The sequence below is a fragment of the Paenibacillus glycanilyticus genome (genome assembly GCF_051200795.1).
Lineage (GTDB): Bacteria > Bacillota > Bacilli > Paenibacillales > Paenibacillaceae > Pristimantibacillus > Pristimantibacillus glycanilyticus.
In genome coordinates, this window is record NZ_CP195155.1 from 3523011 (window position 1) to 3580294 (window position 57284).

Genomic DNA, 57284 nt, shown 5'->3' on the forward strand with positions numbered 1-57284 from the left:
CCGCAGGGGGATTACTTGTTGGACTATTAGTTTATTATTTTGCGAGAGAAGCCAAAGGACATGGAGTCCCAGAAGTCATGTTTGCAGTTGCCGAGAAAAAGGGGATCATCAGGCCGCGCATTGTCATAGCAAAAGCGCTTGCGTCAGCAATGACAATAGGTTCGGGTGGTTCAGCAGGGCGGGAGGGACCCATTGTACAAATTGGATCAGCTGGAGGATCGGTTCTCGGACAGATTCTTTGCCTGAAAGAAAGGAATATGAAAATACTTGTTGCCTGCGGTGCTGCGGCAGGTGTAGCGGGTACATTCAATGCACCTTTAGGCGGCCTTTTATTCGCTTCGGAAATCATACTAGGCAGCTTCTCGCTTACGCAAATGAGTTTTATTGCGATTTCGTCCGTGCTGTCTACAGCAATTGGACGATTATATATGGGGAATGTGCCATCATTTCCTATCCCTCATTATGAAGTCAACACTATATCTACGCTCGGTCTTTTTATTTTGCTCGGTGTGTTTGGCGGTTTTGTATCCCTAATTTATTTGAAAAGCTTGTTATTTTTTGAAGTGCAATGGGAGCGACTTGAAAGGATTCCGGAATGGGTGAAGCCGGCTCTCGGGGGACTTGCGGTTGGCTTAGTGGGTTACATATACCCGCAAGTGCTGGGAGTTGGTTATCCGACAGTGGAAAGTGCCTTAGGCAGCCATCTCGGTCTTGGCATTCTAATCGTCCTAATGCTAGCAAAACTGCTCGCGACGACAACTACGATCGCTTCAGGAGGTTCAGGAGGTGTTTTCGCTCCAGGATTATATATCGGTGCAATGTTGGGTGCTGCCTTCGGGATCGTTTGCCAATTGATCTTTCCTGAATTACATGTAAATGTAGGAGCTTTCGCAGTTGCAGGCATGGCATCCATTTTCGCGGGAACCGCTCATGCGCCTATTACTGCGATGGTTATGCTTTTCGAGATGACCGGAAATTATGAAATCATTTTGCCTTTGATACTCTGTACGGTAGTTTCATCTGTCTTCACCTCCAAAATCAATCGTGAAAGCATCTATACAATGAAACTTATGAAGCGAGGCTTCGATCTAATTAAAAGACGTTCGCCTGATAAGCTAAATGCTATTCGAGTAGCAGAAGCAATCCATCCAGAGCTTATCACATTAAGATTTGATACTTCAATTTCCCAGGCAAAAAGGTTGTTTCAAGATTCTCATGATCATTTGGCTTATGTTCGGAATGAAAACGACGGAATCGTTGGTGCTGTTTCAAGAGATTCTTTGCTGGTTCTGCGGGACTCAAATCTTGATGATAAAACCATTAAGGAGATTTTATACAACTCTCCGCTGGCTATTAGCAGCAATAAATCCATCGGCGAGGCAAGTAGTCTGTTGCGCGAGGCTTTCGTGAATTACTTATTGGTCATCGACAATGAATCCAATCCAATTGGAATAATTGACGCGATGGATATTGTGAAGGCTTGTCAGCATGTGGGAGAATAATCTTGTTTTCTTCGTCGACATCTAAAAAAAATGGGAGGAAAATTCGACATTTTTCCTCCCTGTTTTATAAACTCAGCTTGTCCATTTTCCTACTGTAGCCGAGTTGGAATATCTTCATTATCGGGTTGAAGAATTTCAGAGAATAGATCGTGGCGTACGGAGCTTGACGGGGAAGATACATCAGCGAGCGGGAAATAAGCTTTTAACAACGTTTCTAAATCACCTAGCGTGACGGGCTTTGCATGGGGAAAAAGCTCATAGCCAAGCTCTCCGTTAACTTCGATGGTTGCCGTTTTTACGTCGCGAATCGCAGAGATCCCGAGCATACGTAATCTCTTCTCCAAATCATCCACGGTAATGCGAAGCTTCTTCAGATTTTTTGTTATTAGCTCCCCATTCTCTATAACCGGCACGGCGACCCCCTTCAATAAACGCTCGACTGCATTAGACTTCATGGTGAGCCATTGAACCGCTACGAGAACGGCAATGAATACGGCGGCTGCGGTCATCGTTTCTCGTACTCCTTTACCGCTAACCTCAGAGCCGATAATCGAACCAACCGACAGCAAAACCCCGAACTGGGGCATGGTCATTTCCGAGATGGACTTTCGTCCGGCAAGACGAAGAAGGATGACGCTAACCACTGCAAATAAAAGGGCCAGGCCTATAATATTCAGCATTCGATTCCTCCAGGATAGTTGTTATTTTATTTAAGCGTACAGGTAAGTATCCCCAATTAGACAACGAAGTATCAGGAGATTAAAACGCCTCAAAATTCGTGGCCATTCGACTTATCGACAATGTTCAACTTCAAAGACAAGACGAAAAAATAAATATATAAGTTTGCTTGATGCATTTGCATCTGATAATGCTCATCTTTATTTATAAGTTTTTTTTATATAACATACTCTCCCACGAGTGTAAATCATGGTATCCGTAACCATCGGGGAGGATATGGGAGGAATAAGGAGAACCCCTCCGGTGACCTCCCCTCTGCCAAGATTAGCCAAGAATACACCGAATTATCAGTCTATTCTGGCAATGACCTCTTGGAAAAATAATGGTAGCCTTTTAAGTGTTGCAAAAAACATACGAAAGGTTGTGAGAATGGGTGAAGCAATGGTGGTCGGTAATGATCCTGGTACCAATGCTGTTACTCGCTGCTTGCGGACAACAAAGCGGGGATAACAAGGACGAGGTCTCGTCAGCGGAAGAAACGGCATCTGCGAATGACACGTTGTCGAAGCTGAAGGAAAAGGGCTATGTAACCGTCGGGTTCGCCAATGAAAATCCGTATGCCTACAAAACGGCGGACGGCGAGCTGACAGGCGAAGCTGTGGAAATTGCCCGCACGGTATTAAAGAGATTGGGCATAGAAGAGGTTCGCGGAGAGCTCACTGAATTCTCTTCCCTGATTGCGGGGCTGCAGGCAAAGCGATTTGATCTCATTACGGCGGGTATGTTTATCAATCCTGATCGATGCGAAGCGGTTTTGTTCGCGAATCCGGAGTACAGCATTGGCGAAGGATTGGCAGTAAAATCAGAAAATCCGCTGAAGCTGACGAGTTATAAAGCGATAGCGGATAATTCGAAGGCCAAGGTAGCGGTCATGGCCGGAGCGATAGAAATCGGATACTTGCAAGCATCGGGAGTGACCGATAAGCAGATGGTTATTGTTCCTGACCAGGACGCGGCGATCAGCGCTCTTCAATCGGGAAGAGCGGATGCGATGACGATGACAGGGCCAGCGCTGCAGTCCAGATTAGATTCGGCGAAAGATAGCAAGCTGGAGCGCGTCATGGAATTCGAGCAGCCGGTTGTAGACGGCAAGAGCGTTCGAGGTTACGGGGCAACGGCTTTCCGGATGGAGGATACATCGTTTCAGAAGGCTTTTAATGCGGAGCTGGAAAAAATGAAACAGTCCGGCGAGCTGCTCACGATTTTGCAAAAGTTCGGCTTCACGGAGCAGGAGCTGCCAGGGGACGCGACGGCGGAAGAGCTGTGCGGCGGATAATATGAATCTGCCTTGGTCAGAATGGATGCCGATTCTCGCACGAGGGGCTGGAGTAACCATTCAGGTAGCGGTATTGTCGGCAATCGTTGCCTTAGTAATGTCGCTCTTGGCTGGTCTTGGAGCGGGATCGCGGGTTTCAGTCATACGGGTACTGAGTCAAGTGTATATCCAAGTTTTTCGAGCGGTTTCCTTGCTTGTGCTATTGTTTTGGGTGTATTTTGCGCTTCCCTTTGCCGGCGTGGAACTTAGCAAGCTTGTTTCCGCCGTTCTAGCAATTGGCCTTAACATTGGTGCCTACGGCGCTGAGATTGTTCGAAGCTCCGTTGCCGCGATTCCGAAAGGTCAAATTGAAGCCACGATTGCTTTGAATTTGTCTTACCGGCAGCGACTATGGCGAATCGTTCTTCCTCAGGCGGTCGCCCGCATGCTTCCTCCCATGGGTAACTTAATGATTGAACTCCTGAAATCAACTTCCCTGATTTACTTTATCACGCTGGCTGATCTCACCTACGAGGCTATGGTCCTGCGCAATAACTACTACATATGGACGCCTGCGATTTTTGGTCTCTTGCTGATTATTTATTTCTTATTCTCCTCCTGCATCGCTATGGTGTTCCGTATGCTGGAACGCAAGTTTACGGTCTGGAGGTGATGAACCAATGTGGAAATGGAGCTACGTGGCGGATATTGCTCCCCAGCTGCTGAAGGCTTTTCTTACGACGATAGGAGCGGCCTTATCCGGCTTTGCGCTGGCTGCCATCATTGGCTTGATTATGGCGATTCTAGTACGCTCCGGTTTTGCGCCGGTGCGGTGGGCGACGAGGGGAGTCGTTGAATTCATTAGGAGCACGCCACTTTTGGTGCAATTGTTCTTCTTGTTTTACAGCCTGCCGATGTTGACCTCATGGTCGATGTCCGCGTATGCAACGGGAGTTATCGGCTTAGGTCTTCATTACGGAACGTATTTATCCGAGGTGTACCGATCGGGGATTGAGGCCGTTCCGAAGGGGCAGTGGGAAGCGTCAAAAGCTCTTAACTTGTCCCGGTCGAGAACCTGGATTGGCGTTATATTGCCGCAAGCGATTCCACCCATCATTCCGATGATGGGGAACTATTTGATTGTTATTGTGAAAGAAACACCGACGTTATCGGCCATTACGCTGGTAGAAGTGTTATTAACCGCAAAGAATACGGCTTCGGTCACCTATCGGGTGTTTGAGCCTTACACAATTGCCGGGCTGTTGTTCCTTCTGTCGAGTCTTGTGCTTTCTCTCGGCGTTACGCTGCTGGACCGGCGATTGCGAAGAAGTACGGCGGGTTAAAGGAGGTGATTGGGAGAGCTATGAACAGCCAAATGGTAGCCGACAACAACGGCAAACCGAATGCCGGTGCGCCGCCCAAAGAGCCGCTTGTCCTCTATGAGAATGTGACGAAAAGCTACGGCGAGCTGGAGGTCATTAAAGGAATCGATCTGGCCCTCCAAGCCGGGGAAAAGCTCGCCATGATTGGACCAAGCGGGTCCGGCAAAACAACGCTTGGCCGCATGCTGATGACCTTGGAGAAGCCTACGTCGGGTCGAATCCTCGTAGCCGGCGAATCACTCTGGACGATGCAAACTTCCTCCGGGAAGACGGTTGCGGCCAGTGAGCAGCACCTGAGGCGCATGCGAAATCATATCGGAATGGTTTTTCAGCATTTTAATTTATTTCCGCATTTAAGGGTTATCGACAACGTCATGCTTGCTCCTTGCTCGGTGCTTAAGTTATCCAAGGAGGAAGCGAGAGAGCGAGCGGTTAACATGCTGGAGAAGGTTGGCCTAGCGGGCAAGTTGGATGAATTCCCGTCCCGTTTGTCCGGCGGGCAGAAGCAGCGGGTGGCCATTGCCAGGGCGCTGGTCATGCAACCGAAGGTGATGGTGTTCGACGAAGTGACATCAGCGCTTGATCCTGAGCTTGTTGGGGAAGTGCTGGAGGTCATTAAGGAAATCGCGGAAGAAAGCGATATGGCCATGCTGCTTATTACGCACGAAATGGATTTTGCCCGTGACGTCGCCGACCGGATTATATTCGGCGCAGACGGCCGCATTGTGGAGGAAGGAACGCCGGATAGGATTTTCGGTCAGCCTCGAAGCGAAAGGTTAAAATCGTTTCTGAAACGATTGGAATAAAGCGTTTGATTATAAAAAGTTATTAGAAAGGAGGGTACTATGAACGCATCAACGGAGATGTCCTTGATTTACCGCAAGCCATCGAAGCAGGATGGGGCCGCGATGTGGCGCCTGGTCCGGGATTCGGGCGGATTGGACCTGAATTCGGCCTATGCCTACGTAATGATGGCGGATCTGTTCCCGGATACGTGTGCTGTTGCTTATGCGGGAGAAAAGCTGGCGGGATTCATTATGGGTTACCGCAAGCCATCCGAGCAAGATACGCTGTTCGTCTGGCAGATTGGCGTAGACTTATCGTGCCGAGGCGAGGGCGTTGGAAGAAAACTGCTCGACGAGCTGCTCGCACGGGAGGAGAACGCATCCGTACGTTTCGTCGAAGCAACGGTAGGACCAAACAATATCGCTTCCAAAGCACTATTTCTCGGTCTTGCGGCACGCCGCCAGGCGGGATGCACGATAGACGAGTATTACCCGAAAAGCGTCTTTCCTACAGGAGAGCAGCATGACGCAGAATTATTGTTCCGGATTGACCTTAAATAAGCTTGAAACAAGATCTAAAAGGAGGGGTTCAGATGAAACAAACGGAAAAGCAAGTACCGGTTCTTCATGTTTTCAATCAGTTGGAATCAGAGGTGCGGAGCTATTGCCGCAGCTTCGAAGCGGTCTTCGCCAAGGCTAATAACGCAACGCTGTGGGATAAGGAAGGGAAGGAATACATTGATTTCTTCGCAGGTGCCGGCGCGCTTAACTATGGACATAACAACCCAAGGCTTCGGGCGAAGCTCGTCGAGTACCTAATGAAGGACGGAGTTACGCACAGCCTGGACATGGCAACGGAAGCGAAAGAGACGTTCCTGACCCGATTCCGCAGCCTTATTCTGGAACCGCGAGGTCTGGACTATAAAGTGATGTTTCCGGGTCCAACAGGGACAAATGCCGTGGAAAGCGCCCTGAAAATAGCCCGTAAAGTGACTGGTCGCACGAACGTGATCTGCTTCACAAATGCCTTCCACGGCATGTCGCTTGGTTCGCTTGCGGCGACGGGCAACTCGTTCAAGCGCAAGGGAGCGGGCGTACCGCTGAACGGTACTACATTCCTGCCGTACGACAACTACTTCGGCAGTCTTATTGATACGACAATCATGCTTCGCAAAATGCTGCAGGACCCGGGCAGCGGCATCGACCTGCCCGCGGCAATCATCCTAGAGACGTTACAGGGAGAGGGCGGTTTGAATGAGGCCAGCTCGAAATGGCTTCGCCAGGTGGAAACAATATGCCGCGAGCATGGCATTCTGCTTATTGTGGACGACGTGCAAATGGGCTGCGGCCGAACGGGATCGTTTTTCAGTTTCGAGGAGGCCGGCATTAAGCCGGACATCGTATGTCTCTCCAAGTCGATCGGAGGGTATGGGCTGCCAATGGCCTTGACTCTTATTAAGCCTGAGTACGATGTATGGAATCCTGGGGAGCATAACGGTACTTTCCGCGGCAACAATCTCGGCTTTGTCGCGGCAACCGAAGCACTGGAATATTGGAGGACCACCGAGTTCGCACGGGACATTTCCTCCAAATCCGAAGCCATAGCCAAGTTTCTGCACCGAATGGCAGCGGCTTATCCAAAAGCTATTGCCGAAGTTCGCGGAAAAGGCATGATTCAGGGGCTTGTCTTCGCCGAGCCATCGAAAGCCTCCGCGCTTAGCGCTGCAGCCTTTGAACGAGGAGTTATTCTGGAAACGTCAGGCCCAAAAGACGAGGTAGCAAAGCTGATGCCGCCGCTTACCATAGAGGCCGATGTGCTGGCGAAAGGACTGGATCAAATCGAAGCAGCAATAAAGAGTCTGCTTGGGGCTGAAGACAAGACGGTTCGTATGAAAGCAAGCGTATAACTTAAAATCTAAAACGAAGAGGTGGGCTATTGTGATCGTTAAGCATTTGAATGATGTCATCGACAGCAAGGACGATATCGATACAAAAACTTGGAACGCGCGCAGGCTGCTGCTGGAACGCGACGGTATGGGTTTTTCGCTGCACGACACCATCATTAAAGCAGGAACGGAAACCTTGATTTGGTACCGGCATCATGTGGAAGCGGTCTACTGCATTGAAGGAGAAGGTGAAATCGAAGTCATCGGAGGCCGGACCTATTCCATCCAGCCGGGAACGCTCTATGCGCTGGACGGACATGAGAAGCATTTGCTGCGAGCTGACAGCCAGCTGCGCATGGTGTGCGTATTCAACCCGCCTCTTACCGGGAGCGAAGTTCATGACGAGGAAGGCGTATATCCGCTTGTACAGCCATAATTAAACCGAAAAGGAGAGGATTTATCCATGCAAACAAAACCAGTAATGACGAGTAAAACGGCTGATCGTTATCCATCCAGGGTGAAACAGGAGGCAGCCTTGTTAAAACGTCTTGATCCTGTCGTGTACAGTGCTTGGGCCGCCGGCAGCCCGCTCACCAAGGAGCAATCAGATTCTTATGAACGGGATGGCTATTTGTTTCTGGAAAACTTCTTCTCTCCGGATGAAGTAAGGGATTGGAAGGCTGAACTGAAGAGGCTGCAGCAGCGTTACAGCGAGCAAGAGGCCGAGCATGTCATTCGTGAGCCGGGAGGCAAGGAGGTTCGTTCGATCTTCGCCGTGCACGACAACAATCCAGTGTTTCGGGAGTTGTCTCTACATCCCCGTCTGACAGCTATTATGGAATATTTGCTAGGCTCAAAAACTTACATTCACCAATCCCGGATTAATTTCAAGCCGGGCTTTACCGGCAAGGAATTTTACTGGCATTCGGATTTTGAAACCTGGCACGTGGAAGACGGCATGCCGTCCATGCGCGCGCTTAGTTGCTCCATCGCGCTGGAGGATAATACGCCTCATAACGGGCCGCTTATGGTTATGCCGGGTTCTCATCGGAAATTCGTATCCTGCGTTGGCCAAACGCCGGAGAATCATTTCAAGGATTCGCTTCGGAAGCAGGAATACGGCGTTCCCGATCAAGACAGCTTGACCTTCCTAGCGCAAGAAGGAGGAATCGTAATGCCGGTTGGCAAGGCAGGCTCGGTTCTCTTATTCGACTGTAATGTAATGCACGGCTCGTCGAGTAATATTTCGCCGTATCCAAGAAGCAATGTCTTTATGGTTTACAACAGCGTAGATAACCGGCTTGTCCAGCCCTATTCGGGGCAGAAGCCCCGTCCTGCCTACATCGCTTCCCGTTCAGAGCAATGAGTCTTGTTCTAATCACTCTTTCGATTTTGGGCATTAATATTGCCTATGTATCTATCTTTACGCTGCGCCTTATTCTTGTGCTGAAAGGCAAGAGAGGCGCAGCCTCTCTATTCGCGATGGTAGAGGTGTTCATTTATCTGGCGGGATTAAACCTTGTCCTAAACAATCTATCGAGTCCGATTCATATGGCGGCCTATTGCATGGGCTTTGGCATTGGCGTCTATCTGGGTAGCCGAATCGAAGAACAGCTCGCTCTTGGCTATTCGGTCGTTCAGGTGATTTCGAATTCGGTGAACACAAGCCTGCCGGACAAGCTTCGTCAATACGGATACGGCGTCACGTCATGGACCGGGGAAGGGCGGGATGGTCAGCGGCTTGTCATGCAGGTGCTGGTGAAGCGCAGCAACGAGAAGCGGCTGCTTGAACGAATCGAAGCGGATGCTCCAAAGGCATTCGTCATCTCGCATGAGCCCCGTCATTTCCGCGGAGGCTTCTGGGCGAAGTTGCTAGAGAAATAATGATCCGGAACATGCAGAGCGGATATTTCTAAAACAATGGAGTCGCATAATGATGCGGCTTTTTTGTTTTTTAATTAGGAAAGTACGACACGGGATTTGCTTTACAACTGGGGGTAAAGTATGGTTTAAACAATGCATTTGATGGGAGGGAATTGTCATCGATTCGATAGCGGTGCTCGATTATTATAAAATAAACAGAGAAGTTTCGAATGGCACGCAGATAACCGTTAAAGAAGCTAGGAAGCTGTACCTTTATAAAGAAAAGATTATGACAAAGTACAGGGAATTCCGCTTGGAGGATGTTTCGGATATGTCTTATAAAGAACTGGGGGAAGAGGAGGGGTTTCTTTATTTGCATACGAATCAAGGAGTTTTTCCTTTTATGATTTCTGTAAACCCTCAATCCTTTATGGATTCGTATTTTCAGCTTGTTAAACCGACACTCTGAAAACTGTCGTGCCTGATTCGATCATTTTGACTTTAAATATCTAAACGCTTACAATAAGTTTACGCTTAGTTTTCAGCTTGCTTGGCTGAAAAGCGGGGGAACCAATCCATTGGGGCGAATCATTTCACAATCAGAAATGTAGGATACCATCTTATCCGAGCCCGCCAGCTAACCTCGTCAGCAGTAGATGGGTCCATTACCTTATGCTTAATTTGATAAGAGACCCTTCATTTGTGGGGCTCTTTTTTTGTGCCCAGCAAATCTAACAAAGGGGAGATGAAAATGAAACATGCAGATTATCGTTCCGAAACGCAGGATTCTGATTCAGAAAATCCTCCGTATTTCGGAACCAAGGAAGACCATTTTCGGATCCTTAAAGTCGTGACCAGAAAATATGAATTTTATAAAAAAGCCGAAGAACATTTTTCATTTGCTTTTCTTGCAATGATGGTCATTAGTGTTATCACAAGGTATAGTAAGATCGTAACACTGCCAAAGATGATTTTTATGTGGGCACTTGTAATCTTATCCCTATTAGGGTTATGGACGATTGTAAACAAACGAATTTGGAAACAGAGAAAAATTTCATTGGAGAAGTATACTTCATTAAAATAACCAGGCTAGGAATAAAGTCCTTTATCTATTGCAGGAAATGTTTGACTAATCAAACATTAATGATACAATAAGTCTACGCTTAGTTTTCAGCCTTGGCTGAAAAGCGGGGGAACCAGTCAATTGGGGCGAATCATTTCGATAAATCAGAAATGTAGGGTACCATCTTACCCGAGTCCGTCAGCTAACCTCGTCAGCAGTGGATGGGTCAATTCCGACGCATGAAATCAACTTGAGATTGTCCGAGACCCTTTATTTCATTTAAGGGTCTCTTTTTATTTTATGACCCAGCTGATGAAGTTCTCTTGGCATTTTGACAATTTGGCTCCCTTTAATCTCCCTGTAGCAGGGCATCAAAGGAGCAAGGTCTAATGCAAAAAGTGAAGTACATTACGGATATTGCCAAAGTAAGTGCGTTGCCGGAGCAGGAAAGACAAGTGTTAAAGCCCATTACGGATAAGTTTGTATTTCGTGTGAATGATTATTATTTAAGCCTTATTGATTGGGAAGATCCTGACGATCCGATTCGCAAACTTGTTATTCCAAATGAAGGCGAACTGCTGGAATATGGCCGGTGGGATGCATCAGACGAGGATACGAATTATGTCGTTCCCGGATGTCAGCACAAGTATGCGACGACAGCGCTGCTTATCGTATCGGAAGTGTGCGGTTCCTATTGCAGGTATTGTTTTCGCAAACGTTTGTTTCGAAATGATGTGAAAGAAGCGATGGCAGACGTATCGCCTGGTATTGCCTATATAGCCTCGCATCCGGAGATAAACAATGTTCTTCTTACCGGGGGAGACAGTCTAATTCTGGCTACTTCCAAGCTCCGCTTCATTATCGAGCAGCTGCGTCAAATCGATCACGTCAAAATTATCAGGCTTGGTTCTAAAATGCCAGTATTTAATCCGATGAGAATCTATGAAGATGAAGAGCTGCTCGCTCTAATTCGCGAATTTTCCACGGAAGAGAAACGGATTTATGTGATGGCACATATTAATCATCCCAGGGAAATTACCGCGGAGGCTAAGCGAGGCTTCAAGGCGCTCCATGAAGCTGGAGCAATTGTAGTGAACCAGACACCTGTGTTAAAAGGAATTAATGATCAGCCGGCTGTACTGTCTGAACTCCTTGACCGTCTGTCATGGGCTGGTGTAACGCCTTATTATTTCTTTGTTAATCGGCCGGTTGCTGGCAATCGTGAGTTTGTGCTTCCGCTAGCAAAGGTATATCAAATGGTGGAGGAAGCAAAGGCTCTTACTTCCGGGTTAGGAAAACGTGTACGTTTATCGATGAGTCATACTTCGGGCAAAATCGAGATACTGGCAATCGATAATGGCAAAGCCTATTTGAAATACCATCAGTCTCGTGATAACGAATACGGTAAATTTATGATGCTGGATTGTCCGGAAGATGCTACCTGGTTTGATGATTTGCCAGGAAGCGAGCTGTATTGGAATAAACCGGTCAAGAAAAATGAAGCCATTATTTCCACCAATGAGTTGTAGCAGCTCTTTACAAGCGACAGTTGTTCATGTTAGATTATGGATAAATAAAGGAACGTCCGGAGGAGCCTGCCAACAGCGGGCTCCTTTTGTCTATTTATCCTGCATAAAGAGGTGAATGACGAAAGAGTGCTTTAGGAACACTGAAATGGATGTTGTTGTTAGAAACGGAGGATATCCCAATGGAATTATTTAATGAAACCCTTATTCAGCTGCTCATTCTGCTTGCCGTATCCATGTTTGTTATAGCCATTGCGAAGAAAATAAACCAGCCGTATTCCATCGCGCTTGTTATCGTAGGGCTCATTCTTGGCGTAACTCATATTCCGGTATTGGAGGAAGCGGAGTCCTTTATTACGCAGTCGCATGTGTTTCAATCGGTTATTATTTCGCTCTTTTTACCCATTCTTCTTGGTGACGCAACGCTTAAACTACCGGTTGACCAGCTCAAGAAGCATAGTAAGCCAGTGCTGGCATTAGCTTTCGGAGGAACTTTACTTTCATTCCTACTCATTGCGGCCGGATCTTATTTTTGGCTTGGGCTGCCGGTTGTCGTGGCATTTACTTTCGCCTCTTTGATGAGCGCAACCGATCCGATCAGCGTGATTTCCATATTTAAATCGCTAGGCGTGCCGAAGTCGCTCGTTACGATTATCGAAGGCGAGTCATTATTTAATGACGGTATTGCAGTGGTTCTATTTCAGATTTCATCCATTTATCTTCTCTCTTACATCGATATGGGCTTTGCCGGGGTTGGAAGCGGAGTATGGCTGTTTCTGAAATTTGCGCTTGGCGGAATTGCAATAGGAGCGGTAATGGGCTGGATCTTTTCGCAGTTGATTCGCTTTTACGATGATTATCCGCTCGAAATCGGCTTTTCCATGCTCTTATTTTTTGGCAGCTTCTTTATCGCGGAGCATTTCCATGTTTCCGGCGTTATCGCAGTTGTCGTAAGCGGACTGATCTTTGGCAGCTACGGAGCACGGATTGGGATGTCCGCAACAACCAGAATGAATATCGATTCGTTCTGGGACGTGATTACGCTGGTAGCGAACTCGCTGATTTTCCTTATGATCGGTCTTGAGATCAAGAACGTCGACTTCTCGGATAAATGGTTAATCATTGCAGGAGCCATCTTGATTGTGCTGGCCGGAAGAACCATTGCTCTTTATGCGAGTGTTGCGATGCTTCGGGAGTTTCCAAGAGCTTGGAAGTCCATTCTGAATTGGGGTGGGTTGAAAGGGAGCTTGTCGATTGCGTTGGCGTTAAGCTTACCTGACTCCTTCTCAGGGAAGGATGATGTGCTTGTGCTAGCATTCAGTGTGGTACTGTTCTCGTTGCTTGTTCAAGGCTTGACCATTAAACCGCTTGTATTAAAGCTGGGAATTGGAGAAACAAAAAAGCCAACGGCAGGAAATTAACTTGGTGAAAAATGCTTTACAAGTATAACATTCATTAGGTAAACTTGATTAATAATGAATTTAATAAGTAATTCCCGGTGGAGCCTGTCAATTGTGGGCTCCTTTTGTCTTTTTTTGGAGATACTTATTTAATAGCACATACGGGAGGGCAACATGGAACAACAAGCTATTTGGGCTATTGTCATTTTTTCGGTGGCATACGCACTCATTATTACGGAGAAAATCCATCGGACGATCATCGCCATGCTAGGGGGACTAGTGATCGTGGCGGCAGGTATTGTCAATCAAGAAACAGTGCTGCATCATATCGATTTCAATACGCTGGGCCTGCTTATCGGTATGATGATTATCGTATCGATTACGGCAGATACGGGGCTATTTAAGTACATTGCCATCTGGGCTTCAAAAATGGCGAAAGGTAAGCCCGTTCGGATCATGATCGTATTGTCGCTCATCACAGCCGTGGGCTCTGCATTCCTGGATAATGTTACGACCATTCTTTTGATGGTTCCGGTAACCTTCAGTATAACAAGACAGTTGAGAGTAACTCCGATTCCATTTCTCATGACTCAAATCATTGCTTCCAATGTAGGCGGAACAGCCACTTTGATTGGCGATCCTCCGAACATCATGATCGGAAGCGCGGTCAAAGAGCTTACCTTTAGTGCCTTCATCTTAAATTTAACACCTATCATTATTGTCATTATGGTGGTATATGTGCTGTTATTTGTCTTGCTGTTCCGAAAGCAGATTCAAACGACGCCGGAACGGACGCAAAATATTATGGACCTGGAGCTCTCCGGTATCATAACGGATAAAAAACTTTTGATAAAAAGCTTAATTATCTTGGGACTGACGATTTTGGCCTTTTTCCTTCATCAAATGCTTCATCTGGAATCCGCAGCCGTTGCCTTATCCGGAGCTTTTCTTCTGCTTCTGTTAACCGGCGAACATCGGATGGAGGATGCCTTCAGCAAGGTAGAATGGACAACTATCTTTTTCTTTATTGGCCTGTTTGCTCTTGTTTCAGGGCTTGTGGAGACCGGAGTTATTGCGAATTTGGCGGCCAGGGCGATTAATTTGACACATGGCGATCCCGTAGCAACCTCCATGTTGATTCTTTGGCTCAGTGCAATTGCATCGGCCTTTCTGGATAATATCCCGTTTGTCGCGACTATGATCCCCATGATTCAGGAAATGGGAAGCATGGGCGTGCAGAATTTGGAGCCATTGTGGTGGAGTCTTGCCCTCGGGGCTTGTCTTGGCGGGAATGGTACTCTAATCGGTGCAAGCGCAAATCTGATTGCTGCAGGGATGTCCGGCAAAGAAGGCTATCCCATAAAGTTTTTGGCTTACATGAAGATAGCTTTTCCTTTAATGCTTTTATCTATCGTATTATCCAGCGTATATGTCTATTTAAGATATCTTAATTAACGGGGGGCGATTGCTATACTAGCTTATCAATACAACAACAAGGATATTGAGATCGTGGAGTCCAAGAACGGTGAAGATATTGAGTTCCATCTGCAAGTGCTTGATCATGTAGAGGATATCTTGCCGAAACTAAAAGCAGTGCGAGCTTTTTTTGAAAGCGATGACGTGTATACGGATGTCTTGTTCTATACGTACCCGAATCATCGGTACAGCGCAATCGTGCGTCCGGAATTTTATGCCGATTTTGTCCTGCAGCTAATGAAGCATAAGTTGTTGATGCAAGTTGAATGGGTAGGCTAACGAATGTAAGGAGTGTACTATGTCCGGAAAAGAAGCAAGTTTTCCTTTTGCGAAAGATTTTATTAATCTAAAAAGAATATCAGCGCCAAGAATTATTATTTTTGGTTTTGCCTTATTGATTGTCGTTGGTGCGATTCTCCTTGCTCTACCGGTCTCGTCGGCTTCGGGTAACAGTATTGGATGGATTGACGCCTTATTTGTGGCTACCTCGGCCGTGTGCGTAACGGGGTTATCCGTCGTGGATGTTCCGTCAACTTTTACAACCTTTGGAGAGTTGGTCATTCTGGTGCTAATTCAAATTGGCGGCCTGGGTTTCATGGTCTTTGGGGTTTTGTTTGCGATCCTGATCGGTAAGAAAATCGGGTTAAGAGAGCGATTGCTCATCCAACAGTCCATCAACTCCTATTCTCCGCAAGGTGTGGTTAGGCTGGCGCTTAACATATTTCTGATTGCGCTCGTTATCGAGTCCTTGGCTGCGCTTGTATTAGCTATACGATGGTCGGGAGAGTATGGAACAGCTAGAGCCATCTATTATGGAATTTTTCATGCCGTATCTGCTTTTAATAATGCAGGTTTCGCTTTATGGTCGGACAGCCTGATGCGGTACGTAGGCGATCCGACGGTAAATATCGTTATCACACTCTTGTTTATTTTCGGGGGTCTAGGCTTTACCGTTATTCTTGATCTGCTGAAAAAACGAAACTGGAAGGACTTGTCCTTGCATAGCAAAATCGTACTTACTACTAATGCGATCCTTATCGTAAGCGGAACGGTATGGATTTTATGCATGGAGTTGCTCAATCCGGAAACCTTTGGTCTATTATCCTGGCCGGAGCGTTTATGGGCCAGCTACTTTCAAGGCGTTGTTACGAGAACCGCCGGATTTAATTCGATCGATCTGGCTGCCATGCTTCCCGCTTCACAGTTATTTATGATTGTTCTAATGTTTATTGGTGGTTCTTCGGGGTCCACAGCAGGGGGGATAAAGACCAATACGTTTGCCGTTCTCATTATGAGCGTCCTTGCTATTGTCAGGGGCAGAGAGGATGTTGTCATTTATAAGAGACGATTGGCGACCGATTTTATTTTACGAGCATTGGCGGTAATTATCATTTCACTTGGCGTTGTACTTGTTTGCGCAATCCTGCTTACAATTACTGAGCGGCATACCGATCACAATTTTATGGATATTTTGTTTGAGGCCACGTCTGCATTTGGTACGGTAGGCATGACGCTTGGTTTAACAAGCAAGCTTACCTTTGCCGGTAAGCTGGTCATTATCGCGACCATGTTTATAGGTCGGCTTGGTCCGCTTACAATGGCGTATGCCATGACACGATCGTCGAATAAACAGTATTATCGGTATCCAGAGGAAAAGCTGATGATTGGGTAAAACATAGCTCGTTTATGACATTTCAAGGCGTAAGCTTAACAGGCTTACGCTTTTTTTGCATAGCGATGAAGAAGCTGGAAATCTTAATTAAAAGGGGTGACCCCTGCAACAAAGAAATGAGGTCTGAATGATGATATTTATTATCGCGTTGGTTGTTATCTTACTGTTTGTACTTTGGGGAGCATTTGCTCCCGGACAGCTAGCTGAGGCTGCCGATCGAACATTTGCTTTCTCCATTGTGAACTTTGGCTGGTTTTATTTGATGGCTACTTTGGGTTTTCTCGTATATGCGCTCTATCTGGCCTTTAGCCGGTTCGGTTCGATTCGGCTTGGCAGCGATGATGATGAGCCAGAATATTCTACGATTTCGTGGTTTGCCATGCTGTTCAGCGCGGGCATGGGTATCGGGCTTGTGTTCTGGGGAGTAGCAGAGCCCTTGTCGCATTATATGACACCGCCGGAAGGGGCGGAGAGCGGAACAGCCGATGCGGCAAGACTAGCCATGCGTTATGTCTTTTTCCATTGGGGACTACATCCATGGGGTGTTTATACGGTTATCTCTTTGTCATTGGCGTACTTTCAATTCCGTAAAGGGTACAAAGGGCTCATTAGCTCAGCGTTCATCCCTTTAATTGGGGAGAAGCTTGTCACGGGCTGGTTAGGCAAATTAATAGACATTTTGGCCATTATCGCAACAGCATTCGGCGTAGCTACTTCGCTTGGACTAGGGACATTGCAGATTAACGGAGGACTAAATCATTTATTTGGTCTGCCGAGCTCCATAGCTTCACAGATCGGTATTATTGTGATTGTAACCGTTCTATTTTTGCTGTCGGCTACGACCGGTTTGGATAAAGGGATCAAGCTGCTTAGCAACTTGAACTTGCTGATCGCGATAGTTCTACTTCTCTTCGTGTTGCTTATGGGTCCAACCTCCTTCATTTTCGATACGTTTACGTTGTCTCTGGGCGGTTACTTGCAGAATTTGATTGCAATGAGTCTAAGGCTAACGCCTTTTACGCAAGGTACTTGGATTGGTACTTGGACGTTGTTCTATTGGGCATGGTGGATCGCATGGGCACCTTTTGTAGGGACCTTCATTGCACGCGTATCACGTGGAAGAACCATTAAGGAGTTCGTTCTTGGCGTGCTGCTGGTTCCGAGCGCTTTCGGCTTCTTATGGTTTTCCGTATTCGGAGGGACCGGGCTGCATCTGGAAATGTTTGATCATATAGAGTTAGCCAAAGCGGTAAAGGAGGATGTGACCTCTGCGCTTTTCTTGACGCTGGAGCAGTTACCCTTAGGGAATGTGATTGCGGTTATCGCTACGCTGCTCATCATTACGTTTTTTGTCACTTCGGCAGATTCAGCAACTTTCGTACTGGGCATGCTTTCCTCTGACGGAAGCCTTAATCCATCGAATAAGGTTAAAATCACTTGGGGGATTCTACAATCGTCTATTGCTTGCGTCTTGCTCGTTAGTGGGGGGTTAAATGGCCTGCAGACTGCATCTATTGCAGCAGCGCTGCCTTTTGCGGTCATTCTGGTGGGAATGTGTATTTCCCTTCAAATGGCGTTGCGAGAAGATGATAGAAGCAGAGTCCATCGAGAGAAGCAGCTACGTTTGAAACTGAAAAAGATACTGGAAGAAGCCGAATAAACGGAGTTAATATTAATGATGTCAAAAACATACTTAAGTGTTTGTTGAGCTGTCTGAATGTTAGATGGCTTTTTTTAATTTGTTCTCCTTGAATGAATTACCAAAAAATTACGCAAGATAAGAAATCCAAACTTTTCAATTTATTAAGTATTCAGCCTCGTACTTCTGCTTTAGTCGGTGTAGTTTTCTATAGCAATCATATAAACCAGTCAATTAGTGAGGACAGAAACCATGCCAATTGATAAGAGTTCAGAAAAGCCCAGAAAGAAGCCTGGGTCTTTGTCTGGGCGGGTAGGACAAGCTGAGCAAGTGCTTCTTCCAGATTTTGATATCAATATTGAACGACTGCATCGATTCCTAGGCAGAGGCGAGGATATTGTATGCCGTACTCTTCAACACCGATTTTATGGAAATACGCGTTATGCGCTTCTTTATATTGACGGTATAACGGATAGTAGTGCCATTAGTACAATACTACTTGGCCTGCTTGAGGATACCCATTACAAGACTGGTTCTGATAGCGGGAAATCCAATAGCCTTTACCACCATTTGACCCAGCAGTCTATAGTCTTCGGCAAACTTTTTGAGGTCAATACGATCGAGCAAGCCGGCTATGCCATGTTGGAAGGAAGTTCTGTCTTTTCTCTCTTGGCACCTGTAACCTTCTTCAAGTTCTTTCAATCCAGCGACGATTATTACCAGCGCTCTCATATAGCGACCTTCCTGCGAATTATCCGGATGGTTTCCTTCTTTATAACGATGCTGCTACCATCGCTGTACATTGCTATTACGACCTTTCATCAGGAAATGCTTCCGACACCGTTGCTTATCAGCTTGGCCGCTCAGCGGGAGGGAACTCCGTTTCCGGCACTGCTTGAAGCTTTCCTAATGGAGGTCACCTTCGAGATCCTGCGGGAAGCGGGTGTTCGAATGCCACGCATTATCGGACCAGCAATTTCGATTGTTGGTGCACTCGTTCTTGGTCAGGCAGCGGTGCAAGCGGGGATTATTTCAGCTGCTATGGTGATTGTCGTTTCCTTTACGGCGATCGCGAGTTTTGTTATCCCCGCAGTCAATATGGGGGTTGCTGCCCGTCTTATACGCTTCGTTTTAATGATCTTGGCAGGCACATTTGGCTTGTTTGGTGTAATGTCAGGACTTATGATTTTGATGGCTCATTTATGTGGTTTACGTTCATTTGGCAAGCCGTATATGATGCCTGTATCACCGCTTGTTGTTTCAAATTTGAAGGATGTCCTGCTTCGTGTACCTTGGTGGGCGATGCGTAAACGACCGGTTATCATTGCAGATAGCAGCAATGAGATTAGATTAGGTGGCTCTCAGAAACCTAGACCTGATCAGGAAGGGGCTTAGACCAAGAAGGAATTTCTTTAAAATACTTGGTTTATGTCTATGCAAATGTTTTAGCAATTCTGTAGAAAGGGGACTCGATACTGCCATGAGAGATAACATTATGTTGCGTGTAGGGTTCGTCTGTGTATGTGTGGTGATGCTCCTCGTTTTGACAAGTTGCTGGGATCGTCGGGAGGTCAATGATGTTGCGTTCGTATTAGCAGGCGGGGCTGATAAAGAAGGAGAAAGCATTCGTATCAGTGTGCTTATTCCGCTTACTGGTAATATGGGAACCACGGGTGGCGGGGGAGGATCAGGTGGACAGAAACCCTACACAATTAAGACAGAGTCAGGGAAAACAGTTAGCGATGCTGTTTCGAAACTTCAACATCGCCTCCCACGGCATCTGTTCTTTGGCCATCGGCGTGTAATAATCATTGGAGAGGAACTGGCAAGAACGGAGGGAATTGAAGCCGTTATTGATGCTGTTACCCGTACACCAGAAAAGAGATTAACCACATTTATTGCAGTTTCTGAAGGTAGGGCTCTTGATCTCCTTAACGCGGATACACGTATTGAACGATTCTCCGCAGAAACGATAAGGGAGCAATTACAATCAGAAACAAGTTCTCGTATCAATCTAAAGGAAGCTATCTATCAATTAATCAATGTTGGCCAGGATGCTTTTCTCCCGTATGTGCAGAAAGTAAAGACAAACATAGAAGGCCAGGAGTCTGAAGAAATTCGGTCTGATGGTTTTGTCCTTTTTCATAATGGCAAAATGACTGGGAAATTAGAAGGAAACTCAGCTTTAGGTTTCAGGCTTCTGAACCAGTCCATTCGAGATTATGATGAGACAATCCATTCTAATGGGAGTTATTTAACAGTTACGATTAATCATGCGAAAATAAGCATTAAGCCGATTCTTAAGAATGATGAGTTGTCTTATCGTATTCACTCCCAGGTTAAGGTGAGTATTAGTGAAGATCAGAATCAGGAAAGAAATTATGATTATTCAGGGCAACGAAGTCGAATTGAGCAGAGCATCGCACAGCATGTTGTCGATAATATTAATCTTACTATAAATACGATGCAACAAAATAATAGTGATGCCATGGGATTTGGATTGCAAGCGTATCGAACTTATCCAAAAATATGGACTACAAAATATCGAAAAGATTGGAATGAAATTTTCCCTAAAATAAAATTTGAAGTAACGGCAGAGGCTAACTTGTTCCGACTGGGTATGAGTAGTGAGAATATGGGGAGAAAAGATCATTAGAATGGGTAGCCACTCAAAATCAACAGAATTCTTTTTTTGTTTGACGTGAGTTACTAAAACTGCTTCACAGCCGTTGTGCAATTGCATCACTTACTTGATTGATGCTTTGCATAGGCTGATTCGATTTGGGGACCAATTCGATGCTATCCCTCCTAGATGTTAGGTAAACTATTATGCTTTTAACTGAACGCTTGAAAAGGCAATCATCTTTTGGGTAGAGTAGACGAGCGGCTTTTTTGTATAGAAGTTCTTGTCATCCGACAAATGTCAGGGGGATGGACATTGCTCACACAACTCGATTCATTGACATATGTATAAAATACGGGTTTTGTGAAAAAGTTATACTGAAGTTCTGAGTTCTTGGATCTTGGATCTTGGATCTGGATTTGGATTTTGATCTCTTGGATTTTGGATCTTATCTTGAGTATTTGATTTCTTGAATTATTAAAACATTCTTTAAATTTAGTCATAATTCTCGAATTAGTTTTTTTCAGATCTTTAGTTTTTTTCAGATCTTTAGTTTTTAGATCTTTGATTTTTAGTTTTTAAATCTTTAGTTTTTAAATCTTTAGTTTTAGGTTTTTGATTTTTTAGTTTTTAGATCTTTAGTTTTTAAATCTTTAGTTTTAGGTTTTTGATTTTTTAGTTTTTAGATTTATTAGTTTTTAGTTTTTTAGGTTTTTCAATTTTCGAGTTCATGCGTTACTCTTCATGTTACAAATCGTCACGTTTTAATTAAGTGTTCCAAGCAATCTATATTATAATTTTTACCATTTTAAATAATCAAAGACCAACCTGGTAATCCAAATCCAGGTTGGTCTTTCTCCATTAATAACTTATGAATACACTTGGGTTGGAATATCACCAAGCCGATGCTCCGCCGTCAACCGCGTAGTTAACGCCAGTGATATAGGCTGCTCGGTCAGAAGACAGAAATGCCGCGAGCTCTACGATTTCTTCAGGTTTACCAAAACGCTTGAGCAGCGTCTTGCTTGTAATTGCATCGCGGGCCGCCTGATTATCACCCAGATCACGATCACTGGCAGGCGTGAGAACTGGACCGGAGCTGATTGCGACCGCACGGATTCCATGACGCGCACCTTCCAGCGCAAGCTGACGAGTCATACCGATGACGCCTGCTTTAGCAGCGCAATGTGCGACCATTGGAGGGGTTTCACCTGCGATCATGCCGGCTACCGAAGCGATGTTGATGATAACGCCGCCCCCGCGGTTAACCAGGTGAGGCCATGCGTATTTTGACATAAAGAATGGAATATCAAGCTCGCCGGAGATGGTTGTCCGCCAGTCCTCAATAGAGAAGTCCGGCATCGGACCAAACCTCTGCATAGCCGCATTATTGTACAGAACATCAAGTCCGCCATAAGCTTTTACGGCCTCTTCCACTACTTGCTTAGCTTGTTCCGGGTCGGTAAGATTGCTTGGTGCAATACCGGTCATCTCTCCGCCGGCTCTCTTTACGAGTTCAACCGTTTCGTTATTGGCTTCAGGATTGATGTCGCAGCCGATTACTTTCGCGCCTTCTCTTGCGAAGGTAAGAGCGGCGACCCGCCCCATACCTCCGCCTGTACCTGTAATCAATACGATCTTCTTATCTAGAATACCCATGAATAATTCCTCCTCAACCAAATAATCAAGTATAATATCAATTAAATTCATGCATTTTATTCATTCTTGAACATCGATATTGGTCAATATGAGATTTCATATCAGTGCGTCATAATTGATTAGAAAAACGACCAATCCTAAAATAAACAACATAATCGGCATACCCATCTGTTTGACATTGTCATTGATTTTAATATGAGTCATTATTGCTCCAATCATCGTAATAAGAATGATTACGCTTCCCCAAGCAGCCAATGCCTCATTCCAGATGCCCGCAATCACCAGAATGGCCGATACCACTTCTACGATACCGGTAAACACTCTGAACCAATTCGAATAACCGTAATGGTTAAATCCCTCAACCATTTGTTTAGAACCAAATTTCATAAAACCAAACATTAAAAATCCTAATCCCAAAATAATCTGTAATACAACAGATAAGATATGCATTGCCTTTCTCTCCCTTATCTCTATCTTTATCAAAGTAATTAGAACGATTTACGCTCTTCTTTCTGAACCTTCATTCTCCAATTTAGCAACCTCTTCCCGAACGCGAGGAGCCACTTCTGTTCCCAATAACTCGATTGCCTTCATAACTTCCTCATGCGGCATGGTTCCAACCGGTAAATGCATGAAGAACCGGCTAAAGCCTAGATGCTTGCGCATAAATAGGATTTTGTTAGCCACTGTTTCCGGATCGCCAAGATATAGTGCCCCTTCTAAAGTGCGGGAAGCATCGAATTGTGCACGCGTATATGGCGCCCAACCGCGCTCTTTGGCGAAATAATTAAATGAAGCTTGAGTAGGCGGAAAATATTGATCAACCGCAAGCGAGTTGCTCTCTGCAACGTAACCGAGCGAATGCACGGCTATCTGCAGCTTCGACACATCGTGTCCGGCTCGTTCCGCTGCTTTCTTGTAAAGCGGCACAAGCGGAGCAAAGTTTAAAGGACTCCCGCCGATAATGGCCAATACTAACGGCAGCCCAAGCTGTCCAGCTCTTATTACCGATCCGGCATTACCGCCACTGCCCAGCCATACAGGCAGCTTATTCTGAACAGGCCGCGGGTAAATACCCAGATCCTTAAAAGCCGGTCGGAATCCGCCGTTCCAAGTTACCTTTTCCGACTCCCTCAATTTCAACAAAAGCTCTAACTTTTCCTCGAATAACGCGTCGTAATCATTTAAGTTGTAGCCAAACAAAGGGAAAGCATCAACCATAGAACCACGGCCTGCAATGATTTCGGCTCTCCCATTCGAGATGCCGTCAAGCGTTGCAAATTGCTGGAATAAACGGACCGGATCCGCCGCCGAAAGTACGGTAACCGAGCTCGTTAAGCGAATATTCTTAGTCATTGGCGCTGCAGCCGCCAGAATAACGGCGGTTGCAGAATCCCCAAATTCCTTGCGATGATGCTCGCCAACCCCAAATACATCCAGTCCTACCTTGTCAGCTAGAACGATTTCCTCCACTACTTGACGCAGACGCTCCGCATGACTGATCGTTTCGCCTGTTACTACATCTGGTGTTGTCTCGACAAATGTGTCTATCCCAATTTCCATGTTTAATCCTCCTGCTTCTGATTATCTTTGTTGTCATGATTTTTGATACCGTAACCGATCTTCTTCATTACATCGATTAACACGAGCTTCTCCTCGTCCGTTGCGTAAGACAATTGTTCGGAAATAAATTGAGCGTGCTTTGGAAAAATGCCGTCAAAGCTGCTTCGTCCAGCGGTTGTTAAGGAGACATTCGTTTTTCTACGGTCTCCCGGAATAGGAATCCGTTCCACCAATCCCTTTTTTTCAAGCTTGTCCACCACATAGGTGATACTCCCGCTTGGAATAGCAAAGGTATCGCTGATCTTCTGGATCGGATGAGGACCTCTATTATAGAGAAACTCCAAAATGCGAAAGTTCTCAGTACTAAGCCCGTAACTTTCAATATCCTGCTCCAAGCTCGCATACAACTCTTTTACCATATTTCTCAATACGCGAATTAGCTTTAAATCAAGCTCCATTCCTTCAGCATCGCGTTCGGACATCTGCATCCTCCTATCTCAGGTGCTATTTAGGCTCAGTTAATATCCTAACATTAGTTATTCTAACTTTAGGATATTTAATTGTCAATCTAATCTTAGCAACATTATTTAACATAATGAAATTTATCGTATCCTCTATAAGGAGAGTCAATGCTTTGTCCGAAAAAAAGACCGAACTCGTCTGAGGTCGGTCGGTTTTTATTATCTTTGATTACTCAACATATGCCCATTGGTATTCGTCTTTTTCTTGCGGACATATACGCTGCGATACAGAAGAAGCAAGCCGATATGAATAAGAGCCAAAATAAGATAAAGATTGCCGAATACAAAGGAAGCTTCGTTTGAATGCCAAGGGATCCAGCTCGACCGGGCGCCGTGGTCCATCACTTTGCCGTATATCCCGGTAGAGACCGCGCCGGAAAGGAAATTGCACAATGTTAATAAACCCATTCCAACCCCAATCTGATCCCGGGGAATGCTGCGCGAGATGGTATTGGATAGTACGATTTGCATGAACATCTGACCCACATTGCCAAGAGTGAAAATCAATCCAATCAGAACGGCTGGACTCCCTGCAAATAACGATAACAGAAGAAAACAACTGAATAATAATAACGACGCCGTGTGATACACGAAGGAATTGCCTTTGATATCCGCCAACTTCCCTACTTTTCGACCTAAATAAGCCGACAAGCAAGCTCCGGGAACCATGACAAAGCCAATTAAACCTGGCTCCAACCGATTGATATCCGCCAACAATTGAGGCGTTAGAAACGGCAGCGCGTAACTGACGCTCATCACGATAGCCGCAATCATTAATCCCATTAAATAAATGCGATCCCTCATAAGCGCCCGTGAGATAAAGGGATCAGCCGCTGTACGTATGCGCCACAAGAAACCGATAAGCAGCAATGCACTGCCTGCTCCCAGCCACATGTTCCCTTGCGTTATCGCAAGCAGCAACAGGGCTACCGTCCCCGTAAGTAGTCCTCCTCCAAGCCAATCAATAGGTCCGCCTTCTTTTATATCCGAGCTCAAATGCTTGCGGTAGAACGGCAAAGTGACGAGAATAAGCAAAGGAATCGCGAACAGCCATCTCCAATGGACAAATGATACCAATAGTGATGAAACAATAGGTCCAATCGCGTTGCCAAGCGCTAATCCGGTAGCCGAAATCCCCAGGGCATGCCCCCTTCTTTCCGGTGGGAAATAGCGGACTGGAATTAACATGGCTAATGCCGGAATAACGGATGCGCCCACCGCTTGCAAAATTCTGGCCATCAGCACGAAAGGATAAGATCCCGCGAGCAGCCCTAGCAAAGAGCCTGAAGCAAATACGAGAAGCCCAAAGGTGATCAGATTTTTGGCCTGATAACGATCAAGCAGCTTGCCGTAAATAACGGAACCCACTGCATAGATCAGTAAATAGGCCGTTGATACCCAGCTGACTTGAGCCATGGATAATTCAAAGTCGGTCCGGATCTCGGGAAGAACAATATTGAACATCGTTGCGCTCATGGAAGATATAATCAAGGTGAACGCAAGAAGCTTAATGAGCACGTTTCCTATAGCCGGTTGTGTAACGTCAGGTTGTTCTGCTGGCATTGTGATTTCCCTCCTGCATCTCTTTATATTTACCAATATACCCCTCACAAATGATAAATGATAATATATATTATTGTATGTTATTATATACTCCGGTATATGGAAACGAAGGTAACAAAGAAAGAATGGGGAGGTTTACTTATTGGAACTGCTTCAGCTTCATTATTTTCGTACGGTCGCGAAATACGAGCATATGACAAAAGCAGCCGAAGTGCTTCGTATTGCTCAGCCTGCGCTTAGCAAGACCATCTCGCGACTGGAAGATGACGTTGGCGTCGCCCTGTTTGACCGGAATAACCGGCAAATCCGGTTAAATCGTTTCGGTAAAGCTTTTCTGCAGCAGGTTGAGATTGCGCTTGGAGCGCTTGATGAAGGACGAAGGCAATTGACGGATATGCTAGGCACGGAGCAAGGAACGATACGGCTCGCTACCCCAACGCTTAACCGCCTCTCTTCCACCATAAGCGAATTCCGCAAGGAGAATCCGGAAATTATTTTTCGCGTGACCCAGATCCCACCGGCCTCGTCGAGCGATATGGTCGGACTGCTGGAGCGCGGCGATGTAGACCTCTGCTTCATTGCCGCACCGCTGAATCAATCCTGGATTAAGGAGCAAATGGTATGGAAGGCGGAAGTATGCCTTGCCGTACCGATCACCCACCCCCTTGCGGACAGAGACACGATTACCTTGATTGAAACGGCAAATGAGGCCTATATCGAATATCATGCGGGGCATCCATTCCGTCAAATTAACGAAGCTTATTGCGAAGCCGCGGGTGTATCCCGAAATATCATTTGCGAGGTGGATGAGCCTTCCGCGTTATGGAGTCTTGTTCAAGCGGGGCTTGGCATTGCCTTTGTACCGAGAAATACGAATGAAGATCCCCATGTTAAGCTACTAAGCATTCAATCGCCGGTCTGTGAACGCGAATTCTCCATTGCCTGGAATGAAAAGCGATACTTGTCCCGCGCTTCAAGGCGGTACCTGGAATTCCTGGAGTCCTACAAGCAGCACGATCTAATCGGACAATAAAAAACCGGATCGTTCTCCATAAGAGAATCGATCCGGTTTCGCTTGTGTTCCGATATATGCTCATGTCCGCCGCCTGCGCCAGCCAAAAATCTTTACATGAACGATGGCTTTGGTCGACCAATGGGCAATGAGATGAAGAATAATAAAGGCAAAGACGAGGGGCTTGAACAATAACCAACATACCGCCCACATGACAAAAATTTGCCAAGGCTTCATTTTACGGAATATTTTATTAGGCCACAAACAGATCCGGTAGAGTATATATTGATTCTGAAGCGACTCCAGGTATTCGTCTTGATACTGCTTCTCGTCCGGATTTAACCGTACCGCGCTTTGCATGTAAGTCTCGTGCAGCTTATAATCCCCTCTTCTTGCAGCCGACCAAGCTAGATACATCAATACAATCGGTTCCTCTGCACCGTACCTTAGCGCTTCGCGTTCCGTCTCTCTGGATACGGCATCATTTCCAAGCAGAGCTTCCGTGTAGCTGAGAATGGACAAATACTGCGGATTCTCGGGTTCCAGCTCTAAGGCGATCCCGATTTGTTCCTTGGCTTCCTTGAATTTGCCCTTCTTGTTCAACTGATTAGCCTGCAAGTAATAATAATGCGCCTCGTAGGGGTCAATTCGCAGCGCTTCCCGGACCGCTTGATGAAAGGCCGCCTCGTTGCCGGTCTCGTAAAACAACGAAACGCGCACATACCAGCCCAGATGGTGCTCAGGATCGCGTTTTAACGACTCATCCACCCAATGCTGGGCTTTCTCGTAATCCCCCATTAATACGCAAATTTGCGCGTATAAAGCGTAGGGATCCGGACTATGTGGATCATCCCTTAGAAGCTTCTCCGTTTCAATCAAAGCTTCCTTATATTTCTTCCAGGACATCAGCTGGTAAACGTTCGTGTAGCCTGTATGAGAGGATGGGGTTAATGTCTCTTCTTCCAATACTTAATCCTCCTCCCGAATCGTCTATTTTATCCCATGCTTCTTTGCGTAATCCAGCACAATCTTGTAATCTCCGTTCACGTCGCTGAAGGTGGCATAGTTTCTGGCCGTCGCAAACCATTCGATCGTTGTCGCTTTCCGCTCTTTCAGCGCTTTCCGGAGATCATCCTGGGTGATCGGCTGAATCTCTCCGGTCTCGAACGTTCTTTCCATAGCCGAGGTTACGGCATCATTAACAACCTGCTCCAGATCCGCGCCCGAGAACAGCTTTGTCTCTGCGGCAAGCTTGTCAAGATTCAGCGTGCTCGCAGGCTTGCCTGCAAGCTTCAGCCGCAAAATGGTAGAACGTTCTTCCTCCTCCGGCGGCGGTACAAACACTAAATGATTGAACCGTCCAGGGCGGCGCAAGGCGGAATCCAGATACCAGGGCGTATTGGTTGCCCCAATGACGAATACTTGGTCGTTGCCGGATTGCAGCCCGTCCAGCTCCGTCAGAAGCTGATTGACGAGCATGCGCTCATGATGCTGCCTCATCTGATGACGGCTGCCGCCCATTGCGTCCAGCTCATCGATGAAGATGACGCAAGGTTTATTTTCCCGGGCTTTCTGGAATACATCGTGCAGGTTATGCTCGCTTTGACCAACATACATCGACAGGATCGCCTGCAGCTCGATATGAATGAAGTTCGCGTCAATCTCGCCGGCAACAGCCCGGGCAAGAAACGTCTTGCCGCATCCCGGAGGTCCGAACAAGAGAAGGCTGCCGCCAGCCTCTTTGCCATAAGCTTTGAAGATTTCCGGCTGCTGCAATGGCAAAATAAAGTTCATGCGGATCTTCTTCTTCACTTCCTCCAGCCCGCCAACATCCTCGAAGGTTTCTTTCGGCTTATCCGATTCGACCAAGGAATGCTCATCCTTATCGAACTGCATCAGCTTCAGCTTATTTCTTCGCCTCTCCGAAAGTTCATCATAATCCGACATTCTGGGATTCCTCCTTCACCGCTATATAGAAAATAGTATCATATTCATTTCGCCGTTTGTTTTACTTTCTCGTGAAGCAGCTCGAATGCCTGCTTTAACCGGTCTTTCGGAATCGCAGGGTAACGGTCTCCCAAGCTTACTTCATAGTAAGAAGCACCTTCCCCCGCGTCGCGGACATTACCCGTCAGGCCGATCCCGGTCTCTTCATATACGGCGATCAAGATAGTCTCAAAGGTTTCTTTCGGAAAAGCCGCGTGAACATGGAACATATTGGACACCGGCACCAAAGGGCGGGTCGTTACGCCTTCAATGCCGCTATTGTACAAGCCGGCCAATTCGACGGCAGAACGGTAATACTGCTCCATCTTCGGAAGCCGTTCGTCAAACGCTTGATCCGCATTCAGAATATAGGGATAAAGGCTGATCAGATCACCGCCATGGCGCCGTTTCCAGATCTTCGATTGCTTCGTGAACTCTTCCCCGCCGGCAAGAATGGCTCCGGCAATTCCGCCGATGCCTTTGTAAAAGGACACATAAACGCTATCAAACAAGCTGCATACTTCCGCAGCCGACTTCCCGTAGTAAGGCAAAATCTCATACAGTCTAGCTCCGTCAAGATGAAGCCTAATGTCTCTCGCGCGGCAGTAAGCCGCAATCGCCTCAAGCTCCTCGAAGGCAGGCAGCTGTCCTCCGATTTCACGCTGGGGCAGTTCGAGCAGCAGACAAGCAATGCCATCCTCCATGCTCTTCACATCGTCTAGCGTGATTAACCGATCTTTATCCGACAACAGAACAGGCTCTATATGGTGAAGCTCCTTGAGTCCGTCCTGCTCATGAATCTCCAGATGGCATAACGGATGGTACGCAACCTTGCGGCTGCCCTTTTCCTCGCACCATAGCCGCAGCGCGATTTGTTGAGCCATCGTTCCGCTCGGGAAAAAGACCGCCGAAGGTTTTCCCAGATAAGCCGCTATTTTCGTCTGAAAGTCTTCGATAACGGTGCCCGTACCGTAAATATCGCTGTCTATTTCGCCGTCCAAGTGATCAAACGTATCCTTAAGAACCTGAACATTTCGTTTTCCGTGTCCGACTACCGGGTATTCCGCTGTGTTAAAAGCTTCTAGAAGTGTCTTTACCAATTTAATTTCCTACCTTCATAATCTACGTATTCGCATTCCATTTCAGCTGCATCTCTGGATAATGCTGACTGGATAACCCTCGTAATCCCTGCCGCAGACTGCTGGGGAGTCAGTTCAGCCGCTTCATCCAGCTTGCCCTGCATATGCGTCTTCACCCAGCCCGGATGAATGACCAGCACGCGTCCTCCCTGCGGCTTCAGGCCGTTATGTATAAGCTTCGACTGCATGTTTACCGCCGATTTGGACATGCAGTACGCATACCACGCATCACGCCGGCAATCGGTAATGCTGCCTGCTTCCGAGGAGATATTTGCAATCAGCTTGGAATCGCTTTGCAGCAGAAGCGGCGTGAACGTGTGGCTCATGCGCAGGCTGCCCAAGGCATTCACATTAAAAACGCTCAGCATTTCTTCGTAATGAAGCTCCCCGAGAATGGTATTTCTAATATCTCCCAATATTGCTGCGTTATTTATAAGGACATCAAGCTTATCGGTCCTGGACCGTACCCATTCGTAAGCCTGCTTCACGCTTGCTTCGCTTGCCACATCCAGCGGGAACACCGTCAGCTGCTCGCCGTATTGCTGCTGCAGCTCTTGCAGTCCGGGGCTGTCCGCGTACTGTCCCGCGAATACGCGGTTGCCGTCCTCCAGCCATTTGGCGGCAAGCGCCAAGCCAACCCCGCGATCCGCGCCTGTCACTAGCAAAGTTCTGATCATCCGTATCCCGTCTCCTCTCCCTGTCTGCTCACGCGTATGCCGTCCAATCCGGCCAGAGCAGTTGTTGCTTCCTCAGTATAGCATACAACCAACCGCATGAAATCGTTTACGCAGGCCGCATAAGGAAAAACCGCTGCCGGGTTCGACAACGGTTTTTCGCCTTACTCTGCTAGCTGCTTGCTGTTCTGCTCCAATTCTTCCAGGCTGTTCTCTGCTTCCGCCTCGTGGGCAGCAGCAATCTTAAGCCGGTAGAGATCCCTGTAGTTTTGCAGCAGAGTTGCCTCTTGTTCGTGAATAAGAGCCGTGAGCTGCTCAATGCGCAAATCCAGAGACACGCCGTGTTCCAGTATCTCTTCCTCCACAAGCGGAGGCTCGTAGATTAGGGTCTTGCTGCAGCCGAAGGTTGACTCCGCCCATTCATTGGCGTCATCCTTGCTGCTATGCTTATAGATTTCCACATACGTATCAAATAGCGCATTAACGGCCTTTCGGCAATCCCAGCCTAAAATAACAAGACCTTCTTTGGCTTTGTTCACCGCGCGCATGAGCTGGAAGTCGTTTAATCTTCCGCGTTCGGCTTCTACACGGTCAATCTCCGCGACGAATACTGGATATGCGCGGCAAAATAATGCGGCAGCAGCGAAAAATTCCTCCTGCGGAATGTTGGTGGCATCCTGCTGCGGTTTGGAAGCTTGCTCCATTTTGTCGTCATTCCCCTCTTGCCAGACTTCCTTAAGCCGGATTAAGCATAACCCGATTATAAAAGTATATGTAACATCGCGGAATGAAGCAAGACCGGGCCGCCATGACTTTACTACCATATTCGTATATAATAGATCAAAGATCGATGTACATAGAAAGCTGGTGCTTAAATGAATGGACGTAAAGCGGTATATATTATCATAGGATTATGCGTGGTTCTAGCCTTATTCGTATACGGGTGTATCCACTATGCAGTAAATGCGCATTCGAGCTGAATGCGCATTTTTTACGTCCATTATTAATCCCACGGATGGACGACTGTCAAATAATCCGCGAATTTCTTGCTTTCCTCGCGGCGGATTCGCCGCATCTCCGCACGATGCGGAGCCGTCTCGTACAGCTTGAACTCTTCTTCGGACTCCGGCATGACCTTAGGCACGGGTACCGGATGCCTATTCTGATCCAGAGCAACGAAGGTCAGGAAAGAGGTTGCCGCAACGATGCGCTCACCGGTTAACAGATCTTCTTTAATGACCTTAACAAACACTTCGACGGATGTACGGCCCGTCCAAGTAACGAAGGACTCCAGACAGACGGAATCCGATGGCCGGATCGGCTGCAGAAAATCGACGGAGTCGGTTGAAGCCGTTACGACGGCTCGACGGCAATGCTTGGTTGCGGCAATGGAGGCAATATCATCGATATAAGCCATTAGCTTGCCGCCAAATAACGTGTTGTGGTTATTCACATCCGTCGGGAAAATTCTGGACGTCTTGTAACATCTGGATTCTCGGGAATAACGTTGTTCCATTTCAGCCATCTTCTTTCCTTGTTATTCAAACTACCTGTCCTTAAGGCGCAAGAAATACGGACAACATTTGCCGCAGAGCACGGTCGGCATCTACTTCCAGGCAGAACGTAATCTCTCTACCGACAGCCGGAATGACCCGACGATCCGTAATGATCATGCCTGCCGTCAAGTCATGTCCGCAGTCGATATCCGCATGCATGACTCTCGTGTTCACAAGAGACGGGTTAACCGCTACCAGCACCGCGAGCGGGTCATGCATCGGACATTCGCCCAGGTACTGATTCGTCTGGAGATAGAAATCGAAGTACTTTTCGAGCGATGTATGTAAAAAATCTACGATTGGCTGCTTGTTATCCGGTGCAAGCTGACGAAGCTGGGCCAGGTGACCTTTGGAAAGTCTCGTTTCCAACGTAACATCCAGACCTACGATCGTAAGCGGCACCTCGGAACGGAATACTTGCTGAGCCGCCTCCGGATCGCCCCACAGATTCGCTTCGCTGACCGGAGTAACGTTACCCGGAGCAAAGACGGTTCCGCCCATCACGACTACTTGGCGGATCTTGCCCGCAATGGATGGATCCAGAGACAAGGCCAAGGCAAGATTGGTCATGCGGCCAACCGTAATCACAACCAGCTCGCCAGGGAGTTCGTGGGCTTTGCGGACGATAAACTCTGCTGCCGATTCCTTCAGGGGCCGCTGCTCCGTTGGCGGAATCTCCGCATCGCCAATTCCGTTATAGCCGTGAATATGCGGCACCGGGCCGGCATATTCGCGTTTAAGCGGACCGGAAGCACCTGCCGCTACCGGCACCTCATAGCCGCAATTCGCCAGCTTAATAAGCCGAAGAGTATTTTCCGTAGCTTGTTCCACATTAATATTTCCGAAGCCGGTTGTTAATCCTTCAACATGAATTTCCGGCGAGAGCAAGGCATACAAAATCGCCAGTGCATCGTCAATCCCCGTGTCTACATCCAAAATAATGCGTGTCTTTGTGTTCATATTGCTATTCCTCCTGTCCGAATACCTCTATTGTAATCGAATTCGACAAATTTTGCCTACCCTAGATGAAACGGAAGAGCCAAGACTTCTTAAGTCCTGGCTCTTCTGCATGGTTATTTATATAATCTTCTTCTGCGCTGCCTTACATACATGATTCTTCCTGCTAACAGCATGAATAGCAGCATGACGGACCAGGTAATCGCAACCCCCAGATTCCAACCGGAGAATTTAGCGGATTGACCGCTGCCTTTTACCGGATTGGAGTTGGTAACCGAAGCAATCTGAACCTCCGCCTGCTCGGCAAGCGGAATGATCGGAACTAATGCTCCCGCTGTTTCGGCCGGATTATAGACTTCCGAAGACTGAACATAGACTTTGCCATTGGAGTCGACCGCTACGGTAGGAACAACCCCGTCCTTGATCGTTACAAATAACGGCTTGTCGGCTATAAATTCAGCGGGTTTTCCCGTATCCCGCGTTACGAATGTCCGCTTCTCGTCGGCAGCCATAACCTGCTTGCTTGTAAAATGGGCAAAACCATAATCGAGAAGCTGCGTCATATCCTTATAAACGCCCGAATCGGTAGAGCCTTTTAGAATAACGCCGATAAGCTCCGTATCGCCTCGCTGAGCCGCGGAGACCAAGGTATACCCTGCAGCTTGCGTAAAGCCGTTTTTGACGCCAATGGCGCCTTCGTAGCTCCCCAGCATCTTATTATGATTTTCGAGCTTGGAGACCCACTCTTCTCCGACCCATGGCTTCGATTTGGTTGCTACAACCTGACGAAACTGCTCGTTTTGCATAGCATATTGCCCGATCCTGGCCATATCTCTGGCCGTCGTATATTGATTCTCGTCCGGCAAGCCGCTTGGGTTCACGAAATTTGTATCCCAAAGCCCAAGCTTACGCACAAATTCATTCATCCGCTCGGCAAATTGCTCTTTTGTTCCGTCGATATGCTCCGCAATGGCCGTTGCCGCGTCATTCCCGGAGTTAATGAGCATCCCTTCGATAAGATCCAGCATGGGCTTCTGCTCGCCTTCCGCCAGATAGATCCGGGTGCCGTCCTCGTTCCGCGCCGTCTTGGAGACGGTTACGATGTCGGATGGATTGGATTGCTCCAGCGCGATGATGCCGGTTACAATTTTGGTTATGCTGGCCGGATACAGCCGCTCCGTTTCATTCTTGGCGAACAACACGGCGCCGGACTTGGCATCGATCAGGATCGCGGCTTCGGAATGCGTCGTTTCCGGCAGCTGCTCTACCGTCTGGTCTGCTGGCTGCCCGGTTTGTTCTGCCGGCGGCTGCAGGGATTTTTCCGCAAAAACAGGTTCGGCTGCTAGTATAACGAGAAAAATGAACATCATTGCTATCAAGCCAGGAAGTCTTCTCATAATTCCCCTCTTTATTGTCATGTAGTCAAACGAGACCGTTCTACCGCTATATATCGGGCGACCGCATCCTCATTACTGGTGCCGACGATGCAGTCCGCCAATTGTATGATTTGTTCATGCGCATCCGCGACGGCTATTCGGGTTCCGGCTTCACGGAACATGCCTAGATCATTGAGGTTGTCTCCGAATACCGTTACGTCTTTTAATTCCGCTCCAACGAGCTTTGCCCATAACCTCGCCCCTTCGCCTTTATTCGCCAAGGGATGACTCATTTCGAGGAAATAATGATCTTTAATATACGCGTCTTTTATGAACTGAATGTGAACAAGCCCTCCAAACAGCCGCTCGGCGGCCTGTTTCAATGGTAAAAGCTCCTCATAAAGTCCGATAAAGGAGAGGATGAGCGAACGGAAGGAATCATGGATATGAAGAAACTCTAGCTCCGTAAACCGCGGATCTTGGGGTCTGCTCTCATAAAAAGCAAGATCGCCCGCTCGGGTCAGCTTCTCATGCAGCACCTTCTCCTCATCGTCTTCGTTCAGCGCGAATACCAGCGGAGCAAGTCCGTGCTGCCGTCCCGCTTCCAGAATGTCATTCGATAATTGGGGACTAAGCCAATGACCGCCTAATACCCGCTTCCCTTCAGGATCGAAAATGACGGCGCCGTTATACAGTACAACCGGATAACGCCATGGAATGGACGAAGTAACCTTATAAGAGCTCGCATAACTTCTTGCCGTTGCATAGCTGATAATCGTACCCGCTTCCAGCGCTTCCTTAAGCTGAGCGATCGTGTAATCCGATAAAGACTGATCCGAACGCAGCAGCGTGCCGTCCAGATCCGTTAAATAGCAGGAAGGCATATTTAATTCCTCCATTAGATTCGATTAGTCCGTCCGAAAACCATGAATCGCTATGGCAAAATAGACAATTGTATTCTGACTGCTTTCATATTACAATCCGTCTATTATGAATATTTTTTCGTAAATTATATTACCTTCTTAAAGGAGAAATAGCAATGAATTCAAAAGAAATGGAACAGATTATCATAGAAAGCTATAAACGGGATGAGGATACGATGATTCTTATGTTCGCCCAGTGGTGCGTCAATCATGGGCTGGATGCCGCAGAACTCTATGCTCGGGCCTATCCTGAACAAATAGGCAATAGCCGTCTGCTTGAAGCGATCCCTTTAACGGCGCCTAAGGAAGAAGCCGACGATATCGACGACGCTACGGTTTTGCAGGTGCTGTCGCTATTTGGCAATGAAGAGCTTGCCTTCGTCGTGTCCGAAGAGATTGACCGCCGTCCGCGCAAGCATCGTTAGCAATCGAATACATAGCTGCATCCAAATAAAGGAGGTTGTTATATGGAAAAATATACAAAACCGAACTTTAACCGCTGTGCAGTCATTACCATTGATACACAAAATGATTTCAGTCTGCCTGGAGCGATTGCCGAAATTAAAGGAACCTATGAAGTCATACCAAGAATGAAGCTTATATTGGATGCCGCAAGAGCTTCAGGGATTCCGATTATTCATGTCGTGCGGCTCTACATGGAAAATGGTTCAAACGTCGACCTTTGCCGCAAAGAGCTGATTGAATCCGGCGTTGCCATTGTCCGCCCGGGCACTAAAGGCGCGGAGCTTGTGGAGGAAATTATGCCGGCTGACGCCAAGACGGCTGATCCACGGGTATTGCTCGAGGGCGGCTTTCCTCTTATAGGGCCTTCCGAATGGATGATGTATAAACCGCGCTGGGGCGCTTTTTACCAAACGGGGCTTGAAGCCTTCCTGCGGGATAAAGAAATCGATACGTTAATTTTTATCGGCTGCAACTTTCCCAACTGCCCTCGAACCAGTATTTATCAAGCAAGCGAACGGGACTTCAAGCTTATCCTGGTGGAAGATTCCCTCTCGGGCGTTTATGAACAAGGTATAGCCGAAATGAAGAACATTGGCGTCCGGATCTATCAGACCCAACCGCTCCTTAATGAATTGCAGCAATAGATGCTTTATAGGACTTAAAATGGGCTGAGTTAACGTATGAATATTTATGTTAACCAATGTGGCAATAACCGAACGTATGCGCTATAATAGTTAAGCGAACATATGTTTGATAACCGCAAATCAGTCACGGGAGGTCCAATGAAAGGCACGACTCATCTTACTATCGGCGTTGCGATTGGCTCAGCCGCTGCAGCTCATTATCCGTTTACTCTCGTTAACGCAGCGACTTATATTGCCGTCGCCGCATTTTCCGCCTTAAGCGCCGATCTTGACGGGCCTAGCCTATTAAGCTCGAAAGCAAGCAAAATCTCCAAATGGCTGCATGGCCTTCTTCTCGGAAGCGGCTGGCTGCTGACCGCCGTTACGGCGTATTTGTACTTCAGCGATCATTACATAAACATCCCGCTTGGTATTGCCTGCGCCGCTCTTCTGCTGCTCGGTCTAGTCGTACGCAGCGGCACGATCCGGAATGCCTTGGTAAGCGCCGTAGGCGCTGCTCTGATCTATGGCGGAATAACGATGAGCATGACCTGGTTAATCGGCTTTGGCGTTTTTGTCGCTTGGGTGCCTTGGCTTAAGCATCGAGGTCTAACTCACACGGTATGGGCGGTTGTTGCATGGGGCGCCATTGCTTGGGGTCTGGAGAAGCAGCTGCAGCTGGAAGGCATTATGCAGATTGCCGTCGCCGGCTACTTATCGCATTTGATTGCCGACACGTTAACGCCAAGCGGAGTGAAATGGCTGTACCCGCTCGTTAAGAAATCCTTCAAGCTGCCTTTCCTATAACGATTAAGGCATGCCGCCACATGAAGAAAATGAAGAAAAGACGCTTCAAAACCATGTGTTTACAAGGTTGAAGCGTCTTTCTTTGTATCTTTATAAGCGGGATTACCGAATAAACACGATATTGTCATTGCGGCAGTCGATGGTAAGATCCTTTCCATCCATATACCACGCATCATTTTCCTCCATGTAGAACGTAATGCCGTCTTCCACCGTCGATACGGCCGGATAACGGGCGGTATCCTTCATGATGCCGAATGCGAAGGCGTCCTCTCCGCCGCCGCTGTACCGGACAAAGATCCGCACGCTGTCATTGTTCTTGAATCCCCATTCTTGTTTGAAAAGTGCCGTTGCGGCAGAAGTAACGCTCATTTTCATCGGTTCTTCACCTCCTCTTCCCGTATTTTCACCCAGACTGTCCCGCTCCAGCTCACCTGATCGCCAACAATCAGGTTTTCCGAAGTCTTGCTTCGGGGGACATGAACGGACTTTCCTTCTACCTCAAGCCGCACCTGATCGTCCGTAATGCCTGCGACTATTCCGATGCGTTCCGTTCTGCACGACTTCGGCTGTTGCTCCTGATTCGCCACGGCTTCCCGCTCCCCGCCTGCTACAATTGATGAATGGTGACTTCGCTTCGAATGAGAAAACGGGCATTTGTGCCGGTTTGGCTGATTCCTTTTGAAATATAAATCATGCCGTTCTCCATCCGATGCATCCCTTTATAGATTCCTGCCGCAGGCAATGCGCCTTTCTTCAAATACTTGAACAGGAACGGCAGATGAAACTGCATCCCGTGAAAATGCCCCGCCATCAAGTACGCGAACGAGTCCTTGATATGCAAAACGACATTGGGATCATGCGTCAGTACGATGGATGGTTTGCTCGAATTCGCCTTGGCGAACGCGTGTTCGGGATCGCTTTTCTTGCTGGTCCAATCATCGATGCCGATAAATTGATAGTGCCCTTGATCCAGAACTTCATTGTGCAGCAGACGAACTCCGGCGCCTTCCAGTATCTTCGTCAATTGCTTCAGGGCATCGGGAGGAAGATGATGATCATGATTCCCGTAAACCGCCAGGATAGGCACTCCTGCCGATGCCAGCTCTTTTATGTAACGCTGCATTTTGTGAAGATACGGGGCAAGCTCCGTGAAATCTCCCGTTATCACAATATACGAGGGCCTCTCCGTCTTTATTAACCGGGTTAGCCGGCTAGCCGGAATACGAATATGCTCGATATGAATATCGCTGATTTGGAGAACTTTTATACCTGCTCCCGTCTTATAATGGACTCTCTCGACCTTCAGCCATTGCGTAGGGAGAATAAACAAACCGTAGATCAGCGCAATTAGGGCTACCAGCCCGATTAGGATATAGACGATTATACCAGCCTCCCCTGCAGCTCTTCACACCTTATTATCGTAAAAAATATGCCTGGCCTTCAGTTCGCCCTCCGTAATGCTCATTATGCCGAACGAATATTGGGGCTGCTTGCGCTTTGCCGTCGCCGAACCGGGATTAAACAGCAGGATTCCGTTCTGTTCCTTTAGAAATGGAACATGGGAGTGGCCAAATACGATCGCATCGACCTGTCCCGCTTCAAAAGACAAGGCCGCATTCTGTTCCGCCTTCTTGCTGGAGTATGGAAGATGGCCGTGCACAAGGCCAATCCGTTTCCCTCCGGCCTTGACGATTTTCTTAAAGCCCAGCTTCTTGACGATCGTTTCCCCGTCATTGTTGCCGGCAACGCCTTTTACCGGCGCAAACTTAGACAATTCCCGGTATACGTCGGAGCTGGTCCAGTCGCCCGCATGGAGAATCAGATCAGCGTTCGCAAGCTCGGAAAGAAGCCTTGGCGGAAGAGCCTTCGCCATACGCGGCATATGGGTATCCGAGACGACGACAATTTTCATAGCAAGCAACACTCCTTTTTGCCTTCCGGATTTCACGTCAATTAGGCATAATGCTGCACATGCTGGAGCGTCTGAATAAAGATTTCCTTCACATGATCATCGTCAAGCGAATAATAGACCGTCTTGCCCGCCTTCCGACGTTTGACAATCCTGACATTGCGCAAATACCGCAGCTGATGGGAGATAGCCGACTGCGCCATGTCGAGCACCTGGCATAAATCATGTACGCAAAGCTCCCGGTCCAGCAGCGCGTAAATCATTTTTACCCGGGTTGGGTCGCCAAGCGCCTTGAACATTTCCGCCAAATCGATGGCGGTTGGCTCTTCCATCCTCGCATTTGCCAGATTATCGCTATGAAGCTCCGTGCCATGGCACGTATCGTCACATTGATCATCGATCAATTTTTCCATTACGAGCACCACCTTATGTACATACCGACATTATAGCAGAAAAAGAAGAAGCTCCTCTATAGAAGGAGCTTAATCGGGAATCTGCGGTTTTATGCCCGTGCGCACCAGCGGATGCAGGCTTCGACCAATTGTTTCATCTCGGTCAGGATAAGAGTGTGAAGATTATGGGCAGGGGTGAGGCAGCATACCCGTCCTTTGCCGTACGGATGCGACCAGCCGCCGATGGATTCTCCATCCTCCGAGTAGGTGCGCATAAATACATTGGTGTTAGCTTCGTCGCAAGAAACGAAATAGTGCTCTTCCATCGATTCAAAGCCAAGCGCCGGGTTTACGGCAAAATGGTTCGTTGAATCCGAGGAATGGCTCGCCACAGGTTCAAAGCGAACCAGCTTCTGCTCGGGATGGTACTTGAAATATCCGCGCGTCATCGAGATATACGCGCCGTCCTCCGGGTAGGAGGCAAGTCCGGAATGCCAGGAGAACCAGCCGCCGCCTTCATAGACGTATTGAAGCATCGCCTGCTCCGTCTCGGAATCCAGCCAATGCGCGGGATTCTCGTCGGCCGGATTGATCTTGTCATCCTTGAAGAGGATCACTGCGTCCGGCTTATCCAGAAGCGCTTTCGCTAGATGGTCGGCCGTCGTATAAGCAAGGCTGACGTTACCGCTCGCGAGCCAGGATGCGAGGCTTTCCTCAAGCCCTTCTTGGATGGCCGACTCCGGGTGATAGTAATCCCCGACTACCGCTAATAGTCTATGCATGATGATGCCCTCCCCGCCGTTATTTATCGTTCTCCAACAGTTCGATTAATACCTTAAGCTGCGGAGCGGAATCGAAATACGCATAACGTCCGCCGGTATATTCGCCCTTCTGCTGCAGCTTCATGCCTTTGCTTTCCATGATGGCGATTTTCTCTTTCATGCCTTCCACCACAAACGCGATATGATGCGGTCCTTCCCCATGCTCCTCCAGATGATTCCGCCAGGTGCTTGGGTGCAAGTCCGGCTCAATCAGCTCGAGCTGAAGGGAATCCATATCGAAAAAAGCCAGCTTGGCGCGTGCCTCTGAAGGCTCGCCTTGAAACTCGGTTTGCGCTTTGTCCGGGGTATCGGTCCAGTTCCACCCCGGTTTTTCTACGCCGAAGAAGTTCGCGTACGCTTCACTTACGGCCTCGATATCATGCACGAGAATTCCGATTTGGGTAATCATTTTGGTTCCGATTGCCGATTGACTCATTATAATACCCCTTTCTTTCCGGTCGCTGTAATGGGCAGGAGTTGAGGAAACAGAAAACGTTTTCTCCCTGTATTGGGAGGTTCGCCATTCTCTCTATGATCCCTGCCGATAGGCGCAAAAAAGATTAGAGGGTATAGCCAAGCTTTTGCAAGGCGCTGCGAACGGCCGCTTTAAGCTCTTCCTTTTCCTCGCCTTGAAGGAAGGCTGCTTCAGCGCTATTAACGGTCAGCTGTGCAAGCTCTTCAAGCGTAAAGCCGCAATGCTCCGCGAGCATCTCGAATTCGAGATTCATGGTAGTGCCGGACACTGTCATATTATCCGTATTCACCGTAACCAGAATCCCCTCGTCCAGGAAGCTGCGGATCGGATAATCCTCCCAGCCCGGTACCGCTTTGGTCTGAATATTGCTGACCGGACACATTTCGAGCGGAGTTCGGGTTGTTCTAACCAATTCGATGACCGACGGATCCTCGGTAATGCGAACGCCATGGCCAATCCGGCTGGCACCTAACCTCGTAATGGATTCTCTCACGTTAGCCGCGCCACCCGCTTCGCCGGCATGAATCGTTATTGGCAGCTCGTAGCGGCTGGCCAGCTCAAACGCTTCTTGATGGAGAGCGGGCGGGAATCCCGCTTCGTCGCCGGCAAGATCGACGGCAACCACGCCTTTTCCGTAATACTCCCGGGCCGCTTCGATAACCTCTAGGTTTCTTTCTACCGTATCATGACGCATGCAGATAACGATAACTCTAGCTTTGACCCCAAACATTTGTTCGCCCTTCTGCAATCCGGCAATCGTATGCAGAATCGCTTCGCCTGCAGACAGGCCTTCAAGCGTATGAAGTAAAGGCGCGAAGCGTACTTCGATATAAAGGCAGCCGGAAGCGGCCGCCTGCTCGACCACCTCTTCCGCGATACGTTCAAGCGATTCGGCCGTCTGCATAAAGGGCAGCACAAAACGGAACTTGCTCAGATATTCAACCAGGCTGGTACAGGTCTCGTCAATTTGCATCCATGGCGTCAGATCGCCTTCCGCCCCTTCCGGAAGCGGCTTTCCTTGTTCCTTCGCGAGCTCGCGGATGGTATCCGGCTTCACGCTGCCGTCCAAATGCACATGCAGATCGATCTTGGGGAGCTCTTTTATTTGTTCTAGTAGTTGTTCATTCATGATGGGATGTACACCTTCCTTCCGTGACGATTATGGATATCGGTAAGCGAAAACGGCATCTCCCTTCCTGCGGCAAGCAAAAAGGTGGACACCGTTTCTCAACATATACACATCGTTCAGCTGTCGAAACTTATGTTGTTCCGTCATTTTACTATGTTTGATCGTAAACATCCAGCGCCGCCTGCAAGCCCGCTCCGGCATGAAGCTTCGCCCCGTGGCGAATCAAAACGGCCTCTAGCGCGCCTAGCAATTGAAGGACATTTTGCTGGCGGCAGCTATAGCCCATCGTGCCAATCCGCCATATCTTCCCCTTCAAGCTGCCAAAGGAGCTGGCGATTTCGATGCCAAAGGCGTTCAGCAGCATGCCGCGTACGGATTCGCCGTCGATACCGCTTGGAATCGCAATGCAGGTCACAACCGGCAGCTTGCAGGACGGATCGCCGTACATAGCAAGCCCCATTGCTTCCAAGCCGGCTATAAGAGCGGATTCGTTCAACCGGTGGCGGGCGAAGCGCTCCTCGAGACCCTCCTCCAGCACCAGACGCAGACCTTCGCGGAGCGCGTACAGCATCGAGGTCATCTCGGTATGATGATTAAGCCGGGCCGGGCTCCAGTAATCCTGCAGCTGGGCGAGATCGAAATAGTTGCTTTGAATGACGGGACGGCGTGCAGACGCGTTATCGAGGTTGGGTTCATGCGCTGCGCGCAGCCCTCGTTCAATAGACTTGCGGGCGTTAATCTTGACCGCCGCGATGTCATTGTACGTGATCGGTGCCATTCCGGAAGGCACGGAGAGGCATTTTTGCGTTCCGCCGATAACCGCGTCGATAAACCATTCATCCGTATTCACCGGAACGCCGCCGATCGTTGCAACCGCGTCAACCACAAAGAGAATACCAAGTTCGCGGCATGCCTTGCCAATCTCGGCAAGCGGCTGCATCCGTCCGGTCGACGTTTCCCCGTGAACCATCAGCACAAGCGCCGGCTTCTCCCGGTGAATGGCGTTGATCACGTCCCCGGGATCAAACACGGTTCCCCATTCCGCCTCGATAATAGCGACTTCGGCGCCAACCCGCTCCGCAATTTCGTACAGAAGATTGCCGAACCGGCCGTAGATTGGAATAAGTACCTTATCTCCCGGCTCGATCAGGCTGGTAAGTACCGCTTCTATCCCGGAGCGGGAGGTTCCGTCTACCGGAAACGCCCAATGATTCGTTGTACGGAACAAGGAGCGGAGCATTTCCATCGTATCGTTCATGTAAGACGTAAATTCTGGATCGAATTGACCCAGAATCGGATAAGAGAGTGCCCGGAGTACTCGTGGATCGACTTCCACCGGACCGGGGGTCATAATCGTCCGTTGCGATGGGGCTAATTCGGCGTATCGTTTCATGGCAATACCCCCTCGTAAGCTAACTCGTATAGTAAAGCGGCCAATACGGATACCCCTTCGGCCAGCTCTTCAGGCGACGTAAATTCCTGCGGCGAATGGCTGATGCCGGATTGGCTTGGCACAAACAGCATCGCGGTTGGACACTTACTCGTAAACATCTGAGCATCGTGACCCGCTCCGCTGACCATCCGGCGGTAAGGAAGAGACAAGTCATTGGAGATGCGCTCAAGCTTGTCGATCAACTCCTTGCTCATCGGCGCAGGCTTTGCTTCCAGCCAGGGAACAATCGAAAGCTCGAGTCCCCGCCATTTGGCAATTTCATTAAACTTGGCGATCGCGCTATCGCAAAATTTGGAAATGACGGCTTCGTCTATATGACGGACGTCTACTGTAAAGCTTACTTCACCCGGAACGACATTTGGCGTATTCGGCAAGCATTCAATCCGTCCGACGGTGGCAACAAGCGGTTCTCCGCATACGAGAGCATCGGCTTCAAGCTGAAGAATCATCTCCGCCGCTCCAACGAGCGTATCGTGGCGCATCGACATCGGCGTCGTACCGGCATGGTTCGTTTCCCCTCGCACCGTTACGACATACCGACGCTGCCCGACTATCGCTTCAACAATTCCGATTCGTTTGCGCTGACGCTCCAGGACCGGACCTTGCTCGATATGAATCTCGACAAAAGCACCGATATCTTCCCGCTTGCTTGCATCCTGCTCCGGCTTGCCGAAGCCCGCGGTTTCCATCGCTTCCTGAAGGCTGACGCCGCCTGAATCAAACACGATTCCGCCGCTCTGCCAATCGTAGACGCCGGTCATATTGCCCGAGCCCCAATAGGTGAGCGGAAACCGGCTGCCTTCTTCCTCGCAGAAGGAGACGATCTCAAGTGTGTTAACCGGCTGACCGTACGTATCCTTCAGATAGGTTACAGCCGCGATTCCGGCCGCTATGCCATAAGCGCCGTCATAATGGCCACCGGAGCGTACCGTATCGATATGCGAGCCGGTAAGGATAACCGGCGCTTCCTTGCTGCTTCCCTCCAGCCGGCCGAATAGATTGCCCACCCGGTCGAACCTTACCTCCATGCCGAGTGATTTCATCTTCTCCGCCAGGAACAGCTGTGCCTGCAGCCATTCCGGAGTATATAACAGCCTCGTAACTCCTCCTTGTTCGTCGGCCCCAAAAGAGGCAAGCTCATCAAGAAGGCGGGATACAAAAGAGGCTGCTTCTTGTTCCATCGGAATCCTCATCGTTACAGCCTCCTTTTAAGGGGTTTGTTGAGGCGCGTGTACGGGCTGCAGCAACAGTTGACCTTGCTTCACCGGGTTTACGCCTTGCTCTTCGGTATAGACCGTAATGCCGCGTACTAGCGTTGTTGTCACCTTGCAGGCAAATTTCCGTCCAAGGTAAGGACTAACTTTATGCCTTTGCCACAACTGATCTTCCGTCAGCGTATAGGAGCGGCTTGCGTCCACGAGGACCAGATCCGCATCCGCGCCAACGGCTATTTGACCTTTTTGCGGGTATAAACCAAACCGTTTCGCAGGTCCTGCAGACAAGAGCTCAACCAGCTTGTGCAGCGGGATCCCTCTTTTTATAAAGCCTTCGTCCAGCATGAGTTCGAGGCTGCTTTGCGCGCCGGCAATACCGCCCCAAGCCTCGAAGAAGGAAAGGGATTCGTCGAGTTTGAGCTCCGGCGGGCAAGGAGAATGATCGGAAGCGATAACATCCAGCTTGCCCTCCGCAAGCAGCCGCCACAAGCCTTCCTTCTGCTCTCTGCCGCGTAGAGGAGGCGCGCATTTGGCGGCCGGACCTATATCCGCCATATCCTCATCCGTCAACAGGAGATAATGCGGGCAAGTTTCTACGGTAACCTGAATGCCTCGCTTCTTCGCCCGGTCGATCAGCTCCACCGCTTCCACGCTGCTGATATGGACAAAATGGACTTCACAGCCCGTCTGCTCGGAGAACAGAATGGCTTTGTTTACCGCCTCCAGCTCGGCGATAACCGGACGGGAAGCCACAAAGGCCCGTGCATCTGTCCTTCCTTCCAGAATGGCTTGTTCCGCCAGCGCAGAGGTAATCGCGTCACTCTCCGCATGGAGGGCAACAAAACCTCCCAATGCCGCGATTTTCTTCATTCCTTCATATAGCGTTAAGTCGTCAACCTCGCGGAAACGGCCTTCGCCTTTTCCGCCGGGATTGGACATAAAGGCTTTGAAGCCGCGGACGCCTTCCGCCGCCAGCTTTTCCAACTGATCCAGCTTGCCGGGGACGAGACCTCCCCAGAACGTATAATCGACTGCCGAGTTTCCATTGGCTAGTTCGCCCTTTAAGGCCAGAGCCTCCGGGGTAACCGTCGGCGGATTGCCGTTCAGCGGCATATCGGCGTAAGTCGTGCAGCCGCCGGCGGCAAGCGCGGAGGAACCGGTTGCGAAGCCCTCCCAATGGCCGAAATTGGGTTCATTGAAATGAACATGGATATCGATCATGCCGGGAAGGACGAATTTGCCCTCGGCATCAACCATTTCATCTGCCGGGGAGTCGGCTAGCGATTCGGAGATAGCCGCGATTTTACCGCCGATAATCCCAATGTCCAATCGATAAGTCCCGCCCGGGAGAACAACCTGCCCGTTTAGGATGATGCGGTCATATACTTGGTTCATCCTGCTGCCTCCTTTTGTTCAGCTTCCGCGGTAAGTGCTGTAGCCGCCGGGAGCGACAAGCAGCGGGATATGATAATGGGAACCGGCATCCGTTACGGAGAATCGGATCGGAATCCGGTCGAATACCGGTTCAGAATCGAGAATATGGCGTCTCTTCTCATCCCGGAAGTAGTCCCCGGCGCAAAAGACGATTTCATAGACGGCGGCCAGCATCTCCTCGCTGCCTAGCAGCGGGGCATCCAGCCGTCCGTCTTCGTTGGTGGCCGCCGACCGCAGCAAGATGCGTTCCTCGGGCAACGCGGAGCTTACGTCTGACTCGATCAGGTAGAGTTCAACTTTAATGCCTACGGCAGGCTTGCCTTTCGACGTGTCCAGCACATGGGTTGTAATGCGTCCGCCGCTCATAGGCTTCACTCCCCGTCCGAAGTCAGATCTTCTTGCGTCATCGTAAAGCCTTGGAAGCCAAACGGCGGGCGAGGTTCGGTATAGACGCCGGCCGGATCGTTCTCGGTGTTGTCCACGATCGTCTCCCAGGTCCGGTTATTCGACTCGAATCGGACTTCGGCCAGCTGCGGGAAACGAGTTAGAATCCGGCGGCCGACATGGTAGATTAGGAACTGAATGGACGGAGATTTCATTTCATGGAAGACGTTATGGGTGATGTCCCGAATTTGCTCGGCAGGAACGTAACGTCCTAGCCCGGCATCCACGGCATCGTCTGCTTGATCGTATTTCCAGAAGATGTCCAGAAAGATGAACAACGGACGGTCGTAGCTCTCGGGCAGCGTTGTATATTCGTCGCGGACAAAGCCGTAGAACGAGCTTCCGCTCACCTTGATCAGCTGCAGATCGGTAATGGCGCATTCATGCGAATCAATACGGGGAGCCCCGTCTTTCCGGACCAGCTTCATTGAAGCGCTGGCATGATCGTTATGCGAACGGCGGTAGACAAGCGAGCTTGGCTCCAGGCCAGAACCTGCTTGAGAGGTTACCTCCAGCGTCTGGAACGGGATCCGGTTCGCGCTCAGCTCCACGGCATCGATATGGGGGTAACGGTCCATAAACTTCCGGCTGATAAACGCCAGCAAGCCTTCCGTTGTGCTGCCTTCGTAAGCGGCCGTGTTGCGCAGAATAAAGTTTTTCATCGAGTCGGTAGCCACGACTAGCGAGTTATCGCCTTCGGTAAACGAAGTGAGGAGCTGTTCGCCGCTAACGGCAAACGTTACGTTATGGGCAAAGATGACATTGCTGTCACCGGTATAGGCGGATTCGGGAACGGCAGATACGGATAACGGATTAGCATAAGTGCGGTAAGTGAGAACATCGCCTTTACCATAATAGAGAGTACGACCGCTTCGGAGTTTAAGCATGAATACCAATCCCTTCTATTCTGTAATAAGATCGTGCAGCCGGAATTTCGTAATGCGGGCGATTTGCCATAAGGCCTCGTCGGCTTCTTCTTCCAGGCTGTTGTTGATTCTTGCTTCCATAGCGGCTAAAATATCGGATTTATCCTTGCCGCGGACGGCCAGGATAAACGGAAAGCCGAACTTGCCGGTATATTTGCGGTTGCTTGCCGTAAATACCTCGAACTCTTCCGGCGTCAGCCTGTCGAGTCCCGCTCCCTGCTGCTCCTTCGTCGAATAATCGCCAATCTTGATTCGGGTAGCCAGATCGGGATGTTCACGGAACAGCTTAAGCTTGGTCTCTTCCGAAGAATGAACAACCGCCTTCACCATGGCGTCATGCAGCTCATCCACCGATCGGAAGGGGCGGGCGGCAAAGGCGGATTCGGCTACCCAAGGCGAATGCTCGAAGATAGCGCCAAGCGCTTCGACAAAAGATTCCTTCGGCATTTCGTTAATCGCGGATAGATTCAGATTCATAGGCTTCCTTCCTCCACTCTATCGCTTTTTGTACGGCTCTCTTAATACCTCCGTAGCCGGTGCACCGGCATATGTTTCCTGATAACGCTTCTTCGATCTCAAGCGATGTCGGATCCGGATTATGATCAAGCAGCGCTTTGACCGAAATAATCATTCCCGGCGTGCAGTAGCCGCATTGGAATCCGCCTTCCTCGAGAAAAGCTCTCTGGATCGGATCGATGCCGCCGTCTTGCGCCGAGACTCCTTCAATGGTTGTAATAGATTTGCCCGAGCATTGATAGGCCATCGTAAGGCAGGAATTAACGGGAACGCCGTCCACCATAACCATGCAGGCGCCGCATCGGCCGATTTCGCAGGAACGCTTCGCCCCCGTCATCCCCAGGTCATCGCGCAGCACATGAAGCAGCCGCTTGGCCGGCGGTACGTTCAAGCTCGCTTCATGACCGTTAATCGTGCACGGAATCGAGCTTGCCGCAAGCGGGGTAACAGACTTTGCCGAATCTTTCATTCTCCGCTCACCGCCTTGTCTAGGAATGAATCAAAAGATTGCGCGAGCAGCAGCTCCGAATCTATTGGAAGCTTAGTCACCCGAACGCCAACTGCGTCATAGATGGCCGCGGCGATGGCCGGTGCCAGCGTTACGGATCCTACCTCGCCAATGCCGCGGGGACCGTAATTGTCCTCTTCCGGCAGCTCTTCAATCGGCTGAACGTCAATGGTGCCTCGATGTTCCGCTATCGTTGGGACCAGGTACGTATCCAGGTTTTTCGTCAAATATTGTCCGCCGCTCATAACCGCGTCTTCCGTAAGGGCGAAGCCGATGGCCATGCTGCTGCCGCCTTCGATCTGCCCAAGAAAGCCTTGCGGGTTGATCACCGGCCCGGCTGCTACCGCATGGTATTGATGCAGCACCCGGACTCGGCCGGTCAACTGATTTACCTCTACCTTTACGGCAACCGCGGAGTACGTATAGAGGAAATGGGCGCCTACCTTTTGCGTGTCGGAGGTAGGGAAATGAAATTGCGTTGAACTGGTAATCGGTTCCCCGCAAGCTGCCGCGAGTGCCGGATAGCTCATGAGACATTTCGGATTGTCAGGCTCGGGGCTGGCTTCGATCGCGTAAACGCCGCCTTCACCAAACCTCAGCCGGCTTGCGGGAAGCTGCAAAATATCCGAGGCTTTGCCGAGAACGGCGTCTTCGAACAGCGGCCGCAGATTTTGCAGCGACTTCCACATCATGCTTGTGGCGCGGGATGCGGTGGTTGATCCGCTCTCCGGCACGATATCCGTATCGCCGATAACGATTCGGATATCCCCGGAGGCGAAGCCGAACTGCTCAATCAGCATTTGTTCCAGGGAAGCGATCAAGCCTTGCCCGAATTCCTCGTAGCCGAACACCGCTTCGATCTTGCCGTCCGCAGTCAGCGTTAATCGACCGCCGGCCGGATCGGGAATCCCGAAGCCTAATCCCGCTCCATGCATCGTAAATGCCGCTCCGATTCCCGTACGGATCCACGGTTCGTCTTGCGCTGCCTTGGCCGCCGGATTGCTGCGCTCCTGCCAGAGCGGGCTGGAAGTCATCGCGGCAGAGACTTGTTTGGCGCCTTCCGTCAGGGCGATGGGCTGGTCAAACGGGCCGGGATCATCGCTTCTCCGCATATTCCGGAGCCGGAGCTCCCATGGATCCATGCCAAGCTTTTCCGCCAGCCGGTCGAACTGTCCTTCCAAGGCAAATATCGCCTGATTGCCTCCAAAGCCACGGAACTCGCCCGACATTCCGTTGTTCGTGTAGACCGAGAAGCCTTCCACGTCCAAGTGCTCGTACCGGTAAGGACCAATCACATGCTCCACCGCGAAGTTAAGCACTTCCGCGCCAAGCGTGGCGTAAGGACCCGTGTCCGCGATAATTCGGACTTGGTGGGCAATCAGCCGGCCGCTGTCGTCTACGCCGGTCTTCATCGTAATTTTCATCGGATGCCGCTTGAGACCGGCCCGAACCGATTCCCATCTGGAGTTATGAAGCTTTACCGGACGTTTGGTTATCCGGGCGAGCAGCGCTCCATAGGGCTGAACGTTAAGCTCGTCTTTTCCGCCGAAGGAACCGCCGATTGGGCTGGATACGATCCGAATCTCGCTTTGCGGAATCGCTAGAATGCGCGCCAGCTGCATGCGGTCCATAAAGCCATGCTGGGTTGGCGAATAAACGGTGAGCCGTCCGTCTTCTCCCGGGATAAACAAGCCGCCTTCCGTCTCCATGTACGTATGCATCTGGCGCGGCGTATAATAGGTTTCTTCTACGACATGGGCGCAGCTGTCAAAGCCTGCAGCAATGTCGCCTCGCTGGAATCCGTTCCGGTGAAGCAGATTGCCTTGCGGGTGAAGCTGCGGCGCCTCGTCGGTAAGCGCGTATTCCGCATCCTCCACAATCGGCAGCGGTTCGTAATCGACCTCGATTAACCGAAGAGCATGCTCGGCAATCTCAAGGGTATCCGCCGCTACGGCCGCAACCGCGTCTCCGACATACCGCACTCGGTCCTCGCATAGAACAGGCTGATCGGGATGAGCGATTCCGAACCGGTTAAGACCCGGTACGTCTTTATGGGTAATGACGGCATGCACGCCATCCAATGCCGCAGCATGCTCGGTTCGAATAGCCGTAATCCGCGCATGCGCATGAGGACTTCTCAATACACGGCCAATCAACATATCCGGCGCTGTCATATCGGTCAGATAAGCCAGCTTGCCGGTTACTTTATCGGGTCCGTCGGGACGAACACGCCAGCGAGCCCCGCTTCCTTTTTTGTTCAAGAGCATAGTTGACCACCCGTCCTCTCTTTAAGAGCTGCATTACTTTGCCGCTTTCCACAATTCCGAAGCAATCAGATTCGCCGCAGCTTTCTTCCGGTAACTGACCGGGACAAAAGCATCTCCTTTCGGCTCGTAATGCTCGAGAATCATGGAATAAACCTCAGTAATGGTCTTCTTATCGGCCGGCTTCCCGGTCAAAAATTGTTCCACCGTCTCCAGACGATGCGGGATGGTCTGCCCGCCGCCAAGCGCGAGCCGCACATCGCCCAGCCGGTTGTCCGAATCGAGCTGTATGCTGAATGCGGCGGTTACGACGGAAGGGGTAAAAGCATCTCTTCTGCCGACTTTATGGTAAGCGACGAATCGCTTCGTATTCGAATTCAAGGTTGGCGGTGTCAGCGCAACCGAGAGAAGCAGACGTTCTTTCCAGACCGGATGCACCGCCGCGGTGGACAGCCATTCCGATAAAGACTCCTCAAGCCCGCTTGAGCCGTCGTGCCAATGCAGCACCGGATCATAAACGAGCAAGGCCGGTATCGAGTCGCCCACAATCGACAGTACATTGCCGCCGATCGTTGCCAGATTGCGGATAGACGGTGCGGCGATGCTGCGCGCTGCTTCCGTCAGAAGCGGGAAACTCGCATTTACAAGTAGGCTGGTTCGTATTTCCGATAGTGTCGTCATGGCTCCGAAGCAGACTGTTCCGATCTCGCTGTCCGTCCGTGGTCCATGCAGTTCTTGAATTGCCCCGATGTCGATCAGATGGTTCGGCATGGCCGCCAGCCCCGATTCCCATTGCGTGCGCAGCAGCGTGCCTCCTGCGGTGAACACGCCCTCAGCTCCAAGCGTTGCCTTAAGCTGCCAAGCTTCCTCGGCGGTTGCCGGATGCCAGACGAAAGGTGCTTCCGCCACTCCTTGTGCATTTGCAGCCATAACGCCATCCCCTTCCGTTAAAATCTTTGTTCGCGAATATACGGTGTACCCAGCGACTCCGGCGAGCCCGAAGGCTTATTGCGGTTGCGCCAGCCAAGGAACATCAGAACCAGAATCGTTACAATGTAAGGAATCATCTTCAGGAAATAGGATGGAATCTCGCTTCCGATCAGTTGAATGCGGAAGCCGATGGTGTCCAGCGCGCCGAAGAAGTAAGCGCAGAACAGAGCGCGGACCGGATTCCATCTTGCGAAAATAATGAGAGCCACGGCGATCCAGCCTCTGCCTGCCGTCATGCCTTCAATCCAGGTTGGCGAATACACCATCAGCAGATCCGCGCCGGCAAGACCGATCAGCATGGAGCCAATGATGATATACCCGTAACGGAATGTTTGTACCCGGATCCCCATCACGTCAGCCGTTGGCGGATTATCGCCAATCGCTCTTAGATGAAGGCCCCACGAGGTGCGGTGAATGTATAAGTGCAAGACGATAACGAGAATAAAGCTGAGCCAGGTTAAAATATCGAGATGAGCGAATATTCCGCCAATTACGGGTACATCTTCAAGCCAATTCAGGTTTACCTTCGGAACCGCGCCCGCTACCGGCTGTCCGGTAATGCTTTTGCCAAGATAAGCGCTAAGTCCGGTTCCGAATAACGTTAAAGCCAGGCCGCTGACAATCTGATTGGCCCGAAGCGTCACGCACATAAAGGCATGGACGATGCCCAGCACCGCGCTTATCGCGCAGGCGGCCAGCAGGGTTAAGGCCAGGCTGCCGGTATGCAGGTATGTCATACAGGCTATGACGGCCCCCATCAGCATTAGACCTTCCGCGCCGAGCTGGATAATGCCTGACCGTTCGATCAGGATGCCTCCAAGCGTGGCGAATAAGAGAGGCGTGCCGGAAGAGATGGCTGCTACAATGATTTGAACGAATATATCCATGGTCTACACATCCCTTCTACGCGTTTCTCCGGATACGGAATTTGCTGGCCATGCTGCCTGCAATGAGGAAGAACAGGATCGCCCCTTGGATCATGGACGAGATGGAGGACGGAAGGCCAATCGTTTGAACGCTAAAGCCGCCCACGATAAGTCCGCCGAACAGGAACGATGAAACGACAAGACCGAGAGGATTCAACTTCGCAAGCCAAGCCACGATAATCGCCGTATACCCGTAGCCCGGTGATATTCCGTACATGAGACGGTGAGTGACGCCCGATACTTCCGCCATTCCGGCGAGCCCGGCCATTCCGCCGCTAATCAGCATTACGAGCAGAATATGGCGGCTGATCTTGATGCCGGCGTTTTTCGCCGCTTCCGGGTTCGCGCCAATCAAGCGAAGCTCGTAACCCCAGCGGGTATATTTCATCAGGAAGGCGTACAGAAGAACAGCAACAATGGCAAACACGAGACCAAGATGCAGCCTTGTATCCCCAAGCACCGGAAGCGACTGCGCATCCGTGAATACCGGAGTACCCGGGAAATTAAAGCCTTTCGGATCCTTCCAGGGACCAAAGACGAAGTAATTCAAGGCCAGTAAGGCCACATAGTTAAGCATGAGAGACGTAATCAGCTCGTTTACCTGGAAATACGTCCTTGGAATTGCAGTCAACAGTCCCCAAATCCCGCCGCCTAGTATACTGAACACGACCATCGCGGGAATCACGAGGTATACGGGCATATTCGGAAAATAGACCGTTACCGCCGTCGCCGCCATCGCTCCGGCGAGAAACTGCCCCTCCGCCCCGATATTCCAGACCGAGATGCGGTAAGCAATCGCAACCCCGATACCGCACAGGAGAAGCGGGATGGACTTCACAAGCGTTTCCGTTATGCCGAATGAGGTTCCGAACGCCCCGGTAATCATTTTCGAATAAACCGTAATCGGATTCATGCCGTTAGCTGCGATAAAGATACCGCAGAAGACTAGAGCAAGCAGGATAGAGACGATGGTCATCCACCACGGGCTTTCTTTTCTGGACGGATCCAGCTCGATTCGAAGAGACAGCAGCTTGCTGCGGCGTGTTGGTGTATCCGGTTGTTCAATGGCTAAAGCGCTTTGTACAGGCTGCTTGCTCATACGACCTTCTCCTCCTCCGTGTCATCCGTTTCCCGAACGCCGGCCATGTATAAGCCGATCTGTTCGCGGGTCGCTTCCCCTCGCGCCAATTCGCCGACCATTCGGCCGTTATAGATTACTAATATGCGGTCGGAGAGCTGCATAACCTCATCGAGATCTTCCGAAATAAGAAGGATGCTTTTGCCTTGTCCGCGCATCTCCGTAAGTAACCGGTGTACGCCTTCCGTTGCTCCGACATCCAGCCCTTGCGTAGGGTGAACGGCCACCATAAAGAGCGGGTCCTGCTCAACTTCCCTGGCAAAAAGCAGCTTCTGCTGATTGCCGCCGGATAGCTGTCTTACAGGCGCATCCAGCCCCGGGGTTTTAACATCGAACTGCTCTACCAGCGACTGCGACCAGCTTCGGTTCGCCCGCGAGCGAAGGAAGCCGAAGCGGGAGCGATCGCTTGTGCGGTAGGATTTGAACAGCAGGTTGTCGACAATGCCCAGGCTGCCGGCAAGACCGCTCTTCATTCGGTTCTCCGGCACATGGGCGATACGGGCTTCGATCGCTCCGCGAACCGAAGCGTTCTTCAGCGGACTGCCGTTAAAGGTAATGCTGCCTTTGCGCCATGCCCGAAGTCCTGTCAACACCTCCGCCAGCTCCTTCTGGCCGTTGCCCGCTACGCCCGCAACCCCAACGATCTCGCCTTCATGGACCTGAAATTCCATCTGGTTCAAAGCCTTTCTTCCATGATCGGCATATACATCAAGCTGATCAACGATCAGGAGCGGCTTGCCTTTCGGACGGCTGGCAAGCGGCTTTTGAACGGTCAGCTCCTTGCCAACCATTAACCTCGCAAGCTCGCGTTCGTTCGTCTCGGTTTTCATCATCGTATGAGTGAGTTTGCCTTTCCTCATAATCGATATGCTGTCGGAGATCGCCATAACTTCCTTTAATTTATGAGTCGTAATCATAACGGTCTTGCCTTCCGCCTTCATCTGCGCAAGCGTAACGAACAGCTGCTCCGCTTCGCCTGGCGTAAGAACCGACGTTGGTTCGTCCAGAATAATCAGATCGGCGCCGCGATACAGCGTCTTGACGATCTCCACCCGCTGCTGCTCGCCTACGGACAGCTGCCAGATCGGGCGGTCCACCGGGAAGGTTAGCCCGAATTTGACCGCTATCGCCTCAATCTCCTCCTGCTTCTTCTTCATCCAGCCCGGGCCGCGCCAGAAGGAGGATTTCTCGCCTAAAATAATATTCTCGGCAGCCGTTAAGGTCTGAACGAGACGAAAGTTTTGAAACACCATCCCGATGCCAAGCTTCATGGCATCCTTGGGCGAGCGGATTTTCACCTTTTCGCCTTGGATATAAATTTCGCCGCTGGTTGGACGATAGACGCCGGACAGCATGCACATCATCGTGCTTTTGCCGGCTCCGTTTTCTCCTAGCAAGGCGTGAATCTCTCCTGCCTTCGCCTTGAAATCGACCTGGTCATTCGCGACAACGGAGCCGAACTGCTTGACGATACGCTGCATTTCTACGGAGTAGGTTTCGAGCATTCCGCTTCCTCCTTAAAAGAATTGTCACACAAGTGGGCTACTTTCTAGCCACTTGTGATTATTTAGGATAAGATGGAGGCCAATAAATCAACAAATCCCTTTAGCAAGGGATTTGTTGATCGGCCGTTTTGGCTGGCTCAAAGCTATTGAGGAATGGTTCCTTCCACGCCTTTGACGAACCAGTTCATCTCCAGAATTTGCTCCAGGCTCATCGTTTGGCCCGCTTCCTGCTTGGCTGCGCCGGATGCATCGGTGATCGGACCGCTGAATACGTCCAGCTCGCCGCTGATGATTTTCGCTTTTGCATCCTCTACCAGCTTCTTCACGTCGTCAGGAATGCTAGGTCCAAGCGGAGCGAGGCCAACCATGCCGTCCACCATATCGCCGGAGAATTGCTCGCTCTTCCAGGTTCCGTCGATCACGGATTGCACGACCTTCGTATAATAAGGGCCCCAGTTCCAAGTCGGGTTCGTTAAGTAAGCATCCGGTGCGTAACGGGTCATGTCGGAGTCGTTGCCGCCTGCCAGCGCGCCGCGTTCGGCAGCTGCCTGCAGAGTTGCCGGGGAATCCTGATAAGCAAGCAGGACGTCCGCGCCTTTATCCAGCAAGCTGATCGCCGCTTGGCGCTCTGCCGTCGGATCGTACCAGGTGTTGCTCCATACGACGTCTACTTTCGCGTCCGGATTAACGCTTTGAATGCCAAGCGCAAAGGCATTGATGTTATAAATAACTTCGGGAATCGGGAATGCGCCAACGTAACCGATGACATTCGACTTCGTCATTTTCCCTGCCGCTATACCTGTCAGGTAGCTGGCTTCATAGTTTTTGCCGAAGTAGGTGCTCATGTTGTCCGCCGTTTTGTAGCCGGCCGTATGCATAAACTTTACGTTCGGGAACTTCTTCGCCACATTTAGCGTCGGATCCATGTAACCAAAGCTTGTCGTGAAAATAATATCGTGGTTTTGAGCCAGTTCCGTAATAACGCGTTCAGCGTCCGCGCTTTCCGGTACGTTTTCCACCGTGTCAGCTTTAATGCCAAGCTTCTCTTCCATGTACTTCCTGCCGTTATCATGCTCGAAGGTCCAACCGCCGTCTCCGGGAGGTCCAATGTAAACGAAAGCGACCCGCGGCAGCTTCTTGCCGCTATCTGTTGCCGACGGCTCTGTAGATGTCTGTGTATTGCCGCCGCTTGCCGTTTCGTTTGTTTTGTTATTGCTGTTACTGGAACAAGCAGATAAAATAACGACCATAAATACGAGCAATGCCAACCCCACTGTACGTGCTTTTGCAAAATGTTTCATATGGTTCCTCCCCAACTCTCTATCATCATCATGACCAACGGATGATGTAGTCTCAATATACTTCCGCGTAACCAACACGTCAATATATCTAACATGAGATTGGAAAGACAGATAAAATAACAAAAACTCATTGTGCATGATGCACGTCTGATGACATCTATGTAACAAAAGATCACATTTTATCTCCGGCCTCGGATTTGGCGGTATCGCCTAACTGCCTGCCCAAGACTGTCCTCATCATCTACATCAAGCAGCAATTCAGCAGCCTCTTCGCCGAATTCAACGATTTCTCCGGTATAATCCGG

At 49.5% G+C, this 57284-nt stretch carries 60 protein-coding genes and 2 riboswitches (2 of these 62 cut by a window edge); of the genes, 23 read left to right on the top strand and 37 right to left on the bottom strand.

Features of this window, described 5'->3' with window-relative positions; genetic code table 11:
- On the top strand, positions 1-1502 hold the 3' portion of the coding sequence (locus tag ACR9FF_RS16220) for a chloride channel protein (RefSeq protein ID WP_435163005.1). 208 nt of this gene lie to the left of the window's left edge; the window shows 1502 of its 1710 coding nt (coding positions 209-1710); its start codon lies beyond the left edge, outside the window; the stop codon is at positions 1500-1502.
- 89 nt (positions 1503-1591) lie between these two features.
- Here the strand turns inward: ACR9FF_RS16220 and ACR9FF_RS16225 are convergent, their stop codons facing one another.
- On the bottom strand, positions 1592-2182 hold the full coding sequence (locus ACR9FF_RS16225; RefSeq protein WP_435163007.1) for a DUF421 domain-containing protein: 591 nt from the start codon (positions 2180-2182) through the stop codon (positions 1592-1594).
- A gap of 431 nt (positions 2183-2613) precedes the next feature.
- On the opposite strand from ACR9FF_RS16225, the gene ehuB reads away from it, so the two are divergent.
- The 18 genes from ehuB to ACR9FF_RS16315 all read left to right on the top strand — a co-directional run bounded on the left by ehuB (position 2614) and on the right by ACR9FF_RS16315 (position 20843).
- Positions 2614-3516, top strand: a complete 903-nt coding sequence (gene ehuB, locus ACR9FF_RS16230) for an ectoine/hydroxyectoine ABC transporter substrate-binding protein EhuB (RefSeq protein ID WP_435163009.1) — start codon at positions 2614-2616, stop codon at positions 3514-3516.
- 1 nt (position 3517) lies between these two features.
- Positions 3518-4168, top strand: a complete 651-nt coding sequence (ehuC, locus tag ACR9FF_RS16235; RefSeq protein WP_435163011.1) for an ectoine/hydroxyectoine ABC transporter permease subunit EhuC — start codon at positions 3518-3520, stop codon at positions 4166-4168.
- 7 nt (positions 4169-4175) lie between these two features.
- Positions 4176-4838, top strand: coding sequence for an ectoine/hydroxyectoine ABC transporter permease subunit EhuD (gene ehuD / locus ACR9FF_RS16240; protein WP_435163013.1), 663 nt, complete (start codon positions 4176-4178; stop codon positions 4836-4838).
- Positions 4839-4858: 20 nt separating this feature from the next.
- Positions 4859-5683 (top strand): ectoine/hydroxyectoine ABC transporter ATP-binding protein EhuA, encoded by an 825-nt coding sequence (gene ehuA, locus ACR9FF_RS16245; protein WP_435163015.1) that lies wholly within the window; start codon positions 4859-4861, stop codon positions 5681-5683.
- Positions 5684-5722: 39 nt separating this feature from the next.
- Positions 5723-6223, top strand: a complete 501-nt coding sequence (gene ectA, locus ACR9FF_RS16250; RefSeq protein WP_435163017.1) for a diaminobutyrate acetyltransferase — start codon at positions 5723-5725, stop codon at positions 6221-6223.
- Between the two features lie 32 nt (positions 6224-6255).
- Positions 6256-7569, top strand: coding sequence for a diaminobutyrate--2-oxoglutarate transaminase (ectB, locus tag ACR9FF_RS16255; protein WP_435163019.1), 1314 nt, complete (start codon positions 6256-6258; stop codon positions 7567-7569).
- A 31-nt stretch (positions 7570-7600) separates the two neighbouring features.
- Entirely contained in the window at positions 7601-7984 is a 384-nt protein-coding gene (locus ACR9FF_RS16260) for an ectoine synthase (RefSeq protein ID WP_435163021.1), read from the top strand.
- Between the two features lie 27 nt (positions 7985-8011).
- Positions 8012-8914 (top strand): ectoine hydroxylase, encoded by a 903-nt coding sequence (gene thpD / locus ACR9FF_RS16265; RefSeq protein WP_435163023.1) that lies wholly within the window; start codon positions 8012-8014, stop codon positions 8912-8914.
- Positions 8911-9432 (top strand): DUF2179 domain-containing protein, encoded by a 522-nt coding sequence (locus tag ACR9FF_RS16270; protein WP_435163025.1) that lies wholly within the window; start codon positions 8911-8913, stop codon positions 9430-9432. Before thpD ends, ACR9FF_RS16270 begins: the two co-directional genes overlap by 4 nt.
- 500 nt (positions 9433-9932) lie before the next feature.
- Positions 9933-10079: riboswitch (cyclic di-AMP (ydaO/yuaA leader) on the top strand.
- 83 nt (positions 10080-10162) lie between these two features.
- Positions 10163-10495 carry a hypothetical protein gene (locus ACR9FF_RS16275; protein ID WP_435163027.1) on the top strand — a complete coding sequence of 111 codons (333 nt, stop codon included), beginning with the start codon at positions 10163-10165 and terminating at the stop codon, positions 10493-10495.
- A gap of 66 nt (positions 10496-10561) precedes the next feature.
- Positions 10562-10706: riboswitch (cyclic di-AMP (ydaO/yuaA leader) on the top strand.
- A 157-nt stretch (positions 10707-10863) separates the two neighbouring features.
- Positions 10864-12003, top strand: a complete 1140-nt coding sequence (locus ACR9FF_RS16280) for a KamA family radical SAM protein (protein WP_435163029.1) — start codon at positions 10864-10866, stop codon at positions 12001-12003.
- Between the two features lie 179 nt (positions 12004-12182).
- Positions 12183-13421 (top strand): cation:proton antiporter, encoded by a 1239-nt coding sequence (locus tag ACR9FF_RS16285; RefSeq protein ID WP_435163031.1) that lies wholly within the window; start codon positions 12183-12185, stop codon positions 13419-13421.
- Between the two features lie 153 nt (positions 13422-13574).
- Positions 13575-14855: an ArsB/NhaD family transporter gene (locus tag ACR9FF_RS16290; RefSeq protein WP_435163033.1), complete on the top strand. Its 1281-nt coding sequence runs from the start codon at positions 13575-13577 to the stop codon at positions 14853-14855.
- A gap of 54 nt (positions 14856-14909) precedes the next feature.
- Positions 14910-15155 carry a hypothetical protein gene (locus ACR9FF_RS16295; RefSeq protein ID WP_435163035.1) on the top strand — a complete coding sequence of 82 codons (246 nt, stop codon included), beginning with the start codon at positions 14910-14912 and terminating at the stop codon, positions 15153-15155.
- Positions 15156-15174: 19 nt separating this feature from the next.
- Positions 15175-16548: a TrkH family potassium uptake protein gene (locus tag ACR9FF_RS16300; protein ID WP_435163036.1), complete on the top strand. Its 1374-nt coding sequence runs from the start codon at positions 15175-15177 to the stop codon at positions 16546-16548.
- A gap of 130 nt (positions 16549-16678) precedes the next feature.
- Complete coding sequence (locus tag ACR9FF_RS16305) at positions 16679-18208, top strand: glycine betaine uptake BCCT transporter (RefSeq protein WP_435172134.1); 1530 nt, start codon at positions 16679-16681, stop codon at positions 18206-18208.
- A 231-nt stretch (positions 18209-18439) separates the two neighbouring features.
- A complete protein-coding gene (locus tag ACR9FF_RS16310; RefSeq protein ID WP_435163037.1) occupies positions 18440-19582 on the top strand; it encodes a spore germination protein in 1143 nt (380 codons plus the stop codon).
- Between the two features lie 85 nt (positions 19583-19667).
- Entirely contained in the window at positions 19668-20843 is a 1176-nt protein-coding gene (locus ACR9FF_RS16315) for a Ger(x)C family spore germination protein (RefSeq protein ID WP_435163039.1), read from the top strand.
- Between the two features lie 861 nt (positions 20844-21704).
- Here ACR9FF_RS16315 and ACR9FF_RS16320 read toward each other — a convergent pair.
- The 5 genes from ACR9FF_RS16320 to ACR9FF_RS16340 all read right to left on the bottom strand — a co-directional run bounded on the left by ACR9FF_RS16320 (position 21705) and on the right by ACR9FF_RS16340 (position 26116).
- Complete coding sequence (locus ACR9FF_RS16320; protein ID WP_435163041.1) at positions 21705-22469, bottom strand: SDR family NAD(P)-dependent oxidoreductase; 765 nt, start codon at positions 22467-22469, stop codon at positions 21705-21707.
- 96 nt (positions 22470-22565) lie between these two features.
- Positions 22566-22919 carry a DoxX family protein gene (locus ACR9FF_RS16325; protein ID WP_435163043.1) on the bottom strand — a complete coding sequence of 118 codons (354 nt, stop codon included), beginning with the start codon at positions 22917-22919 and terminating at the stop codon, positions 22566-22568.
- Between the two features lie 48 nt (positions 22920-22967).
- Positions 22968-24032 carry an LLM class flavin-dependent oxidoreductase gene (locus ACR9FF_RS16330; protein WP_435163045.1) on the bottom strand — a complete coding sequence of 355 codons (1065 nt, stop codon included), beginning with the start codon at positions 24030-24032 and terminating at the stop codon, positions 22968-22970.
- A 2-nt stretch (positions 24033-24034) separates the two neighbouring features.
- On the bottom strand, positions 24035-24514 hold the full coding sequence (locus tag ACR9FF_RS16335; protein WP_435163047.1) for a MarR family winged helix-turn-helix transcriptional regulator: 480 nt from the start codon (positions 24512-24514) through the stop codon (positions 24035-24037).
- A gap of 198 nt (positions 24515-24712) precedes the next feature.
- Positions 24713-26116 carry an MFS transporter gene (locus tag ACR9FF_RS16340; RefSeq protein WP_435163049.1) on the bottom strand — a complete coding sequence of 468 codons (1404 nt, stop codon included), beginning with the start codon at positions 26114-26116 and terminating at the stop codon, positions 24713-24715.
- 142 nt (positions 26117-26258) lie between these two features.
- Between ACR9FF_RS16340 and ACR9FF_RS16345 the strand changes: the two genes are divergently transcribed.
- Positions 26259-27149 carry a LysR family transcriptional regulator gene (locus ACR9FF_RS16345; protein WP_435163051.1) on the top strand — a complete coding sequence of 297 codons (891 nt, stop codon included), beginning with the start codon at positions 26259-26261 and terminating at the stop codon, positions 27147-27149.
- A gap of 60 nt (positions 27150-27209) precedes the next feature.
- Here ACR9FF_RS16345 and ACR9FF_RS16350 read toward each other — a convergent pair whose 3' ends face one another.
- The 9 genes from ACR9FF_RS16350 to ACR9FF_RS16390 all read right to left on the bottom strand — a co-directional run bounded on the left by ACR9FF_RS16350 (position 27210) and on the right by ACR9FF_RS16390 (position 35700).
- Positions 27210-28094: a tetratricopeptide repeat protein gene (locus tag ACR9FF_RS16350; RefSeq protein ID WP_435163053.1), complete on the bottom strand. Its 885-nt coding sequence runs from the start codon at positions 28092-28094 to the stop codon at positions 27210-27212.
- Between the two features lie 24 nt (positions 28095-28118).
- The gene (locus ACR9FF_RS16355) at positions 28119-29075 is read right to left on the bottom strand and encodes an ATP-binding protein (protein ID WP_435163055.1); all 957 of its coding nucleotides are present in this window, start codon (positions 29073-29075) and stop codon (positions 28119-28121) included.
- A 44-nt stretch (positions 29076-29119) separates the two neighbouring features.
- Positions 29120-30220, bottom strand: coding sequence for a threonine aldolase family protein (locus ACR9FF_RS16360; RefSeq protein WP_435172136.1), 1101 nt, complete (start codon positions 30218-30220; stop codon positions 29120-29122).
- Positions 30208-30930 (bottom strand): SDR family oxidoreductase, encoded by a 723-nt coding sequence (locus ACR9FF_RS16365; RefSeq protein ID WP_435163057.1) that lies wholly within the window; start codon positions 30928-30930, stop codon positions 30208-30210. Before ACR9FF_RS16365 ends, ACR9FF_RS16360 begins: the two co-directional genes overlap by 13 nt.
- 161 nt (positions 30931-31091) lie before the next feature.
- Positions 31092-31631, bottom strand: coding sequence for a hypothetical protein (locus tag ACR9FF_RS16370; protein ID WP_435163059.1), 540 nt, complete (start codon positions 31629-31631; stop codon positions 31092-31094).
- A 299-nt stretch (positions 31632-31930) separates the two neighbouring features.
- A complete protein-coding gene (locus ACR9FF_RS16375; RefSeq protein WP_127495120.1) occupies positions 31931-32443 on the bottom strand; it encodes an acyl-CoA thioesterase in 513 nt (170 codons plus the stop codon).
- Between the two features lie 40 nt (positions 32444-32483).
- Positions 32484-33443 carry a nucleoside hydrolase gene (locus ACR9FF_RS16380; protein ID WP_127495121.1) on the bottom strand — a complete coding sequence of 320 codons (960 nt, stop codon included), beginning with the start codon at positions 33441-33443 and terminating at the stop codon, positions 32484-32486.
- Between the two features lie 113 nt (positions 33444-33556).
- Positions 33557-34837, bottom strand: a complete 1281-nt coding sequence (locus ACR9FF_RS16385; protein ID WP_435163062.1) for a D-alanyl-D-alanine carboxypeptidase family protein — start codon at positions 34835-34837, stop codon at positions 33557-33559.
- Between the two features lie 17 nt (positions 34838-34854).
- Positions 34855-35700, bottom strand: coding sequence for an HAD-IIB family hydrolase (locus ACR9FF_RS16390; protein ID WP_317981980.1), 846 nt, complete (start codon positions 35698-35700; stop codon positions 34855-34857).
- A 155-nt stretch (positions 35701-35855) separates the two neighbouring features.
- Between ACR9FF_RS16390 and ACR9FF_RS16395 the strand changes: the two genes are divergently transcribed.
- From ACR9FF_RS16395 to ACR9FF_RS16405, 3 genes are all read left to right on the top strand, one after another.
- Entirely contained in the window at positions 35856-36164 is a 309-nt protein-coding gene (locus tag ACR9FF_RS16395) for a hypothetical protein (protein WP_435163064.1), read from the top strand.
- Positions 36165-36206: 42 nt separating this feature from the next.
- Positions 36207-36848 (top strand): cysteine hydrolase family protein, encoded by a 642-nt coding sequence (locus ACR9FF_RS16400; RefSeq protein ID WP_435163066.1) that lies wholly within the window; start codon positions 36207-36209, stop codon positions 36846-36848.
- A gap of 138 nt (positions 36849-36986) precedes the next feature.
- A complete protein-coding gene (locus ACR9FF_RS16405) occupies positions 36987-37634 on the top strand; it encodes a metal-dependent hydrolase (RefSeq protein WP_435163068.1) in 648 nt (215 codons plus the stop codon).
- A 102-nt stretch (positions 37635-37736) separates the two neighbouring features.
- Here the strand turns inward: ACR9FF_RS16405 and ACR9FF_RS16410 are convergent, their stop codons facing one another.
- The 22 genes from ACR9FF_RS16410 to ACR9FF_RS16515 form a co-directional block, all read right to left on the bottom strand.
- Positions 37737-38009 carry a HesB/YadR/YfhF family protein gene (locus ACR9FF_RS16410; protein ID WP_127495127.1) on the bottom strand — a complete coding sequence of 91 codons (273 nt, stop codon included), beginning with the start codon at positions 38007-38009 and terminating at the stop codon, positions 37737-37739.
- Positions 38006-38221 carry a DUF3006 domain-containing protein gene (locus ACR9FF_RS16415; RefSeq protein WP_435163070.1) on the bottom strand — a complete coding sequence of 72 codons (216 nt, stop codon included), beginning with the start codon at positions 38219-38221 and terminating at the stop codon, positions 38006-38008. Before ACR9FF_RS16415 ends, ACR9FF_RS16410 begins: the two co-directional genes overlap by 4 nt.
- A 20-nt stretch (positions 38222-38241) precedes the next feature.
- Positions 38242-38964: a metallophosphoesterase gene (locus ACR9FF_RS16420; RefSeq protein WP_435163072.1), complete on the bottom strand. Its 723-nt coding sequence runs from the start codon at positions 38962-38964 to the stop codon at positions 38242-38244.
- A 75-nt stretch (positions 38965-39039) separates the two neighbouring features.
- The gene (locus ACR9FF_RS16425) at positions 39040-39546 is read right to left on the bottom strand and encodes a metallophosphoesterase family protein (RefSeq protein ID WP_201008937.1); all 507 of its coding nucleotides are present in this window, start codon (positions 39544-39546) and stop codon (positions 39040-39042) included.
- Positions 39547-39587: 41 nt separating this feature from the next.
- The gene (locus tag ACR9FF_RS16430; protein ID WP_127495131.1) at positions 39588-39956 is read right to left on the bottom strand and encodes an ArsR/SmtB family transcription factor; all 369 of its coding nucleotides are present in this window, start codon (positions 39954-39956) and stop codon (positions 39588-39590) included.
- Between the two features lie 89 nt (positions 39957-40045).
- The gene (locus ACR9FF_RS16435) at positions 40046-40717 is read right to left on the bottom strand and encodes a ThuA domain-containing protein (RefSeq protein ID WP_127495132.1); all 672 of its coding nucleotides are present in this window, start codon (positions 40715-40717) and stop codon (positions 40046-40048) included.
- Between the two features lie 19 nt (positions 40718-40736).
- On the bottom strand, positions 40737-41192 hold the full coding sequence (locus ACR9FF_RS16440; RefSeq protein WP_127495133.1) for a VOC family protein: 456 nt from the start codon (positions 41190-41192) through the stop codon (positions 40737-40739).
- Between the two features lie 124 nt (positions 41193-41316).
- Positions 41317-42360, bottom strand: a complete 1044-nt coding sequence (gene add, locus ACR9FF_RS16445) for an adenosine deaminase (protein ID WP_435163075.1) — start codon at positions 42358-42360, stop codon at positions 41317-41319.
- Between the two features lie 151 nt (positions 42361-42511).
- Positions 42512-43753, bottom strand: a complete 1242-nt coding sequence (locus ACR9FF_RS16450) for a pyridoxal-phosphate-dependent aminotransferase family protein (protein WP_435163077.1) — start codon at positions 43751-43753, stop codon at positions 42512-42514.
- Positions 43750-45006: an allantoate deiminase gene (gene allC / locus ACR9FF_RS16455; protein ID WP_435163079.1), complete on the bottom strand. Its 1257-nt coding sequence runs from the start codon at positions 45004-45006 to the stop codon at positions 43750-43752. The genes ACR9FF_RS16450 and allC overlap by 4 nt, the downstream gene beginning before the upstream one ends.
- A gap of 15 nt (positions 45007-45021) precedes the next feature.
- Positions 45022-46422, bottom strand: coding sequence for an allantoinase (locus ACR9FF_RS16460; protein WP_435163081.1), 1401 nt, complete (start codon positions 46420-46422; stop codon positions 45022-45024).
- An 18-nt stretch (positions 46423-46440) separates the two neighbouring features.
- Positions 46441-46827 (bottom strand): hydroxyisourate hydrolase, encoded by a 387-nt coding sequence (gene uraH, locus ACR9FF_RS16465; protein WP_201008942.1) that lies wholly within the window; start codon positions 46825-46827, stop codon positions 46441-46443.
- 5 nt (positions 46828-46832) lie between these two features.
- Positions 46833-47792, bottom strand: coding sequence for a factor-independent urate hydroxylase (pucL, locus tag ACR9FF_RS16470; RefSeq protein ID WP_435163084.1), 960 nt, complete (start codon positions 47790-47792; stop codon positions 46833-46835).
- 15 nt (positions 47793-47807) lie between these two features.
- On the bottom strand, positions 47808-48308 hold the full coding sequence (gene uraD / locus ACR9FF_RS16475) for a 2-oxo-4-hydroxy-4-carboxy-5-ureidoimidazoline decarboxylase (protein ID WP_127495140.1): 501 nt from the start codon (positions 48306-48308) through the stop codon (positions 47808-47810).
- The gene (locus ACR9FF_RS16480; protein WP_435163086.1) at positions 48283-48816 is read right to left on the bottom strand and encodes a (2Fe-2S)-binding protein; all 534 of its coding nucleotides are present in this window, start codon (positions 48814-48816) and stop codon (positions 48283-48285) included. The genes uraD and ACR9FF_RS16480 overlap by 26 nt, the downstream gene beginning before the upstream one ends.
- The gene (gene pucD / locus ACR9FF_RS16485) at positions 48813-51122 is read right to left on the bottom strand and encodes a xanthine dehydrogenase subunit D (protein WP_435163088.1); all 2310 of its coding nucleotides are present in this window, start codon (positions 51120-51122) and stop codon (positions 48813-48815) included. Before pucD ends, ACR9FF_RS16480 begins: the two co-directional genes overlap by 4 nt.
- A 33-nt stretch (positions 51123-51155) precedes the next feature.
- Positions 51156-52049: an FAD binding domain-containing protein gene (locus ACR9FF_RS16490; protein WP_435163090.1), complete on the bottom strand. Its 894-nt coding sequence runs from the start codon at positions 52047-52049 to the stop codon at positions 51156-51158.
- A 17-nt stretch (positions 52050-52066) separates the two neighbouring features.
- Complete coding sequence (locus ACR9FF_RS16495) at positions 52067-52996, bottom strand: ABC transporter permease (RefSeq protein ID WP_317981967.1); 930 nt, start codon at positions 52994-52996, stop codon at positions 52067-52069.
- 16 nt (positions 52997-53012) lie between these two features.
- Positions 53013-54134 carry an ABC transporter permease gene (locus ACR9FF_RS16500; RefSeq protein WP_435163093.1) on the bottom strand — a complete coding sequence of 374 codons (1122 nt, stop codon included), beginning with the start codon at positions 54132-54134 and terminating at the stop codon, positions 53013-53015.
- Positions 54131-55678, bottom strand: a complete 1548-nt coding sequence (locus tag ACR9FF_RS16505) for an ABC transporter ATP-binding protein (protein WP_127495146.1) — start codon at positions 55676-55678, stop codon at positions 54131-54133. The genes ACR9FF_RS16500 and ACR9FF_RS16505 overlap by 4 nt, the downstream gene beginning before the upstream one ends.
- 143 nt (positions 55679-55821) lie before the next feature.
- On the bottom strand, positions 55822-56979 hold the full coding sequence (locus ACR9FF_RS16510; protein WP_127495147.1) for a BMP family ABC transporter substrate-binding protein: 1158 nt from the start codon (positions 56977-56979) through the stop codon (positions 55822-55824).
- Between the two features lie 179 nt (positions 56980-57158).
- Positions 57159-57284 carry the final stretch of a nucleotidyltransferase family protein gene (locus tag ACR9FF_RS16515; RefSeq protein ID WP_435163096.1) on the bottom strand. Its footprint extends 477 nt past the window's final position, so the window shows 126 of its 603 coding nt (coding positions 478-603); its start codon lies beyond the right edge, outside the window; the stop codon is at positions 57159-57161.

Bases quoted from the DNA above. Each gene is read 5' to 3' on its own strand.
- ACR9FF_RS16225 (WP_435163007.1), bottom strand. From the start codon at position 2,182: ATGCTGAATATTATAGGCCTGGCCCTTTTATTTGCAGTGGTTAGCGTC.
- ehuC (WP_435163011.1), top strand. From the start codon at position 3,518: ATGAATCTGCCTTGGTCAGAATGGATGCCGATTCTCGCACGAGGGGCT.
- ehuD (WP_435163013.1), top strand. From the start codon at position 4,176: ATGTGGAAATGGAGCTACGTGGCGGATATTGCTCCCCAGCTGCTGAAG.
- ehuA (WP_435163015.1), top strand. From the start codon at position 4,859: ATGAACAGCCAAATGGTAGCCGACAACAACGGCAAACCGAATGCCGGT.
- ectA (WP_435163017.1), top strand. From the start codon at position 5,723: ATGAACGCATCAACGGAGATGTCCTTGATTTACCGCAAGCCATCGAAG.
- ectB (WP_435163019.1), top strand. From the start codon at position 6,256: ATGAAACAAACGGAAAAGCAAGTACCGGTTCTTCATGTTTTCAATCAG.
- thpD (WP_435163023.1), top strand. From the start codon at position 8,012: ATGCAAACAAAACCAGTAATGACGAGTAAAACGGCTGATCGTTATCCA.
- ACR9FF_RS16270 (WP_435163025.1), top strand. From the start codon at position 8,911: ATGAGTCTTGTTCTAATCACTCTTTCGATTTTGGGCATTAATATTGCC.
- ACR9FF_RS16275 (WP_435163027.1), top strand. From the start codon at position 10,163: ATGAAACATGCAGATTATCGTTCCGAAACGCAGGATTCTGATTCAGAA.
- ACR9FF_RS16280 (WP_435163029.1), top strand. From the start codon at position 10,864: ATGCAAAAAGTGAAGTACATTACGGATATTGCCAAAGTAAGTGCGTTG.
- ACR9FF_RS16285 (WP_435163031.1), top strand. From the start codon at position 12,183: ATGGAATTATTTAATGAAACCCTTATTCAGCTGCTCATTCTGCTTGCC.
- ACR9FF_RS16290 (WP_435163033.1), top strand. From the start codon at position 13,575: ATGGAACAACAAGCTATTTGGGCTATTGTCATTTTTTCGGTGGCATAC.
- ACR9FF_RS16300 (WP_435163036.1), top strand. From the start codon at position 15,175: ATGTCCGGAAAAGAAGCAAGTTTTCCTTTTGCGAAAGATTTTATTAAT.
- ACR9FF_RS16305 (WP_435172134.1), top strand. From the start codon at position 16,679: ATGATATTTATTATCGCGTTGGTTGTTATCTTACTGTTTGTACTTTGG.
- ACR9FF_RS16310 (WP_435163037.1), top strand. From the start codon at position 18,440: ATGCCAATTGATAAGAGTTCAGAAAAGCCCAGAAAGAAGCCTGGGTCT.
- ACR9FF_RS16315 (WP_435163039.1), top strand. From the start codon at position 19,668: ATGAGAGATAACATTATGTTGCGTGTAGGGTTCGTCTGTGTATGTGTG.
- ACR9FF_RS16320 (WP_435163041.1), bottom strand. From the start codon at position 22,469: ATGGGTATTCTAGATAAGAAGATCGTATTGATTACAGGTACAGGCGGA.
- ACR9FF_RS16325 (WP_435163043.1), bottom strand. From the start codon at position 22,919: ATGCATATCTTATCTGTTGTATTACAGATTATTTTGGGATTAGGATTT.
- ACR9FF_RS16330 (WP_435163045.1), bottom strand. From the start codon at position 24,032: ATGGAAATTGGGATAGACACATTTGTCGAGACAACACCAGATGTAGTA.
- ACR9FF_RS16335 (WP_435163047.1), bottom strand. From the start codon at position 24,514: ATGTCCGAACGCGATGCTGAAGGAATGGAGCTTGATTTAAAGCTAATT.
- ACR9FF_RS16340 (WP_435163049.1), bottom strand. From the start codon at position 26,116: ATGCCAGCAGAACAACCTGACGTTACACAACCGGCTATAGGAAACGTG.
- ACR9FF_RS16355 (WP_435163055.1), bottom strand. From the start codon at position 29,075: ATGTCGGATTATGATGAACTTTCGGAGAGGCGAAGAAATAAGCTGAAG.
- ACR9FF_RS16365 (WP_435163057.1), bottom strand. From the start codon at position 30,930: ATGATCAGAACTTTGCTAGTGACAGGCGCGGATCGCGGGGTTGGCTTG.
- ACR9FF_RS16370 (WP_435163059.1), bottom strand. From the start codon at position 31,631: ATGGAGCAAGCTTCCAAACCGCAGCAGGATGCCACCAACATTCCGCAG.
- ACR9FF_RS16375 (WP_127495120.1), bottom strand. From the start codon at position 32,443: ATGGAACAACGTTATTCCCGAGAATCCAGATGTTACAAGACGTCCAGA.
- ACR9FF_RS16380 (WP_127495121.1), bottom strand. From the start codon at position 33,443: ATGAACACAAAGACACGCATTATTTTGGATGTAGACACGGGGATTGAC.
- ACR9FF_RS16385 (WP_435163062.1), bottom strand. From the start codon at position 34,837: ATGAGAAGACTTCCTGGCTTGATAGCAATGATGTTCATTTTTCTCGTT.
- ACR9FF_RS16390 (WP_317981980.1), bottom strand. From the start codon at position 35,700: ATGCCTTCCTGCTATTTAACGGATCTGGACGGCACGCTGCTGCGTTCG.
- ACR9FF_RS16395 (WP_435163064.1), top strand. From the start codon at position 35,856: ATGAATTCAAAAGAAATGGAACAGATTATCATAGAAAGCTATAAACGG.
- ACR9FF_RS16400 (WP_435163066.1), top strand. From the start codon at position 36,207: ATGGAAAAATATACAAAACCGAACTTTAACCGCTGTGCAGTCATTACC.
- ACR9FF_RS16405 (WP_435163068.1), top strand. From the start codon at position 36,987: ATGAAAGGCACGACTCATCTTACTATCGGCGTTGCGATTGGCTCAGCC.
- ACR9FF_RS16410 (WP_127495127.1), bottom strand. From the start codon at position 38,009: ATGAAAATGAGCGTTACTTCTGCCGCAACGGCACTTTTCAAACAAGAA.
- ACR9FF_RS16425 (WP_201008937.1), bottom strand. From the start codon at position 39,546: ATGAAAATTGTCGTCGTCTCGGATACCCATATGCCGCGTATGGCGAAG.
- ACR9FF_RS16430 (WP_127495131.1), bottom strand. From the start codon at position 39,956: ATGGAAAAATTGATCGATGATCAATGTGACGATACGTGCCATGGCACG.
- ACR9FF_RS16435 (WP_127495132.1), bottom strand. From the start codon at position 40,717: ATGCATAGACTATTAGCGGTAGTCGGGGATTACTATCACCCGGAGTCG.
- ACR9FF_RS16440 (WP_127495133.1), bottom strand. From the start codon at position 41,192: ATGAGTCAATCGGCAATCGGAACCAAAATGATTACCCAAATCGGAATT.
- add (WP_435163075.1), bottom strand. From the start codon at position 42,360: ATGAATGAACAACTACTAGAACAAATAAAAGAGCTCCCCAAGATCGAT.
- ACR9FF_RS16450 (WP_435163077.1), bottom strand. From the start codon at position 43,753: ATGAAACGATACGCCGAATTAGCCCCATCGCAACGGACGATTATGACC.
- allC (WP_435163079.1), bottom strand. From the start codon at position 45,006: ATGAGGATTCCGATGGAACAAGAAGCAGCCTCTTTTGTATCCCGCCTT.
- ACR9FF_RS16460 (WP_435163081.1), bottom strand. From the start codon at position 46,422: ATGAACCAAGTATATGACCGCATCATCCTAAACGGGCAGGTTGTTCTC.
- uraH (WP_201008942.1), bottom strand. From the start codon at position 46,827: ATGAGCGGCGGACGCATTACAACCCATGTGCTGGACACGTCGAAAGGC.
- pucL (WP_435163084.1), bottom strand. From the start codon at position 47,792: ATGCTTAAACTCCGAAGCGGTCGTACTCTCTATTATGGTAAAGGCGAT.
- uraD (WP_127495140.1), bottom strand. From the start codon at position 48,308: ATGAATCTGAATCTATCCGCGATTAACGAAATGCCGAAGGAATCTTTT.
- ACR9FF_RS16480 (WP_435163086.1), bottom strand. From the start codon at position 48,816: ATGAAAGATTCGGCAAAGTCTGTTACCCCGCTTGCGGCAAGCTCGATT.
- pucD (WP_435163088.1), bottom strand. From the start codon at position 51,122: ATGCTCTTGAACAAAAAAGGAAGCGGGGCTCGCTGGCGTGTTCGTCCC.
- ACR9FF_RS16490 (WP_435163090.1), bottom strand. From the start codon at position 52,049: ATGGCTGCAAATGCACAAGGAGTGGCGGAAGCACCTTTCGTCTGGCAT.
- ACR9FF_RS16495 (WP_317981967.1), bottom strand. From the start codon at position 52,996: ATGGATATATTCGTTCAAATCATTGTAGCAGCCATCTCTTCCGGCACG.
- ACR9FF_RS16500 (WP_435163093.1), bottom strand. From the start codon at position 54,134: ATGAGCAAGCAGCCTGTACAAAGCGCTTTAGCCATTGAACAACCGGAT.
- ACR9FF_RS16505 (WP_127495146.1), bottom strand. From the start codon at position 55,678: ATGCTCGAAACCTACTCCGTAGAAATGCAGCGTATCGTCAAGCAGTTC.
- ACR9FF_RS16510 (WP_127495147.1), bottom strand. From the start codon at position 56,979: ATGAAACATTTTGCAAAAGCACGTACAGTGGGGTTGGCATTGCTCGTA.